41 protein-coding genes are annotated in these 43,758 nt (G+C 69.4%); 19 read left to right on the top strand and 22 right to left on the bottom strand.

The window, feature by feature from the left end:
- The first annotated feature begins 114 nt into the window (after positions 1-114).
- Together VKV26_03140 and VKV26_03135 are read left to right on the top strand one after the other, a co-directional pair.
- Entirely contained in the window at positions 115-2,187 is a 2,073-nt protein-coding gene (locus VKV26_03140) for a hypothetical protein (GenBank protein ID HLZ68884.1), read from the top strand.
- A gap of 340 nt (positions 2,188-2,527) precedes the next feature.
- Complete coding sequence (locus tag VKV26_03135) at positions 2,528-3,262, top strand: class I SAM-dependent methyltransferase (protein ID HLZ68883.1); 735 nt, start codon at positions 2,528-2,530, stop codon at positions 3,260-3,262.
- Positions 3,263-3,330: 68 nt separating this feature from the next.
- Here VKV26_03135 and VKV26_03130 read toward each other — a convergent pair whose 3' ends face one another.
- Complete coding sequence (locus VKV26_03130; GenBank protein ID HLZ68882.1) at positions 3,331-3,729, bottom strand: hypothetical protein; 399 nt, start codon at positions 3,727-3,729, stop codon at positions 3,331-3,333.
- Positions 3,730-3,875: 146 nt separating this feature from the next.
- Here VKV26_03130 and VKV26_03125 point away from each other — a divergent pair, with 146 nt between their 5' ends.
- From VKV26_03125 to VKV26_03095, 7 genes are all read left to right on the top strand, one after another.
- On the top strand, positions 3,876-5,042 hold the full coding sequence (locus VKV26_03125; GenBank protein HLZ68881.1) for a 5-(carboxyamino)imidazole ribonucleotide synthase: 1,167 nt from the start codon (positions 3,876-3,878) through the stop codon (positions 5,040-5,042).
- Positions 5,043-5,094: 52 nt separating this feature from the next.
- A complete protein-coding gene (gene purE, locus VKV26_03120; protein HLZ68880.1) occupies positions 5,095-5,637 on the top strand; it encodes a 5-(carboxyamino)imidazole ribonucleotide mutase in 543 nt (180 codons plus the stop codon).
- Between the two features lie 180 nt (positions 5,638-5,817).
- Positions 5,818-6,276, top strand: a complete 459-nt coding sequence (locus VKV26_03115; GenBank protein HLZ68879.1) for a MaoC family dehydratase N-terminal domain-containing protein — start codon at positions 5,818-5,820, stop codon at positions 6,274-6,276.
- A 1-nt stretch (position 6,277) separates the two neighbouring features.
- Positions 6,278-6,706, top strand: a complete 429-nt coding sequence (locus tag VKV26_03110; GenBank protein HLZ68878.1) for a hypothetical protein — start codon at positions 6,278-6,280, stop codon at positions 6,704-6,706.
- A 304-nt stretch (positions 6,707-7,010) separates the two neighbouring features.
- Entirely contained in the window at positions 7,011-8,963 is a 1,953-nt protein-coding gene (locus tag VKV26_03105; GenBank protein HLZ68877.1) for a primary-amine oxidase, read from the top strand.
- A 74-nt stretch (positions 8,964-9,037) separates the two neighbouring features.
- Complete coding sequence (locus VKV26_03100) at positions 9,038-9,751, top strand: haloacid dehalogenase type II (protein ID HLZ68876.1); 714 nt, start codon at positions 9,038-9,040, stop codon at positions 9,749-9,751.
- Positions 9,748-10,122, top strand: coding sequence for a DUF5615 family PIN-like protein (locus tag VKV26_03095; GenBank protein HLZ68875.1), 375 nt, complete (start codon positions 9,748-9,750; stop codon positions 10,120-10,122). The genes VKV26_03100 and VKV26_03095 overlap by 4 nt, the downstream gene beginning before the upstream one ends.
- On the opposite strand, the gene VKV26_03090 is transcribed toward VKV26_03095, so the two are convergent.
- The 3 genes from VKV26_03090 to VKV26_03080 all read right to left on the bottom strand — a co-directional run bounded on the left by VKV26_03090 (position 10,106) and on the right by VKV26_03080 (position 13,460).
- On the bottom strand, positions 10,106-10,426 hold the full coding sequence (locus VKV26_03090) for a DUF433 domain-containing protein (GenBank protein ID HLZ68874.1): 321 nt from the start codon (positions 10,424-10,426) through the stop codon (positions 10,106-10,108). The genes VKV26_03095 and VKV26_03090 overlap by 17 nt on opposite strands.
- Before the next feature lie 90 nt (positions 10,427-10,516).
- The gene (locus VKV26_03085; protein ID HLZ68873.1) at positions 10,517-10,723 is read right to left on the bottom strand and encodes a heavy-metal-associated domain-containing protein; all 207 of its coding nucleotides are present in this window, start codon (positions 10,721-10,723) and stop codon (positions 10,517-10,519) included.
- A 94-nt stretch (positions 10,724-10,817) separates the two neighbouring features.
- Positions 10,818-13,460, bottom strand: a complete 2,643-nt coding sequence (locus VKV26_03080) for a heavy metal translocating P-type ATPase (protein ID HLZ68872.1) — start codon at positions 13,458-13,460, stop codon at positions 10,818-10,820.
- Between the two features lie 204 nt (positions 13,461-13,664).
- On the opposite strand from VKV26_03080, the gene VKV26_03075 reads away from it, so the two are divergent.
- A complete protein-coding gene (locus VKV26_03075) occupies positions 13,665-14,861 on the top strand; it encodes an amidohydrolase family protein (protein ID HLZ68871.1) in 1,197 nt (398 codons plus the stop codon).
- A 324-nt stretch (positions 14,862-15,185) separates the two neighbouring features.
- Positions 15,186-16,271, top strand: coding sequence for an alanine--glyoxylate aminotransferase family protein (locus VKV26_03070; GenBank protein ID HLZ68870.1), 1,086 nt, complete (start codon positions 15,186-15,188; stop codon positions 16,269-16,271).
- A 603-nt stretch (positions 16,272-16,874) separates the two neighbouring features.
- Here VKV26_03070 and VKV26_03065 read toward each other — a convergent pair.
- The 4 genes from VKV26_03065 to VKV26_03050 form a co-directional block, all read right to left on the bottom strand.
- Positions 16,875-17,582: a ferric reductase-like transmembrane domain-containing protein gene (locus VKV26_03065; GenBank protein HLZ68869.1), complete on the bottom strand. Its 708-nt coding sequence runs from the start codon at positions 17,580-17,582 to the stop codon at positions 16,875-16,877.
- Positions 17,579-18,598 carry an FAD:protein FMN transferase gene (locus tag VKV26_03060; GenBank protein ID HLZ68868.1) on the bottom strand — a complete coding sequence of 340 codons (1,020 nt, stop codon included), beginning with the start codon at positions 18,596-18,598 and terminating at the stop codon, positions 17,579-17,581. The genes VKV26_03065 and VKV26_03060 overlap by 4 nt, the downstream gene beginning before the upstream one ends.
- A gap of 15 nt (positions 18,599-18,613) precedes the next feature.
- Positions 18,614-19,042 (bottom strand): hypothetical protein, encoded by a 429-nt coding sequence (locus VKV26_03055; protein ID HLZ68867.1) that lies wholly within the window; start codon positions 19,040-19,042, stop codon positions 18,614-18,616.
- A gap of 496 nt (positions 19,043-19,538) precedes the next feature.
- On the bottom strand, positions 19,539-19,898 hold the full coding sequence (locus VKV26_03050; protein HLZ68866.1) for a hypothetical protein: 360 nt from the start codon (positions 19,896-19,898) through the stop codon (positions 19,539-19,541).
- A gap of 201 nt (positions 19,899-20,099) precedes the next feature.
- On the opposite strand from VKV26_03050, the gene VKV26_03045 reads away from it, so the two are divergent.
- From VKV26_03045 to VKV26_03030, 4 genes are all read left to right on the top strand, one after another.
- A complete protein-coding gene (locus VKV26_03045; protein HLZ68865.1) occupies positions 20,100-20,582 on the top strand; it encodes a hypothetical protein in 483 nt (160 codons plus the stop codon).
- Between the two features lie 96 nt (positions 20,583-20,678).
- Positions 20,679-21,428 (top strand): NTP transferase domain-containing protein, encoded by a 750-nt coding sequence (locus VKV26_03040; GenBank protein HLZ68864.1) that lies wholly within the window; start codon positions 20,679-20,681, stop codon positions 21,426-21,428.
- Positions 21,429-21,506: 78 nt separating this feature from the next.
- Positions 21,507-21,770, top strand: coding sequence for an AbrB/MazE/SpoVT family DNA-binding domain-containing protein (locus VKV26_03035; protein HLZ68863.1), 264 nt, complete (start codon positions 21,507-21,509; stop codon positions 21,768-21,770).
- Positions 21,770-22,189: a PIN domain-containing protein gene (locus VKV26_03030; GenBank protein HLZ68862.1), complete on the top strand. Its 420-nt coding sequence runs from the start codon at positions 21,770-21,772 to the stop codon at positions 22,187-22,189. Before VKV26_03035 ends, VKV26_03030 begins: the two co-directional genes overlap by 1 nt.
- A gap of 6 nt (positions 22,190-22,195) precedes the next feature.
- Here VKV26_03030 and VKV26_03025 read toward each other — a convergent pair whose 3' ends face one another.
- The 10 genes from VKV26_03025 to VKV26_02980 all read right to left on the bottom strand — a co-directional run bounded on the left by VKV26_03025 (position 22,196) and on the right by VKV26_02980 (position 34,003).
- Entirely contained in the window at positions 22,196-22,918 is a 723-nt protein-coding gene (locus VKV26_03025) for a hypothetical protein (protein ID HLZ68861.1), read from the bottom strand.
- 230 nt (positions 22,919-23,148) lie between these two features.
- A complete protein-coding gene (locus tag VKV26_03020; GenBank protein HLZ68860.1) occupies positions 23,149-24,780 on the bottom strand; it encodes an MDR family MFS transporter in 1,632 nt (543 codons plus the stop codon).
- A 146-nt stretch (positions 24,781-24,926) separates the two neighbouring features.
- Positions 24,927-25,664 (bottom strand): MBL fold metallo-hydrolase, encoded by a 738-nt coding sequence (locus VKV26_03015; GenBank protein ID HLZ68859.1) that lies wholly within the window; start codon positions 25,662-25,664, stop codon positions 24,927-24,929.
- Between the two features lie 158 nt (positions 25,665-25,822).
- Positions 25,823-26,635, bottom strand: coding sequence for an ABC transporter permease (locus VKV26_03010; GenBank protein ID HLZ68858.1), 813 nt, complete (start codon positions 26,633-26,635; stop codon positions 25,823-25,825).
- Positions 26,635-27,690 carry an ATP-binding cassette domain-containing protein gene (locus VKV26_03005; protein HLZ68857.1) on the bottom strand — a complete coding sequence of 352 codons (1,056 nt, stop codon included), beginning with the start codon at positions 27,688-27,690 and terminating at the stop codon, positions 26,635-26,637. The genes VKV26_03010 and VKV26_03005 overlap by 1 nt, the downstream gene beginning before the upstream one ends.
- Positions 27,691-27,896: 206 nt before the next feature.
- The gene (locus tag VKV26_03000; GenBank protein ID HLZ68856.1) at positions 27,897-29,777 is read right to left on the bottom strand and encodes a glycosyltransferase; all 1,881 of its coding nucleotides are present in this window, start codon (positions 29,775-29,777) and stop codon (positions 27,897-27,899) included.
- A 221-nt stretch (positions 29,778-29,998) separates the two neighbouring features.
- Positions 29,999-30,784 (bottom strand): alpha/beta hydrolase, encoded by a 786-nt coding sequence (locus VKV26_02995; GenBank protein ID HLZ68855.1) that lies wholly within the window; start codon positions 30,782-30,784, stop codon positions 29,999-30,001.
- Between the two features lie 41 nt (positions 30,785-30,825).
- Positions 30,826-31,050, bottom strand: a complete 225-nt coding sequence (locus VKV26_02990; protein ID HLZ68854.1) for a hypothetical protein — start codon at positions 31,048-31,050, stop codon at positions 30,826-30,828.
- Between the two features lie 175 nt (positions 31,051-31,225).
- Positions 31,226-32,992 carry a thiamine pyrophosphate-requiring protein gene (locus VKV26_02985; GenBank protein ID HLZ68853.1) on the bottom strand — a complete coding sequence of 589 codons (1,767 nt, stop codon included), beginning with the start codon at positions 32,990-32,992 and terminating at the stop codon, positions 31,226-31,228.
- 30 nt (positions 32,993-33,022) lie between these two features.
- Positions 33,023-34,003, bottom strand: a complete 981-nt coding sequence (locus VKV26_02980; GenBank protein HLZ68852.1) for a hypothetical protein — start codon at positions 34,001-34,003, stop codon at positions 33,023-33,025.
- 177 nt (positions 34,004-34,180) lie between these two features.
- On the opposite strand from VKV26_02980, the gene VKV26_02975 reads away from it, so the two are divergent.
- Positions 34,181-34,660 (top strand): cupredoxin domain-containing protein, encoded by a 480-nt coding sequence (locus VKV26_02975; GenBank protein HLZ68851.1) that lies wholly within the window; start codon positions 34,181-34,183, stop codon positions 34,658-34,660.
- 116 nt (positions 34,661-34,776) lie between these two features.
- On the top strand, positions 34,777-35,265 hold the full coding sequence (locus VKV26_02970) for a GNAT family N-acetyltransferase (GenBank protein ID HLZ68850.1): 489 nt from the start codon (positions 34,777-34,779) through the stop codon (positions 35,263-35,265).
- A 44-nt stretch (positions 35,266-35,309) separates the two neighbouring features.
- Here the strand turns inward: VKV26_02970 and VKV26_02965 are convergent, their stop codons facing one another.
- The 4 genes from VKV26_02965 to VKV26_02950 all read right to left on the bottom strand — a co-directional run bounded on the left by VKV26_02965 (position 35,310) and on the right by VKV26_02950 (position 41,255).
- A complete protein-coding gene (locus tag VKV26_02965) occupies positions 35,310-35,765 on the bottom strand; it encodes an ester cyclase (protein HLZ68849.1) in 456 nt (151 codons plus the stop codon).
- A 217-nt stretch (positions 35,766-35,982) separates the two neighbouring features.
- Positions 35,983-37,293 carry an argininosuccinate synthase gene (locus VKV26_02960; protein HLZ68848.1) on the bottom strand — a complete coding sequence of 437 codons (1,311 nt, stop codon included), beginning with the start codon at positions 37,291-37,293 and terminating at the stop codon, positions 35,983-35,985.
- A 72-nt stretch (positions 37,294-37,365) separates the two neighbouring features.
- Complete coding sequence (locus VKV26_02955) at positions 37,366-38,589, bottom strand: YceI family protein (GenBank protein HLZ68847.1); 1,224 nt, start codon at positions 38,587-38,589, stop codon at positions 37,366-37,368.
- Between the two features lie 185 nt (positions 38,590-38,774).
- Positions 38,775-41,255: a CoA transferase gene (locus VKV26_02950; protein HLZ68846.1), complete on the bottom strand. Its 2,481-nt coding sequence runs from the start codon at positions 41,253-41,255 to the stop codon at positions 38,775-38,777.
- A gap of 153 nt (positions 41,256-41,408) precedes the next feature.
- On the opposite strand from VKV26_02950, the gene VKV26_02945 reads away from it, so the two are divergent.
- Both VKV26_02945 and VKV26_02940 read left to right on the top strand, forming a co-directional pair.
- The gene (locus VKV26_02945; GenBank protein HLZ68845.1) at positions 41,409-42,245 is read left to right on the top strand and encodes an enoyl-CoA hydratase/isomerase family protein; all 837 of its coding nucleotides are present in this window, start codon (positions 41,409-41,411) and stop codon (positions 42,243-42,245) included.
- A gap of 14 nt (positions 42,246-42,259) precedes the next feature.
- The coding region (locus tag VKV26_02940; protein HLZ68844.1) for a CoA transferase at positions 42,260-43,758 on the top strand (1,499 nt) is incomplete at its 3' end.

The following is a 43,758-nucleotide window of genomic DNA, read 5'->3' as shown; positions in this document are numbered from 1 at the left end:
CTGCCTAACAATTGCACCGCCGCCGCGCCCCCGCCCCCGCCTGCACCACCCAGCAGTACGCTGACTATCTCATGTCCGCCGACTTCATTGCCCCCGTCCACCGCGGGATTGATCGTGGGGACCGTGATTCCGCTGCAATTGATCAGCGGCTATCCCTTCGTGAATCCCGCGATTGTCGGGACCCCCGGCCAAATTACAATGACCGCCACGGCGACGAACCCCGGGCCGGCCACGATCAGTCCCGCCACTCTGAACTTTGTCTACCAGTTCGATGCATTTCCGGGCTCGCCGCCGGCGACGGTGAACGGCTTCACCGGCATCGCGGCACCGACCGGCGTGACCTGCACCAACACCACGCCGGGGGCGCGACTTGGCTCGACGACCTCGTTCCAGGTCGGCGACACGTATTCCTGCGTGCTCACCTATCCCGCGGGCCAAACCCAGTCGTTCGTCGTGATCACGGGCAACGGCGTTGCCACGGTGAACCCCGGTCCGCAACAAAGCTCCCGCCCGGCGCCGAACAACGTCGGCTTTCCCTGCGGCACGGTCGCACCGGCGGCCGCCTGCACCACGGTCACGTTCACCGGCACGATGGCGGCCAGCGCCACGCCGAGCTTCACCGTGCGCTCGTTCGCCCTGGGCGCGGCGCAGCCGTACAATACGGCGACCGTCACGCCGTCCGGCGTGACGATCGTGCCGCCGCCGAGCGGTAGCGGCGGGGGCGGTGGTGGCGGAGCGGCGGGCGGCGCCGGGATTAACTCGGCGATCGGCTGCGCCAACTCGACGCAGGCCAGCGACATAGCCTTCCCGGCCACGCCGGTCACCGCCAACAACCAGCAGGGCTTACTCGCGAGCGCCAACCAGTTCGCCTCGCGGCCGCCCCTCTCCGGCAGCGCGTCGGCTCCGGGCGTGCTTTCGGTGCTTTCGCCGAACGTGGCGATCGTCTGCGGCGCGGTCTTCCAGGACTCGGGCGTCTCGCCGTCCGATCCAGACACCAACCCCAACACGATCGACGGCGGCACGATCGTCTACACCGTCTCCAGTCCCGCGGTGGAGATCGTCGAAGCGAGCGGGCCGACCTACACGGTCTTTTGCGGCACTACCACGCTTCCCGGCGGCAAGGACTCATGCACGGCGGCGAAGTTCACCCCCGCCTTCAGCCCCAACACTGCGCCACCCTTGCAGGCGAACCCGGCCTCGCCGGCCTTCATCAGCCCGCCGGAGGCAAACATCGTCCACGTGGCCCTGGCTCCCGGCGCCTCGTTCCCCTTCATCGGCGCCCTCAGCCCAAGCGTCTCGATCAGCGCGACGTACACTCGCGCCACGAACCTCGGCGGGGCGCTGACAATCACGACGGCGGCCGCCCCAATCGGTTTGCTGCCGCCGCCGTACCAGGTCCAGCTCAGCGCCAATCCCGGCACGGTGGCCGCGGCCAGCGGCGTGGACAACGGCAGCACCATCGTGGCCACGGTCGTGCATCCGGTGGTGACGGGCTGCGTGGCGCTGGCGGTCGGCGGCTTCCTCACCTGCCCGACGGCGCCGGTGTTGTTCCTGCAGGGCGCGGCGCCGGGCGCGGAGGGCGGCCAGGTGACGTTCTCCACCGACGCGGGGGCGCTGGGGCCGGCCAACGCCAGCTCCGGCTCGCAACTGGCGCTGCGCTACACCGTGCACTGCGGCCCGATCCCCTCGGCGCCGCCGGTGGTGATCGTGCCCGACGTGCCCAGCCTCAACCCCGCTCCCGCCTCGTTCGTCTTCGCGAGCTGCACCGCGGCGCAGGCGACGCTCTACGGCGCCGGCGCCCCCGGCACGGCGACCGTGACGGCGAGCTTCATCGGCGACATCACCGGCGTGACGGCGCAGTCCACGACGCAGGTGACGCTGGCCGCGGCCGGCGCGCCGGCCAACCTGAATCCGGGCTGTAACCAGATCATCACGCCATCCAGCCTCGCGCCCGGCAGCCCGCTCTCGGCTGTCGTCAACATCGTGCAGCCGGGCGGCATCGTGGTCAGCGTCTGGGCCTTCAACAACTCGACGCACAAGTTCCAGGCCGGCTACTTCAGCGCCAGCGGCGCGCCGGTGGACTTCACCACGGTCGGGCCGGCGCAGAGCCTGTTCGTCTGCGTGAACAGCAACGGCGCCTACCAGCCGGGTCCGCCTTCGGCGGGCAACGGGCCAACGGGGCCGTAGCGAAGCTTCTGGAGAGCGGCACGAGGGGCCGGCGCGGTCAGCGCCGGCCCCTCATCCTCTCCTGTCTCCTTCCCCCAATCCTGGAGGGAAGGAGACGATCCGGCGTAGGGCGTTCCGTAGCCGGTGCGGTTAACCCGACGGCGTTCGAGCCGGCACCCCACGATCGCCCCTTTCCCAGGATTGGGAGAGGGGTACGTGAGGTATGTGAAATGAGGTGAGGGCCGCCCGCGAGCCGGGAACGCGCTAAACTGCTGCACGGCGGCCGCGACGGCGAAGGCGGTACACTGCCCGCGACGCGACGGGCGCACAGTGCGGTGGCAGCCGACCAGCGGAGGCGCAGATGACGAATCAGAGCACAGAACGATCCGGGACGGCCGAGCGGCCCGGCCATCACTGGCGCGAGCCGGCGCGGGTGCAGGAGTACGTCGAGCGCATGGACCGGCGCGCGGCCGAGCGCCAGGAGCCGCTGACGCTGCTGACGCGGCTGCTGCCCTTCCCGGCGGACGCGGCGCTGCGCGTGCTCGACGTGGGCGCGGGGTACGGCGCGGTCGCCGCGGCGGTGCTGGCGGCCTTTCCGCGCGCCGAGGCGACGCTGCTGGACATCTCCGAGGCGATGATGCAGGTGGGCGCCGAGCGCATGGCGCCCTTCGCCGGCCGCTACCGCTACCTGCACGGCGACTTCGCCGACGGCGAGCTGCCCGAAGCCGCGGCGGGTCCGTTCCAGGCGATCGTCTCCGGGCGGGCGATCCACCATCTGCCGCCGGCCGCGACGCGATCGCTCTACCGCGCCTGCGCCGCGCGGCTGGCGCCCGGAGGCTGCTTTCTCAACCTCGACATGACCGCGGCAGTGGACGGTGGCGCGGCCGCCGCCTACCGCCGGGCGGAGGAGCGAGAACGCGAGGCGCGCGGCGAGCCCGCGGCGCCGCCCAGGTCGCACCACGCCGAGCACGAGGGGCACGACTTCCAGCCGCTCGACGAGCATCTGCGCTGGCTGCGCGAGGCCGGCCTGGTCTCCGTCGACTGCTACTGGAAGCGGCTGGGCAACGCCCTCTTCGGCGGCCTCCGGCCAAGCTGAGCAGGCAGCGGCTCCGGCCGACATGTCATAGAGAAGCGGCGCGGCCCGGACGCGCGCGGAGGCGCCCGCTACTCCTTGAGCAAACGCAGGGTGAAGTGTGCCGGCTCGGCGCCGACATGCCCCTCGTACGCCAGCTGGCCCTCATACCGGAATCCGGCATCGGCGTACGATCGCTTGCGCTCGCGGTAGAACAACAGCAGCTCCCAGCCCCGGTCCGTGTGGTGAATGATCCAATCGTCCGACCGGCCGCTGGTTTGCCCGTCCCACTCAAGCGTGCGACCGCGCAGGAGATTGTGATGTTCGGCGCCGTCCGCTGACGTATTTTCGGTGACGAAGAGCAAGATCGTGTCGTAGCCCTTCGGATGAAATACACCAGTATTGATGGTTGCGTCCTTCGTGTTGAGCAGCCCTTGCAACTGTCTCCGATCGTACGCTTCACCGACCGTCAGCAATTCAGAGACGCGCATGGCACCGTCCGTCTATTCAAGCAAGCGAAGCAACTCGGTCGATTGCTGCGCGATTCCCGGCATAGCGTACCGCACTCGGGCAACGCGTCGCCCCTCCCGCCCGCTTCCGCTATCGTGTTCCTGAGCACGGCACGACGAGGCGGAGCGTGAGGGAAGCGAACGAGGGCGCGGACGGTGCGGCGCCGCGGGTGGGCATGGTCGGCGCGGGGCAGCTGGCGCGGATGACGCAGCAGGCGGCGATCTCGCTCGGCATCGAGCTGCACGTGCTCGCCGGCGCACCAGACGACTCCGCCGCGCGCGTCACGCCGCACGTCAGCATCGGCCGGCCCGATTCGCTCGACGATTTGCTCGCCTTCGCCGCCTGCTGCGATGCCGTCACCTTCGACCACGAGCTGGTGGACGTCGCGGCGCTGCGGGCGCTCGCCGCCGCGGGCCACACCGTGTATCCCTCGGCAGACACGGTCGAGGTCGCGCAGGACAAGGGCCGGCAGCGCGAGCTGTTCGCCCGCCTTGGCCTGCCCGTGCCGCCGTTTGTGCGCGTACACGCAATCGACGAGGTCCGCGCTTTTGGGGCGGCGCACGGCTGGCCGGTGGTGCTCAAGGCCGAGCGCGGCGGTTATGACGGCCGCGGCGTCTGGCTGGCGCAGGATGCGGCGGGGGCCGGGGAGGTCGTTGACCAGGCGGTGCGGCGCGGCTTGTCGCTGCTCGCCGAGCAGTTCGTGCCGATCACGCGTGAGCTGGCGCAACTGGTGGCGCGGCGGCCGGGCGGCGAGAGCGTCGCCTACCCGCTGGTGGAGACGGTGCAGCGCGAGGGCATCTGCCACGAGGTGCTGGCGCCGGCGGCGATAGCGCTGGAGCGCGCCGAGGAGGCGCGGCGCCTCGCCCTCGCCATCGCCGAGGCGATCGACCTGGTCGGCATCATGGCCGTCGAGCTGTTCGAGACACGCGACGGTGTGCTGATCAACGAGATCGCCTGCCGCCCGCACAACTCCGGCCACTTCTCGATCGAGGCCTGTGCCACCTCGCAGTTCGAAAACCATCTGCGCGCCGTGCTGGACTGGCCGCTGGGCAGCATCGCACTCGTCGCGCCCGCCGCGGCGATGGTGAACCTGATCGGCGTGCCCGGCATGCCGCGCAATCCGGTGGCCAACCTGCCCGCGGCGCTGGCCGTCGAGGGCGTACGCATTCATGTCTACGGCAAGGAGTCGCGCCCCGGCCGCAAGGTCGGCCACGTCACCGCGCTGGGCGAGAGGACTGCTGACGCGCGCGATCGGGCGGCGCGGGCCGTGGCGCTGTTGGAGGGTTCGGGGTGAAGGGGATCGCTACCCCCAGCTTCAGGCCACAAATCCTCATGAGGGAGGCGCTGTGAACGCCGCGCCGGCCGCCCCGCGCGTGGGCATCGTCATGGGCAGCGACTCGGACCTGCCGGTGATGCAGGCCGCGGCCGAGGCGCTGGCCGAATTCGGCGTGCCTTGCGAGGTGCGCGTCGTCTCTGCGCACCGTACGCCGCGGGCGATGCTGGAGTACGCGGAGGCGGCAGCCACACGCGGCTTGCAGGTGATCATCGCCGGCGCCGGCGGCGCAGCGCACCTGCCCGGCATGATCGCCGCCGCCACGCCCCTGCCCGTGATCGGCGTGCCGGTGCCGCTGAAATACCTCGACGGCATGGATTCGCTGCTCTCGATCGTGCAGATGCCGGCCGGCGTGCCGGTCGCCACGGTGGCGATCGGCAACGCCCGCAACGCCGGCCTGCTGGCGGTGCGCATCCTCGCCGCCGCCGATCCAGCCCTGCGCGAGGCGATGCTCCGCTATCAGCAAGGTCTGCAGGCGCTCGTCGCGGAGAAGGACGCGGCCGTGCAGGCGCGGGCCGCGGGCATCGCCCGGGGCGAGGCGGCGCCGAGTAGCTGACCCGGTGGCTGCTCCGGGCGCATCGACCCTGTGCCCGCGTCGCGACATTCTACGTCTTGACTGGTCAGAGCGGCCGGCCGCGCGGTACAACAGCGAGGGAAGCTCCGCGTTCGCGGGCGAGCAAAGCAGCCGGAGCGGCAGGAGGAGTATCCGCTGCATCCGGCCGCCGTGGAGGCTGGCATGGCCGAAGAGCTGGAGAGCAAGATCACCGACGAGCACCGCGCCTTCATCGGGCGCAAGTCCGATCCCGTCTCCTTTACCGTGCGCGAAGGGGACGCAAACCGCCTGATCGGCCTGCTCGACGATCACGATCCGCGCTGGGCCGCGGGCAGCGGCACGGCGCCGCCCTACGTGCTCGGCCTGATGCAGACGGCGCGGCGGGGCGCCATGCCCTCGGTGCTGCCCGGCGGCATCATGACTCAGCAGGAGTGGCGCTTCACGCGGCCCTTCAAGATCGGCGAGGAGCTGAAGGCGATCACGCAGGTGATCGACATCCGCGACCGGTTGGGCGGGCGCTACGGCTACAGCGTGCTCGTCACCAGCGCCACCGATTTCTTCGACACCAATGACGAGCACGTCGCCGCGATCCTGATCACCGTGACGCAGTTCGACCCGAAGGCGGCGAGGGGGAGCGAGTGAGATGAGCCAGCGCTATTTCGAGGACATTCGCCCCGACGAAGAGCTGCCGCCGGTCGAGAAGCTGCCGACCGAGGAGCTGGCGGTGGACTACTTCGGCCGCGACAACCCGGTGAACCCCGCCTTCGCCGACGCCGAGGCCGGCCGGCGCATGGGCGTGGGCGGCGCCCTGGTGCCCGGCAACCTCAAGCTCTCCTGGCTGGTGCAGTACGCCAACGACTGGGCCGGCCCCGAGGGCCGGGTGACGAGCCTGCGTGCCGTCTTCCGCCGCCCGGACGTCGCCGGCCGCCCGCTCACGCTCGCCGGCCGCGTGGTGGACATGCGCCAGGAAGACGGACATAACATCATCGAGCTGGAGGTCGTCACGCTCGCCGAAGGCCAGCCCAGCGTGCGCGGCAACATGCAGGTAGAGCTGCCCATGCGCGGCGGCTGAGCGGGCGACCTCGCGCCTCATCGGTTCGCCTCGGCGGCCCTCTGCTCCGCCGACCAGGAGATATGGAGGGGCGATCCGGGTTGGAGCGTTCTCCTGGGCGGCCGGTCAGCGAGCCGCCATACGAGCGCACGCGCGGTTTTCCGTCGGTTCAGCGGCGCCGGACGGTACGGCTTTCTCGCGGTCAGCCGTGATCTTCAGCGACCGGCGCGAGCGGCGCGCCGGTCACTCGGCTACACTCTCGATCAGGCAGTCCGCTATCCCCCCTCTCCAGTTTCGGAAGAGGGGCCGGGAGTGAGGTGACACCATGCAGGCGACGCGCGACGAGGTCTCCACCGCCCTCCATCCGTTGGAACCGTTGACGGCCGCCGAGGTCGAAGCCGTGTCCGCGCAGCTGAAGGCGCAGTTCGGCGTGGAGGGACTCCTGTTCGTCTCGATCTCGTTGCACGAGCCGCCCAAGGCCGCCGTGCTCGGCTGGCCCGAGGCGGGCGCCGTGGCGCGCGAGGCCTTCGCCATCTTCCGCGACCTCGCCGCCCGCACGACCTACGAGGCGATCGTCTCGCTGGACGAGCAGCGCGTGAGCTGGTCGCGCAGCGTTCCCGGCGCGCAACCCTCGGTCACGTGGGAAGAGGCGCTTTCGGCCGACCAGGCGATCAAGAGCGACCCCGACTGGCAGGCCGCAATGCGCAAGCGCGGCGTCAGCGACTTCAGCCTCTGCATGGTCGACGCCTGGTCCGCCGGCAACTACGACGCGGACCCGAACCCGGCGCAGCGCGTCGTGCGCGCCCTTACCTGGGTGCGCAGCGACCCGACCGACAACGGCTATGCGCGGCCGGTGGAAGGGCTGCTCACCGTCTTCGACCTGGACGAACGACGCGTCGTCGAGGTCGAGGACAACGGCGTGGTGCCGCTGCCTCCCCGCGCAGGCAACTACGATGCCGAGCGCATCCGCAACGCCAACAACGTGCCCTCGTTCCCAGACGGCGTGCGCCAGGACCTGAAGCCGGTCAGCATCACGCAGCCGGAGGGCGCGAGCTTCAGCGTGGACGGCCACGAGGTGCGCTGGCAGAAGTGGCGGCTGCGCCTGGGCTTCACGGCGCGCGAGGGCCTGGTGCTGCACACCGTCGGCTACGAAGACCGCGGCCGGCTGCGGCCGGTCCTCTACCGTGCCTCGCTCTCCGAGATGGTCGTGCCCTACGGCGACGCGAACCCCACGCACTGGCGCAAGAACGCCTTCGACGAGGGCGAGTACGGCGTGGGCATGCTCGCCAACGCGCTGGAGCTGGGCTGCGACTGCCTGGGCGAGATCCGGTACTTCGACGGCGTCGTGGCCGGCCCGCGCGGTGAGGCGATCACGCTCACCAACGCGGTCTGCATGCACGAAGAGGATTACGGCATCCTCTGGAAGCACCGCGACGCCCGCGCCGGCACCACCGAGGTGCGGCGCAACCGACGGCTGGTGATCTCTTCGATCGCCACCGTCGGCAACTACGAGTACGGCTTCTTCTGGTATCTCTACCAGGACGGCACGATCCAGTACGAGATCAAGATGACGGGCATCGTCTCCACCGGCGCTGTCGCCGAGGGCGAGATGCCCGTGTACGGCACGCTGATCGCGCCGGGGCTCTACGGCCCGAACCACCAGCACTTTTTCAACGTACGCCTGGATATGACGGTGGACGGCACGGAGAACTCGGTGTACGAGGTGAACACGGAGACGGCGCCGCCGGAGCTGAACCCGCACGGCAACGCCTGGCTTGTTCGGCGCGCGCTGCTTGAGCGCGAAGGCGCGGCCCAGCGCTCGCTCGACCTCGCCTCGGCGCGTTACTGGCAGATCGCCAATCCCAACGTCTTGAACGCGACGGGCGAGCCGGTGGCCTACCGCCTGCTCCCCGGCGAAAATGCCGTGCCCTACGCGCTGCCTCAGGCCAGCATCTCCAGGCGGGCGGGCTTCATGGCGAAGCACCTCTGGGTGACGCGCTTCGATCCCGCCGAGCGTTACGCCGCCGGCGACTACCCGAACCAGCACCCGGGCGGCGCCGGCCTGCCGGCCTACGCGGCGCAGGACCGGCCGCTGGAGAACACCGATCTCGTCGTCTGGTACTCGCTTGGCGCCCATCACATCGTGCGGCCGGAAGACTGGCCGGTGATGCCCGTCTCGACGCTCGGCTTCAAGCTTCAGCCCAGCGGCTTCTTCGACGGCAACCCCTCGCTCGACGTGCCGCCGTCGAACGGCCACGGCGACTGCTGCGAGGCGTGACAGGGTCCGTACCTGCGAGCGCATGCGGGGCCGCGAGGGCGGGTTGGGGCTCGCCTGAACAGAGAGGTAAGCCGGTGTCGTTCGAAGACGTTCGAGCGCTGCTCTTCGATGTGTTCGGCACCTGCGTGGACTGGCGCGGCACGGTGATCCGCGAGGGCAACGCGCTGAACCGGGCGAAAGGTCTCAGCGTCGATTGGGGCGCCTTTGCGGACGAGTGGCGCGGACAGTACGCGCCAAACATGCAGCGCGTGATGCGCGGTGAGCTGCCATGGACGCGGCTCGACGGTCTGCACCGCATGGCGCTGGACGAGCTGCTGGCGAAGTACGGCGTCCAGGGGCTTTCGGAGGCCGAGAAGGACCAGTTGAACCGCGTCTGGCACCGGCTCGACCCGTGGACCGATACCGTGCCCGGCCTGCTGAAGCTCAAGCACAGCTACCTGATCGCGCCGCTTTCCAACGGCAACCTCTCGCTGCTGACCAACATGGCGAAGCACGCGGGCCTGCCCTGGGACTGCGTGCTCTCGGCCGAGCTGTTCCGCGCGTACAAGCCGGACCCGCGCGTCTATCTCGGCGCCGTCGATCTGCTCGATTTGCAGCCCCACCAGGTGATGATGGTCGCCGCGCACAAGCACGATCTGCACGCGGCGCGGGCGCAGGGGCTGCAGGCCGCCTTCGTGCCCCGCCCCTTCGAAGGCAATCCGGAGCGCGTGCCGGATCTGACACCCGATCCCGAATTCGAGGTCGTCGCGGCGGACTTCATGGACCTTGCGCGGCAGCTCGGTGGGTGAGAGCCGAGCGCCGGCCGCGCTACCTGCTGGATGAGAATCTCTCAACCGTGATCGCCGTTGCCGGGCGACGGCGCGGGCTGGATGTTGTCAGCTCGCACGAAGTCGGGCTGGACGGCAGGTCAGATGAAGTGCAACTTCGCTGGGCTGCTGCACACGGCCGCGCGCTGGTGACGCGCGATCGGCGCGATCTTTCGAACATTGCAGCAGGCTTCTTCGCCCGCGGGGAACTGCATCACGGCGTAGTGCTGGTACCGGAATCGCTGCCCACCGCGGACGTTGGGGGTATACTACGTGCCCTCGAAGCCCATGCCCAGCGGCGTGCCGACGGAATGCAACCGTACACCGTCGAGTGGCTCACTTGGGAAGCATGAACGGGTACTTCGCGTAGAGCGTTTCCGGCGTTATTCCGTCGTTTTCGGCGATCTCGGCATCGATCTCATCGGGATATGCGGAGTAGTACGCCATGGCGGCGTGTAATTGTTCGGGTGTGAGCCAGTCGAAGGCGCGGGCCAGCCGTGCGACCGTCAGCGGCCGCTCGCGGCAGCCGGAGATGACTTCCCACACGCCGAGGCCCGTGCCGGCGATCTTCGCCGTGCGCCCCGACGCCTCTGTGGCGAAGTAGATCCCCGGCATGCGGCGCATGCGCTCGGCTTCGTCGATCAGCCCACTCGTCACGCTCTTCCTCGTGGCGCGGCGGCGCCCTCCCGACCATTGTACGGCTGTACCGCGCCGGGCGGGCGCCATCGCTGCGGGCCCCCGTACGGTCTACGCCACCGGGTAGCCTTCTTCTTCCAGCGCCTCCTCGATCTGCTTGCGGCTGGTCTGGGCGGGGTCGAACTCGACCGTCACCTGTTTCGGCTCGATCGCGACTGCCACATGCTTCACGCCCGGCATGGCGCCCACCGCCTGCTCAATCGTGTGCTGGCAGTGCTCGCAGGAGATGTCCGGTGCGGTTAGCTTCAGCGTTTCCATGATCTCGTTTCCTCCATCTGCTTTGATACGCCCGTTGCTGTCTGTTGCGGGCGCGCTCTGCACGGCGCGCCCGCTGGCCCCTGCACGCCTTGGCTCACTTGACCTCGATCGTCCCATTCATGCCGGGGTGCAGAGAGCACACGTAGGCGTAGGTGCCCGGCCGCGCGAACGTGACCTTGAAGCGTTGGCCGGGCTGCAGCAGACCGCTTTCGAAGCGGCCGTCCGGCGCGCCGCGGCTGCCGCTCACCACCGTATGCGCTTGCTCGTCGTCGTTCACGAAGGTCACGGTCGTGCCGGCCTTGACGTGCAAGGTGCCGGGGCGGAACTTGTCCGGCATCCGCGCCGTGGTGCGCTGGCCCACCATCGCCATGTGCACCTCGTCGCGCCCCCAGGCATACGACGCGCTGCCGAAAACGGCCGCCTGGCCGGAAAGACCGCGGTAGGCGCCGAAGCCCACGGCGGCGAAGGCGGCGAGAAAAACGGCCGCGGCGACGAGCTGCGCCGATCGCGTGCCTCGTAGCCGCAGCGAGTTGCTCAGCACGGTGACGCTGGAGAGCGCCATCGCCACGGCGGCGAAGATCGGGTTGATCTTGCCGAAGATCGCCAGCGGCACCAGCACGAGGTTGTAGGCGAAAGCCCAGAACAGGTTCTGCTTGATCACCCGCATCGTCGCGCGGGAGAGCTCGATCGCCTCCGCCACGCCGCGCAGGCTGCCCTTCACCAGCGTGATGTCCGCCGCGGCCATCGCCGCGTCGGCGCCGGTGCCCATGGCGATGCCGGCGTCGGCCGCGGCCAGCGCCGGCGCGTCGTTCACGCCATCGCCAACCATCGCGACAACCCGGCCCTCACCTTGCAGCCGCCGGATCTCCACGGCCTTCTCGTCGGGCCGCACCTCGGCCACCACCCGCTCGATGCCTACCTGCCGTGCGATCGCCTCGGCCGTACGGCGGTTGTCGCCGGAAAGCATGACCACGTCGAGGCCGGATTCGCGCAGCCTGCGCACCGCCGCTACCGAATCGGGCTTCAGCGGGTCGGCGATGCCGATCGCGCCGAGCAGGCGGCCCTTGTCGGCGACGAGCACCGCGGTCTTCGCGCCGGCTTCGAGCAGATCGAGTGTTGTCTGCGCGTGTGCGATCTCGATTCCCCGCTCGGCGAGCCAGCGGGCGCTGCCGACGAAGACCGTAGCCGCGCGCACGCCGCCGCCCGGCGTGGACTCGAAGTCGTGGACGGCAGGCAGCGCGAGGCCGCGCTCGGCGGCGGCGCGCACGATCGCCGCCGCGAGTGGGTGCTCGGAGCCGCGTTCAACGGCCGCGGCGGCGAGCAACAGCTCAGCCTCCGTGGCGCCGCCGATCGGCACCAGGTCGGTGACGGCGGGCTCGCCGCGCGTGACGGTGCCGGTCTTGTCCAGCACCACGGTGGTCACGTCGCGCACGCGCTCCAGGCTCTCGCCGCCGCGCAGCAGGATGCCGTGTTCGGCGCCGCGGCCGCTGCCCACCATAATCGCGGCCGGTGTGGCCAGCCCGAGGGCGCAGGGGCAGGCGATCACCAGCACGGCCACGGCCGCGACCATCGCCGCGGTTCCGCTGAAGCCGGCGAGCAGCCAGCCGCCGAAGGTCAGCGCCGCGATCAGCAGGATCGCGGGCACGAACACTCCGGCCACGCGGTCGGCGAGCCGCTGCACGGGCGCCTTCTCCAGCTGCGCTTGTTCCACCAGGCGCACGATCTGCGCGAGCTGCGTCTCGCGACCCACGCGCTCGGCCCGCATGCGCAGCAGGCCATGCGTATTGATCGTCGCGCCGATCAGCGCGTCGCCGGGCGACTTGCTCACGGGCAGGCTTTCTCCGGTCAGCATCGACTCATCGACCGCCGAACGGCCGTCGAGCACCACGCCGTCGACCGGGATCTTCTCGCCGGGCCGAACCAGCAGTTCGTCGCCCGGCACCACGGCCTCGACCGGCACATCCTGCTCGACGCCCTGGCGCACGCGGTGCGCCGACTTCGCGCCCAGCCGCATCAGCTCTCTAATCGCGCTGCCGGCGCGGCCGCGAGCGATCGCCTCCAGCAGCTTGCCCAGGTAGATCAGCGTGATGATCAGCGCCGCCGTGTCGTAGAACGGATCCTGCCCGGCAAAGGTCGCCCAGACGCTGTAGAAGAAGGCTACGGTCGAACCGACCGACACGAGCGTGTCCATGTTCGCCGTGCCATGGCGCGCTGCCCTGAGCGCCCCGCGGTGGAACTCCCAGCCGACGAAAAGCCAGACGGGCGTGGTCAGTGCCAGAAGGATGTAGTCGCGGTAGCGCAGGTCCATCGCGAACATCGCGATGACCGCAACGGGAATCGAGAGCGCCAGGCCCAGCGACAGCTTCGCGTAGCGCAGGCGCAGATCGCGGCGCTGGCGACGATCCTTCTCGTCCTCGGCCCTCACCCCCAGCCCCTCTCCCATTCCTGGGAGAGGGGAGACGATCGGGCGGGCGCCGTAGCCGGCCTTCTCGACCGCCGCGATCAGGTTCGCGGTCTCTGGCGGCGCATCTTGATCCAGCGTCACGCTGGCGCGCTCGGTCGCCAGGTTCACGGCGGCGCTCTGCACGCCCGCCACCTTGCCGAGCGCCCGCTCAACACGCCGGACGCACGAGGCGCAGGTCATGCCCTCGATCGCCAGTTCAGCGGTCGCGCGGGCCGCACCATCCTCGCCTTGATTTTCGACCTGCATCGCCAGGTCGTGCTCCGAAATCGCCATGACCATTCCCGCCCAGTTCTCCGGCCGATCGCGGGGTTCGCCGAAGCGATCGGCCTTCACCAGGCATCTTCAACCCTATAGTAACTTGAGAGTCAAGTGCCAGCACGAACGGGTTGCTCCTCGGTCCCGTCGTGCTCAGCGCTATACTCCTGCCATCGACGCGTCACGCCGCGGGCGGTGCGGGCGGCACAGGGAGCGGAAACGATGACCGGCATGCCGTGCATCTCGGCCGACTCGCACATCGTCGAGCCGGCGCACATCTATGACGGTTTGGTGGAGAAGTACGGCGAGCAGGCTCCGCAGATCAAACCCGATCCGCAGGGCCGGCGCGGGCCGTATAAGGTCGTCGGCGATAAGCGCATGCCGATCGGCCGCTTCGGCATCGCCGGTCATGACGCCAACGACCCGGACATCGACACGTTGATCGCAAGGGGCTATGGCGCCTTCCGGCCGGGCGTGCTCGACCCGGCCGAGCGACTCAAGGACCAGGCGATCGACGGCGTCTCCGCCGAGGTGATCTATCCGAGCCTCTGCATGCTCACGGGCGCCGCCGAAGACGCGGCGCTCTCGCTGGAGATCGCACGCCGTTACAACGACTGGCTCGCCGAATACTGCGGCCACGCGCCGAACCGGCTGATCGGCGCCGCCTCGATTCCGCTGCGCAACGTGGCCGACGGCGTGCGTGAGTTGCAGCGCGCGGTGAAGCTTGGCCTGAAGGGCGCGGTGATCTGGTGCACGGCGCCGGGCGAGCGGCCCTACGGAGATCCCGCCTACGATCGGTTCTGGGCCGCGGCGGCAGAGGCGGAAACGCCGGTAACGTTCCATATCTTCACGGGCGCCGACGGCATGCAGATGCGTCTCCCAGCTGACTGGGATCCCGTGTTGCACTACGCGCTCTCGCACACCGCGGCCGAGGTAACGCTGGCGACGCTGCTGACCAGCGGCGTACTCGAGCGCCACCCGCGGCTCAAGATCGTCGCCGCGGAGTTCGACACGGGCTGGGTCGCGCACTTCCTCGCCCGGCTCGACTTCGCCGTGCATCGCACCGTTGGCCACCCGGCCCAGAAGCTGCCGCTGACGCCGTCCGAGTATTTTCGCCGCCAGTGCTGGATTACGTTCGAGGACGACGCGATCGGCGTTCAGACCCGTGACTTCATCGGCGTGGACCGGCTGATGTGGGGCAACGACTATCCACACCACGACTCGCTCTGGCCCGAATCGCAGGAGGTGCTGAGGCGCCTGTTCGCCGGCGTGCCCGCTGCCGACCGTCGCAAGATGACCTGTGAGACCGTGGCGAGTCTGTACGGAATCGTCGTCCCGCCCCGCCCTCATCCCCCGGTTCGATCCTCCGGGCTCAGAACCAGCGGAAGGGGAGACCCGGGCACGGCGGTCCGGGGCTGAAGGCGTGGCTGCTCCGCAGGTCGGTTTGGACTCACGGCAAAACCCGCCGCGCCTGGCCGGGTCGACGCTCAGCGAACCGCCCCACGCCCGCTCACCGCTCTCGATACACTGCCCCGGTTGCGGCTGCCGGTTGCGGCTGCCCGCGACGCCGGTCTACGCTCGTCGCGGGGCGACGAAGCCACGCGCCGCTGGAAGTCCGAAGAGAGCAAGGAGATGCACGTGATTGAAGGTGTCGCGGCGGAACTGAACCCTCCCGTACGCATCCTCCTCGGTCCGGGCCCCAGCGCCACGCATCCGCGCGTGTACCGGGCTATGGCCGCACCCATGGTCAGCCACCTGGATCCGGCCTACCTGCAGATCATGGACGACGTGCAGGCGATGCTGCGCGCCGCATTCCGGACGCAGAACCGCATGACACTCGCCCTACCCGGCACCGGCACCTCCGGCATGGAGGCGGCGATGGCGAACCTGCTGGAGCCGGGCGATACGATCGTGATCGGCGTGGCCGGCTACTTCGGCGAGCGCATGGTCGAGATGGCCGCTCGCTACGGCGCCAGCGTCGTGCGTGTCGATGCCGCGTGGGGCACGGTGGTCGAGCCGCAGCGCATCCGCGACGCCGTGCGCGGCGCCGGTCGTGTGAGGGCCGTTGCGATCGTGCAAGGCGAAACCAGCACCGGCGTGCTGCAGCCGATCGACGAAGTCGCCCGCATCGCGCACGAGGCCGGCGCCCTGGTTATCGTGGACGCCGTGACCTCGTTCTGCACCTGCGAACTGGCCGTCGACGCCTGGGAGCTGGACTACGTCTATAGCTGTTCGCAGAAGGGTCTCTCCTGTCCGCCCGGTCTGGCGCCGATCAGCGTGAGCGAGCGGGCGATGCAGGCGATCCACGCGCGCGGCCGGCCAGTCTCGAACTGGTACCTCGACCTCACCCTGTTGGAAAAGTACTGGGGGCCGGAGCGCGCCTATCACCATACCGCCCCAGCCTCGATGACCTACGCCCTGCACGAAGGATTGCGCATCGTGCTGGAGGAGGGGCTGCCGGCGCGGATCGCCCGTCACCAGAAGCACGCTCAGGCCGCGCAGGCGGCGTTCGAGGCGATGGGCATGCCGCTGGCGGCGCAGGCCGGCCATCGCCTGCCACCGCTCACCACGGTTCGCATTCCCGAGGGAGTAGACGATGTCCAGGCGCGCGGCCATCTGCTGCGCGAGCGCGGCCTGGAAGTGGGCGGCGGACTCGGCGCCTTCCGCGGCAAGGCGTGGCGCGTCGGCTTGATGGGCCACTCGTCCACGGCCGAGAACGTGTTGCTGGTGGCCGGCGCCCTGGCCGAAGCCTGCGCCGCACAGGGCGTGCGGGTGGACGCCGCGGCCGGGTCCGCCGCGGCGTCGAAGCTCCTGTTCGGCACGGCATAACCGCCGAAGCTCGCTTGTCGCCGCGGTCGCTTGGTGAACTCGCGAAGTGGACGGGGTGCGCGCTCGCGCTTGACCGTGCCATGCAGCCATGGCCACGCCGAGCGGCCCGGATGCCTGAAGGCATCCGGGCCGCTTTCTGTGCAGTCGCCTCGAGATCTTCGCTCCGCGATTGTCGCCGCCTGGCCGTACGCCGGCCCTGGCGCATCCGCGTGTCGGGCTCTGCTGACGATTCGGGTCCGCTCCGGATAGCCTCGAGGTTTTAGCAGCGCGTGTAACGTTCGCCGTGCAACCGGTGTCACAGAAGCAACGGCCGCGTGCGTTGATACTCAAGAGGGTGGCCGGATTCGGACGCGGCCGCCGGCAAATCCGCACGAGCGCAGGAGGAGTGCGATGCCCAGGAGTTGCCACGTGTGCTCGCGACCGATCCTGCCGGCGGACGAGCCATCGCTGCTGTGGGCCGTACGGCCGCCTCCCCAGCACCGAGACGCCTTCCATCTCTCATGCTGGCTTGCCTGGCGGAGCGTGCACGGCAAGGGTCGGCGGGCGCCGTCAACGAAGCCGCACGCGCCCGTAGCAGCCTGATCCTTCCCCGTTGCCGGCGAATCAGGCGGCGGACGCGATTCGCGCGGGGCGTTTGGCCGTGTGCCTGCGCCGTCCCGCGAGGATGCGCGAACTGAGCAAGAGCCCGACTACCGTCGCGCTGGCGCTGTAGACCCAGCGCATCCAGGATAGATCCTGGCTCGCGCCGGAGAAGATACCGTGTGACGTCGCCAGCAGGTAGAGGGCGAAGCTGCCGTAGTGCAGGGTGCGCCAGGCTCGCTGGCCGATGTGCGCGCGCAGGTAGAAGCTGATCGTGATCGTCCCCAGCAGGTAAAGGCTGAGTACGCCGATGCCGGTTGCCACCTGGCGGTAGCTGCTGGTGAACGGCACCAACACCTCGCCTGGCGAGAACGGTTGGAAGGTGTCGACGAGCAAAGCGCCAACGTGCAGCGCCACGCAGGCCAGCGCCAGCCACGAGAGCCACTCGTGCAGGGCGAAGGCTGTGGCGCGGCTCATGAGCCGGTCGAGCGCCCGCGTCGAGATGCTGAGGCCGAGCACAGTCGTGCCGCTGAGCAGCAGGTAGGCGGTGATCGCGGCCGCCCGCGTCGTGTACCAGGGCAGGCGGCTGCCTAGCACGCCGGCAAGGTCGATGCTGGAAGCGAGCCGCCCGGCCAGGATGAGCGCGCCGGCCCCAATCAGGGCGCCGGCCAAAGCCGTGCACACGGCGATAACGCAGGCGCTCAGTCGGGCGGGCCAGGTTCGGGCGGTCATGCGTTCACCTCCGCGGGCTGCTGGGCTGCGCCGGCGGGGATCCAGCTCAGGCTGCCGGCCACGAGCACGCGGCCGTCGCGCCGCACGAGCAATCCGCCCAGTTCGGCAGCTTGAACCAGTGCCGCGAGGCCGAGGACACTGCCCAGCAGCAGGGCGCCCTTCGCCGCTACCTCGGCCGCGGCGGTGGTCGGCGCGACCACCGTCACGCTTAACAGGTCGGTGAGCGCCGGCGCGCCGGTGCGCGGGTCGATCAGGTGATGGCGGCTCCCCGCCTCGGTCTGCCAGCGCCGCCGTGTGATGCCCGAGGTGGCGACACCACGCCCGCCTTCGAGCTGGAGGGTGCCCAGCACCGCTCCGAACGGTCCATCGACGTCGATCGCCCATGCAGGGGCGTCGGGCGGCAGGCCGAGCATGGCGATGTCTCCGCCGATGTCGACGAGCGCCGGCCCGAAGACACCGAGCCTCTCGGCCACGCGGTCGGCCAGCCACCCCTTGGCGATGCCGCCGAGGTCGAGCCCAACGCCGTTGGGCAGCGTGACCGTGCCCCGGGCTTCGTCGAGCAGGACTTCGCGCCAGCGACCCGCCTGCCGGGGCAGGGCGGCTGCCGGCATGGACCGCGACGGTTTCTGCTCGAGATCTGCGAAGCTGCGGTCGTAGCCGGCGGCGAGCAGGGCGCCGTAGACGGTCGGGTCGAACAGCCCGCCGCTGGCCGCCGCCGCATCCAGCGCAATTTCGATCGCAGAAAAGGTGAGCGCCGAAACTCGCACCGGTGTCACGGCGCCGCGATTGAGGCGGCTGATCTCGCTCTCCGGCAGGAAGCGGCTGAGCAACGCATCCGCCTCGCGCAGCAGGGCGACCTCCGCCCAGAGCGCCGCCTCGGCCGACGCCTCCTGTCCCCGCCGCGGCCAGACGGCGAGCGAGACCTCTGTTCCCATCGCGCGGAAGACCACGCGCAGCGAATCGAGCGCGGACTCGTTCGCCGGGTCATCTGCCGCACCGGCTGAATCGGTGTTCATTGCTGCTGCTCCTGGCTACGACTGGCGCGTGGCGGCATGGCTGCTGGACGTGCCGGCGGCCACATTCCTGCCGCCGGTGCTGGCCGGCGACTGCGTAGTCGGCGTCTGCGCGGCGGATGCGGCGATCACCGGAGTCGACGCGGGTGTTGCCGTGGTGGCCCGGGTCTCATCGGACCCGGCGGATGCGCTGGCGGCCGGTGATGTCGTTGCCGCGGTCGCGGCGGCTTGTGCGGGAACTTCCGACTCGGCGAGCGTTGCCGCCGTTGACTGGCCGGCCGCGGCGCTCGCCACTGCATCGACGGCGGAGGAGGCGGCTTGGCCTCGGTGCTGCGTCGAGACGGCCACCAGCGCAAACGCGCCGGCCAACACACCGAAGCTCGCCGCCGTGGCCCGCTTCCTCAGCAGCGCCGTGCGCTGCGTGCGAGTCTTCATCTGCTCTGCCATGGGTTCACCTCATGCTCATGCTGGCGTGCGGTGGGCGCGGTTCGCGCCTTCGCCACTGCCTTCAGGCTACGAGCCGGGCGTTGGGCCGAGATTGGGCCTTGATGCGAAAGCCCACATCCCGTTCTCATTCAGGTCCAATGATGTTGGTGGCCGCGGCGATCGGGCGCCGGCGTATGCCCCGCCCCGGCCGTTGCCGGCGGGCTGCTACGATACCGAGACGGCGAGTGAGCGGAAGGTTGCAGATGGCCGAACTCTGCGCACGTTGCGGCACGCGGCATGACGGCGACTGCCCACCCGAGCCGACGGTAGCTGCCGGCGAGGCTTCGCTCGAAGCGTGCGCCTTCTGCGGCGAGCGCCACCCCGTCGCGATCTCTTGTGCGCAATGGGCACAGCGTGCGGGAGGCAGCACGCCGGCCGTATTCGGCGGCGCCGGCACGGCGAGCCGGCCGCAGCCGGTCATCGTCTCTCGCCGGCCGCGACGTTCGGCGGCTCAGACTCATGCGTTCGAGCGGCTGCCGCTGCGCATCGGCGTGGCGATCCTGGTGCTGATCGGTGCCTTTGCGCTGGTGAAGAGCATCGCCGGCCGGGTCGGCAGCGGTTCTGGCGGCACATCTACATCGCTGTCCGCCTGCTCCGTCGGCCGCATCCGCGCTAACCTGACCACGGCCGCAACGATCGAAAGCGAAGCGGCGCACCGCTTACCGATCGAGTCGCGGCCACGAACGCCCTGCTGCTCGGTGCAAGCACGGACTGCAGCCAGCAGGTGTTCTTGCTCTACACCGCCTACATCGACGATGCCGCGCTCTGCCTCAGCCTCGCCTCGCCCCAGAGCTGCCAGGCGCGCGATGCCGTCCATGACCGCCTGAATCAGGCGCTGGCCTCCGGCGAATAGGCATCCTCGCAACCGACCGAAGGTTTCCCTGGGCCGCAAGCCGTCCCGCGACGCCAGACAAGCACCGAGCGGGCGAATTCGCAATGGGAAACAATCCGTTTGCTGAGAAAACCCTCAGGCCGCCGCCGCGCGGCGCGCGTACACTTCCGCGCGCGGAGGTGACGTATGTTTCGCAGTCGCTCGGTGACGACGCTCGAGCGGATGGGCTGGGGCGCCGTGGTGGTAGTGCTGGCCGTGTTCGCGGCGCTGAGCTTTGTGCACGCGCAGAGCGGCGGCAACGCCGGCACGCTGCGCATGTGCGCGGACAACTCGACGCAGGCGCTGAGTGTCGCCCAGAGCGGTTTCGCCTGCGCGGAGAACCAAACGGAGTACGACGTCAATATGGAGGGGCCGGCCGGTCCGGCAGGCCCAGCAGGCGCGGCCGGACCGCAGGGGCCGCAAGGTCCGCAGGGGCCGCAAGGGCTGCAGGGCCCGGCCGGGCCTCAGGGACCGCAGGGGCCAGCGGGAACCGTGAGCTCGGGTGTCTGCCCGCTCGGATTCGCCTTCAGCCTGTCGGTGAACGGCTGCGTGCCAATCACCGGGAACGCCTCCGGCGTCTGCCCGCCCGGCTTCTTCTTCGACACGACCACGGGGCAATGCGTGCTCTAGCGGCAGGCACCGAGCGCAGGATCGAGACCGGGGCCGGACGCTCTGGGTTCTCGCCCGGCCTGCCCCGGCGCGCGGACTGCCGCTATACTGGCTCGTGTGAAGGCCGAATCCGCCCCGGCGCCGCTTGACCCGCCGCAGCCCGCGCTTCCAGCCGTGATCCTGGCCGCTGGACTTGGCTCGCGCCTCGGCGGCGCGGGCGGCGGCGCGCCCAAGGCGCTGGCGCCCGTCCTGGGCCGGCCGCTGCTCGCCTACACCCTGGAAGCGCTCGCGCAGGCCGGCGTACACCAAGCGTATGTCGTGCTCGGCTACCGCGGCGCCGAAATCGAGGCGGCGCTTGCCGGCCTTGGGCCAGGCGGCCCGTCGCTGCATGTTGTCTGGAATCCGGACTACCGTTTGCCGAACGGCAGTTCGCTTGCCGCGGCCCGCGCCGCCGTTGCTCAGGCGCCCTTTCTGCTGCTGATGGCCGACCACCTGCTGAGTGTGGAGGCGATCCGCCGCATGCTCGGCGCGGAACAGCGCTTCGCCATCGGCGTGGATCGGGGACCGCTGCCGGCGTCGCGTCTGACCGACGCGACCCGGGTGCGGTTGCGACCGGACGGCCTGGTCGCGGCGTTCGGCAAGCGGCTGCGCCGTTGGGACGGGATCGACACGGGTATCTTTCGCTGCCACCCGGACGTGTTTGCCGTGATTGACGAGCTCGGCGTCGACTCAGAGCTGAGCGCGATCATGACGCGCGTGGCGGCGCGGCAGCCGTTTCACGCGGTAGACCTGAGCGGCGCCTTCTGGCTGGACGTGGACACGCCCGCGGACCTCAGGGAGGCCGAATCGCTGCTGCGCCACGGTTGAGCACGGCCGCGCGTCGCCTTACCTCCCATGCTATCCTTACTTCAATGCGAAAGTAAGGCAGCAATGGGGAGCAGTATCATGTCCACGGCGACGATTACCTCAAAGGGTCAGGTCACGATTCCGAAGGAGATCCGCGAGGCGCTCGGCCTGCGCAAAGGCGACCAGCTCGTCTTCTACGTCGAAGACGGCAAGGCCATCGCCCACCCGGTGCGTCATCGCGACGTGCGCGAGCTGGCGGGCATCATTAAGAGTGATCGCCCGTGGCCGGGAATGGCAGCGGTTCGCGAGCAGTATCGCCGAGAAGTTGCTGAACATGTGGTCAGCCGCGGACTCGATGACTGATGCCGGCTTTGCGGATCGACTCGAACACTATCCTCCGCTATCTGGTCAACGATGCCCCGCAGCTGGCTGTTCGCGCCATTGCCCTTTTTGAGCGCGTGGCATCAGGTGAAGAGCGGGTTCTGCTCGAAGACGTCGTGCTGGCTGAAGTGATCTGGACCTTGACCACCTTTTACCGCGCGACGCGCGTGCAGATTCATGACTATCTCGATCCAATCCTCGATCTCGACGGGGTTGAAAACGGGGACAAACAGGCGCTGCAGATGGCGCTCGTCTTCTACCGCGATCGCCACGTGGACTTCGTCGATGCACTGCTCGCCGCGAAGGCGATCCGCGCCGGCTCGGGCGAGCTGTACACCTTCGATCGAGACTTCGACCGGCTGCCCGGCGTGGCGCGGCGCGATCCCGGTTCTCCGGCCTGAGCGCGCTCAGGCGTCGTCGCTGTCGCGACGCTCGAACTCCGCTTCGATCGCGTCTGCTTCACCGTCGTCATCCCCGTCGCCGAGATCGTAGCCGGGGAGCGACGCCAGCGGCGAGACGATGGTGTAGTTGCCTTCCCCCACCGCGCGGTTCAGGCGGGTTATGACCGCCGTCGGGTTGTCGTAGGCGCCCACGATGTAGAGCGGCTTGCCGTCCTCGCCGCCCAGCGGCACGCGCTCCGCAGCCCGTTCCGGCTCGGCGCCGCCCAGCAGCAGCGCCGCGTCGTAGTAGTCCTTGTCGGGACTGAAGCCCAGGCCGCGGGCATAGGCCACGGCCTCCCGCACGATCTTCGCAGCGAGGTCGAGGCCGATCGCTTTCATCGGCTGCATCGCCGCCAGGTCGGCGCGCAGCTCGGCCTGGTACTGACCGAGCGAGTCGAAGCGCGCGACCGTTGCGCTCTTCACGCCCAGGCAGCCGAGGTCGATCAGAAACACGGCCGCGCCGATGCCGCCGTCCGGCGCCCGCCGTGCCACGGCGAGCTGCACGATCTCGCCCGGCTTCTGCCAGTCGCGCGTGATCAGGCATTCCTCCAGCGGCCAGTGGGCGGCAGCGCGCAGCTCACCGCGCAGACCGCCCGGCTGGCCGCCCACGGCGAGGGCGTGGCGCTTCGCCTTGCGCCTGGCGGCGTGCTTTTGCAGCGACTTCTGGCGGCGTTGTTCGTTGCGCGGCATCGGCTTGCCTTCTCAAGGGCGATGCTGCTCTGCAGTGCACGCCGGCATGATATCCTGCGTCGCCGGCCAGCCTATCGCCCGCTGCGCCCGCACCGCCTCGAACCTAAACCAGCGTCCGCGTCGCAGCGGTGACGCCACCATCGCCAGGGTCCGGCGCAGGCCGTCGCCGTGGCGATGCCGGCGCATCGGGTCCAGCATACGAGGGACGCTACGCGATTGCCTCGGTCGGGTCAGTGGCTCGCCGCCGCCGCCATAGCCATGCCGTCCGGCGCCTCGTCCTCGTCATCGATGATGTGGCCGCTGCGCAACGGCACTTCCTCCATGGTGAAGGTGGCCAGGAAGGCGATGATCGCCACGGCGCCGCCGATCAGGAAGACATCGCTCAGCGAGGCGGCGAAGGCGTGGCGCATGGCCTCGGTGGTGGCGCCGAGCAGGCGGTTGGCGTCCTGCCCGAGCGGCCGAAAGGCGGCGAGCAGTTGATCGCCGCCCACCGGCGAGAGCAAGACTTTTGGATCCTGAACCGTCTTCAGGCTGGTGGCGGGAAGCGATGACTTCACTTCCAGCGGCAGCCGGTTGGGGATTTCGCTGCCAAGCCGCGTGGTAAGGATGCTGCCAAAGATCGCCACGCCGATCGTCGATCCGATCGAGCGGAAGAACTGCGTGGCCGAGGTGACCGTGCCAAGCACGCGGTACGGCAGCGCGTTTTGCACCACGATCGTGATGATCGGCATGCTCAAGCCGACGCCCGCGCCCACCACGACCATGAACAGGTAGATCACGATCGTTTGCGTGTCGACGCCGAGCGTGGAGAGCAGGAAGGTCCCCACCATCATCGCCAGGGCGCCGCCGATGATCAGATAGCGGTAGCGCCCCGTGCGCGAGACCAGCTGGCCGGAGATGACACTGGCCAGGACAATGCTCAGCGTCATCGGAATCACGGTGAGGCCGGCGCGCGTGGCAGAGGCGTTGCGCACGGTAACCATGAACAGCGGCATGTAAACCGTAGCGCCGAACATCGCCATGCCGGAGAAGAACATGATCACCGCGCCGCTGACGAAGGTGCGATTGCGGAAGAGCTGCGGCGGCAGGATCGGCTCGGCCGCGCGGCGCTCGATCAGCACGAAGGCGACGAGCAGCGCCAGCGAGGCGATCAGCAGGCCGAAAAACTGCGGCGCGAACCAGGCGAACTGATCCCCGACCCAGACGAAGGCGAGCAGCATCGGCACGACGCCGGCGAGCAGCGTGGCCACGCCGAGATAGTCGATCGCGTGCTGCACGCCCAGGCGCCGCCGCCAGGGGAGCGTGAACCAGAGCACGACCAGCGCGATCACGCCCACCGGCAGATTGACGTAAAACACCCAGCGCCAGGTGAAGCTGTCGGTGAGGTAGCCGCCGAGTGTCGGACCGACGACCGAGGCGAAGCCGAACATCGCGCTGGTCAGACCCTGCCACTTGCCGCGTTCGGCGGGCGGGAAGACGTCGCCGATGATGGCGAAGGCGTTGGCCATCATCACGCCGCCGCCGACGCCCTGGATTGCGCGAAAGAGCACCAGCTCGGGCATGTTCTGGGCGAGGCCGCAGAGCGCGGAGGAGGCGAGAAAGAGCACAATGCCCGCCATGTAGAACGGCTTGCGGCCGTAGACATCGGAGAGCTTGCCGAAGATCGGCACGGCGGCGGTGCTCGTGAGCAGGTAGGCGGTGAAGACCCAGGAGTAGTACGACAGCCCGCCGAGGTCGGCGATGATCCGCGGCATCGCGGTGCTGACGATCGTCTGATCGAGCGCCGAGAGCAGCAGGCCGAGCATCACGCCCGACATGATCACCAGGCGGGCGCGGTTGGTCGTCGGGGCTACATCGATCATGCGAACCTCTCCGTGTTAGCAGAGGTGTATCACAGATCGACTGCCCGGATCCCGCCGAAACCGTCAGATCGGCGTGATATTGCTGCGATTTCTCGCGGATTTCGGCGGGTTGCGGCTGGAATCCCCCGGCGACCATGGTCGCTCGCTCAGAGCCTCACCGTCTCCAGGTCGTTCGGCAGGCGCACGTTCGGGATGCTCGGATCGGTCACATCGGCGCCCATGTGCGTGAGCACAAAGGGCAGCGCCGGGAACTCGTCGCGCAGCGCACGCACGCGCTCCAGCGACATGTGTACCCGCGGCTGGCCGTGCGCCTGGTTGCACTCCAGCACCAGCGCATCGGCGCCGGCGGCGATGCGGCGCAGGCCGTCACAGAGAATCGTGTCGCCAGAATAGCCGATGCTGCGGCTGCCCTGCTGAATCAGGTAGCCGAAACAGTCGAGCGCCGGGTCGTGCTCCACGCGCACGGCGCGGAAGCGAATGTCGCCAGCCGCCTGCTCGCGCTCGTCGGCCTCGACGTAGTGCAGCGGAAAGCCGCCGCCGCGCTGGAAGGACATCGCCACGAGGTGGTCCAGCCTGCCGGCGTGCGTCATCTCTTCCAGGAAGGCCTGCAGGCCGGGCGGGCCGACAACCCACAGCGGCGACCTGCGGCGGCCGGCCTGGTTGAGCAGCAGGAAGGGCCAGCCGAAGCTGTGGTCGGCGTGGAAGTGGCTGAGAAAAATCACGTCGATCTCGGTCGCATCGACGCCGGCGCGGAAGAGGTTCGCCAGCGCAATCGGCGAGGGTTCGACCAGCACGCGCCGGCCGATCAGGAAGCTGTTCCAGTAGCGCCCCTGGGCGTTGAAGTTGCCCGTGCCGAGAAAGGTAAGCGCGACGGATTCGCTCATTCGGTTCGCCCTCTGGCCTATCAGCCATGCAAGGCGAATCCGCGGAGAAGCGGACCCGCACCGCGTCTGGATTATTCCGGATTGCGGGCAAGCCGTACAACGCCGGGGGCGGCCGCGGCGTCTCCCCGCCCGCGGACCTCCGCTCACGCTCGGCTCAATCAGCCGACGCGGCGGTAGCGGGCTACGGCGATTGGGGCGCAGACCGCGACGATGCCTGCGATCCAGGCGACGGCCTGCCAGAAGTCGCCGCCGACCGGCTTGCCCAGGGTCAGGTCGCGCGCCGCGTTCACCACCACGGAGACGGGCTGGTGGCTGGCGAACCCCTGCAGCCAGTCGGGCATCGACTTCACGGGTACGAAGGCCGAGGAGGCGAAAACCAGCGGCGCGAGCAGGGGAAAGGACATCGCCTGCGCCGTTTCCGCGTCCGGGGCGCTGAGCCCGACGATGGCGAAGACCCAGGAGAGGGCGTACGAGAAGGCGATCACCAGCAACAAGGCGGCCGGCAGCCCCAGCCAGCCGTGATCCGGCTTCCAGCCGACGATGAAGCCCACGACGGCCATCAGCCCCACGACGAAGACGTTGCGCCCCAGGTCCGCGAGGCTGCGCCCCACCAGCACGGCCGAACGCGCCATCGGCAGCGAGCGGAAGCGATCGATCAGCCCCTTGTGCAGGTCTTCCGAGAGGCCGATGCCCGTGGTCAGCGAGCCGAAGACGACGGTCTGCACGAAAATACCGGGCATCAGGTAGTTCACGTAGGAGACGCCCGGTACGCGAATCGCGCCGCCGAACACGTAGCGGAACATCAGGACGAACATCACCGGCTGGATCGTGGCGAAGACGAGCAGGCGCGGCGTGCGGCGGATGGTCAGCAGGTTGCGCCAGGTGATGGTCAGGGCATCGCCCACCGGCTGTGCCCGCCGCACGGGGACGCCGGCGGCCGCGGTGCGCAGGGCGACCGTGCGTGTGGCCATCATGCTCCTCCTCTGCGGCCGCGACGCGGCGCCGGCACGGCCGCGCCGTTGTCGGCCTCGCCCGGCTCCTCCGCGACATGTCCCGTGAGCGTGAGGAACACGTCGTCGAGCGTGGGTTCGCGCAGCGTCAGCGTCACCGGCGTGAGACCGGCGGCGTCGAGCACGCGCACGGTTTCGAGCATGGCGCGCGGACCGTCGCCGACACCAACATGCACCGTGCGGCCTGCCTGCGTGACGGGACCCAGCGCCGCGAGCCGCGCCCGCGCGGACTCTACCGCGGCGAGATCGCGGAAGGCGACTTCGATCACCGTCGCGCCCATGCTGGCCTTCAGCTCGGCCGCCGTGCCTTCAGCGATCACGTGGCCATGGTCGATCACGATGATGCGGTCGGCGAGGCGGTCCGCCTCTTCAAGATACTGCGTGGTGAGCAACACCGTGGTGCCGCCGCCCACCAGCTCCTCGATCACGCGCCACAGCTCGTTGCGGCCCTGCGGGTCGAGGCCGGTGGTGGGCTCGTCCAAGAAGAGCACCGCGGGTTCATGCACCAGCGCCGCGGCCAGGTCGAGGCGGCGGCGCATGCCGCCGGAATAGGTGCGCACCAGCCGGTCTGCGGCGGCGCCGAGGTCGAAGCGTTGCAGCAGCTCCTCGCCGCGGCGAGCGACGGCGGCGGTGGGTACATGAGTGAGCCGGCCCACCAGGCGCAGGTTCTCCCGCGCGGTGAGGTTCTCGTCCAGCGCGGCGTACTGGCCGGCGAGACCGATCGAGGCGCGCACCTGGTGCGGCTGCCGGGCCACGTCGTAGCCGAGCACGTGGGCGCTGCCTCGGTCCTGGCGCAGCAGGGTGGTGAGGATGCGCACGGCGGTCGTTTTGCCGGCGCCGTTCGGGCCGAGCAGCCCCAGCACCGTGCCGGCCGGCGCGGCAAACGAAACGCCGTCCAGCGCCACAACTTCGCCGTAGCGCTTGACCAGGTTTTCTGCGACGATCGCCGGCTCGCCGCCGGTTGCCGGGACGGGCGGGACCGTTACGCGCTCATCGGTTGCGGTCAGGTCAGTCATCGTACCGCACGCTTCACCGTCGGGGCGGCGATTGCACAAGGCAGAGCCGGGCCAGGGCCGCCCCTGTCTCTATTGGAATCGGAGTTCCGTTTCCTGTCAACCGGCGCCTTCGCGCTCGTTCGGCGGGCTGCTGCTCTGCGACTGCGCGGCCAGATGGGAGGCAAAGGACGGCTCGACGCCGGAGGTGTCCGCGGGCGCCGGGGTGTTCAGGCTGAGGCGGCGGCCGCCTCGCCCCGGTCGAGGGAGCCCTGACCGGTTGGAGGCAGGGTGAGCGGCTGCCGGCCGCGCTCCTGGCGCGGCAGCGCTACGAAGAGGAAGCGCAGCAGCCGCATCTGCTCCGCGGGCGAGATTTCCAGAAAGCGCAGGCCAAGATCGTGCCCGCCGTCGGTGCGCGGGCGGCAGCGCAACACCTCGGCCGCCATCGCCAACGGCCCCTCGGGCAGGTCGAGGCGCAGGAGAACCTCGCTCGCTGGCAGAACGGGGGCGCGGCTCCTGAGGCTGGCGCCGCTGCGCGAGAGGTTGTCCGCGATCACGGCGAGCGTGCCACCCGCCTGGTCCGTCAGCCGCGCGGAGAGGGATGAGGGGAAGCGGTAATTCTGCCGCGCGTGCGTGCGGCTCAGCACCTCGCGTACGCCAAGCCCGACCATGCCGAGGTTGACCAGCGCCCAGCACAACGTCATGCCGATCAGACCCGGCGCCCGGTACCGGGCCGTCAGCCCCCAGGCGAGGTTGAACACGGCGGCACAGGCGGCGATCGCCATGAAGGCGAGCAGGGCGAACTGCGGGCCAAGTTGCCGCCGCTCCAGGGAGCCCACGCTCGCATCGGCCCGCTTCGGCGTCACCCGGAAACGCAGCGGCCGCGACCAGAACAGGGTCAGCGATGCCTGCAAGAAGGTGAACATCTTCAGCAGGTTGTAGCGCTCGACACGCCAGTAGTGGAAGTAGCCTCGTCCCAGCGCGATGTTGGCCAGCATGCCGAGGCTGAAGTAGGGCACCCAGAAGCCGGCGAAGGCCCGCACCGAGGCGTGCAGCGGCAGCACGCCGCTCAACAGGATCAGCGGCGGCGTGATCAGGTAGATCAGCTTCTGGAAGGCGTCGAAGTAGGTGGCCATGGAGGCGAGGTAATTCAGCCGTTGCGCGAGCGTCAGCCCGGGCACGATCAGTGGATTCTCGCGCGAGCGCAGCAGTTGCATCGTGCCCTGTGCCCAGCGTTTGCGCTGTAGGGCGAAGGCGTTGAAGGTCTGCGGCGCGATGCCGTAGGCGAGCAGCTCGTCGTGGTAGACCGTCTTCCAGCCGCGGGCGTGCAGGCGCAGCGAGGTGTGGATGTCCTCGGTGATCGTCTCGGTTGCCACGCCGCCGACATCGTCGAGCGCGGCGCGGCGCACCACCGAGGGGCTGCCGCACCAGAAGGCGGCGTTCCAGCGGTTCTTCCCCGGCTGGATCACGCGGTAGAATAGCTCCTGCTCGTGCCATTCGCCGTTGGCGGAGTGCTGCATGGAGTCGCGGTTGTAGAACTCCTGCGGCAACTGCACGAGGGCCACGCGTTCATCCGTGAAGTAGCCCAGCGTGTGGTCCAGCAGCTCGGGCTGCGGCACGGTGTCGGCGTCGAGCACGACGATGAATTCGCCGCTGCTGTGCTGCAGCGCGTGGTTGAGGTTGCCGGCCTTGGCATGCCGGTTGTCGGGACGCGCGAGGTAGCGGCAGCCGAGGCGCAGCGCCAGCTCTTTGACCGCGGTGCGGCGGCCGTCGTCAAGCAGGTAGGTGGTGTGGGGGTACGTAACGGCGTTGCAGCCGGCGATCGTGGCCTCAAGCAGCTCGAGGTCCTCGTTGTAGGTCGGCACGAAGATGTCGACCGAGAGGCCGTCGCGGAGTGCGAAGGGCGGCCGGGTCTTGGTGTCCCAGGTCATCAGGATAAACAGCAGGAAGTTGCCGAACCCCTGCAGCTCGGCGCAGAGCAGCAGCACGGAGAAGGCGATCGCCTGGCGGTTGATCGTCGCGGTGAGGCGCCAGCTCAGGTAGCAGACCATGGCCACCGCCGCTTGCAGAGCGAGACCCCGCGCCACGGCCGGGCGGTACAGCAGCTTCACGGGCAGATCCTTCCCGCGGCGGCGTCAGCCAGCCCGCGTGGACGTCTTCTCCGTGATCATCGGCAGAATGCAACGAAATTGAAGTGATCAACCGATACAATGCCCGACCATTGCGCCGCTCGCGTGCGACGACACTGCGGTGAGCGAGCCCCTTCAGCCGTCAGTTCGTTGCGCTCATCCAGCCGCGGGTGGGACCGATGCGTTGAAACGCCCTGGTGAATTCACCCCATGCCGAACGCGTGGGCGATGGCGCACGCGAATCCGTCGGGATTGTCCGCGTTCATGAGGTGGCCCGCATCCGCGACGTAGGCGACCTCAACCCCGTTCGCAGGGGCTGGCCCCTCAGGGAAGCCGGGCAGCGAACGTTCTCCGATGAGATACGTCCTTGGGATCGCCAACTGCTCCAGCGCCTGGCGTAACGTGGGCTGCCGCGCCGCAAGGAGTGATTGCGCACTGCGATAGATCGCCTGAGGCGAGGCGCCTTGCACGGCGCGGAATGCCCCGCCGTACGCCGGCGTCGCATCCAGCCATCCCTTGAGATCGTGCATGAGCGTTGCATGCCCCTCCCGGATGAAGACCTCCTCCGGCTGTGCGGCGATCTGCAGACTGATCCCCCCTTTGCCGGGATCGAGGTTCCCCTCGGCCACCACGAGCGCTGAAACAAGCGAGGGGAACCGGAAAGCTAACAGGATGGCAATGGAGCCGCCCATGCTGTGCCCGATCACCCGACAGCCAAAGAGGCCGAGGTGCTCCAGCAGCGCGGCAACGCTATCCGCATGCTCCTCCATGCTGTAGCCGAACGCTTCGGGCCGATCCGAGTAGCCGAACCCGAGCAAGTCGACCAGAACGATTCGCGATGCTGCCAGGAGCGGATGGCGAGCGATGACGAGGAATCCCTCAGACGATGCCCCGCCGAGGCCATGAAGGAAGACAAGCGCTGGTTCCTCGCCCGGGATGTCGTGATAGCAGAGGGATGCGTTCGAGCCCGGTATGCGAAACGCATGCATAACGACACCCTCCGTTCAATTTACTAAGAATTGGGTGAGAGTCACGCCGCCATGCGCTTCGCCAGCGCTGCGAGCGCTGCGCCCTTCACCGGCGCCGAGCGGGCGATGCGGCCGAGTGCCCAGGTGTAGATGTACGGCTCGCCATGCCGCGCGATCGCCTCGCGTACGAGCGCCAGGGCCTGCGCCTCGTTGTCGAAGCTGGCATACACGTTGGCGCTTTCCAGATCGACCGGCTCAAATTCGGCTTCACCCGCCTGGCTTGCCACCGAACCACCTACTGCGCAGGGCGCAGGCCGTGCGTCCCTGGTAGGGTGCTGAAAAACGACTGCTGTTGACCTCTGGCGCGTGCCAGGCGCCGCGTGCAGCTAAACATAACGGCGAATCGAAACCTGGGCAAATCTACTTTTCCGGTACCCTGCTTAAGGACTGCTCCGCACGCCTTCACCCCCGGCCGAACATCGAGTACTGGTAGTCCTGCTGCGTGAGGAACTCCAGCAGCGCCGGCTGGCCGTTGCGCGTCGCCTCGATGCCGCGCTTGATCGCCGGCACGATCTGGTCCGGCTTCTCCACGCGCTCGCCGTAGCCGCCGAATGCCTTCGCCATGTCGGCGTAGTGGCCGGAGATGTTGGTGCTGCCGTACTTCTTCGTCGCCGTCTGCATGATCGGCAGCTCGATCGCCATCGAGAAGTTGTTCAGGAGGATCGAGAGGATGGGGATGCGCTCGCGCGCTGCCGTCTCGAAGTCCATGCCGGTGAAGCCGATCGCCGCGTCGCCCCAGACGTTGATACAGAGCTTTTCCGGGCAGGCGAGCTTGGCGCCCATCGCCAGACCCAGGCCGTAGCCGAGCTGCGTGGTCTTGCCCCAGCCGATGTAGCTCAGCGGCACTGTGCTCTGCCAGAAGGGCGAGAGCTGGTCGCGCGGGCTGCCGGCGTCGTGCGTGATGATCGTGTTGGCCGCATCCACCGTCTGCGCGAGGTCGTGGATCACACGATACGGCGAGAGCGGCGTCTCGTCGCTGGTCAACTTCGGCTGCCACTGTTTCAGCCACGGCTCGCGGACCTTCTGGATCTCCGCGGCCACCGCGTCCTTGCGCCCGCGGGGCTTGCCGCCCAGCCGCTCCTTGATCGCCGTGCAGAGCGCTTCGAGCGTCAGCCGCGCGTCGCCAATCAGCGCGTGCTCGGCGGGCACGTCCTTGTTCAAATCGTGCGGGTCGAGCGTGGCATGGATGAAGGTTTTACCCTTCGGCATGGTCACGCCGTAGCTGGTGGTGGCAAAGCTGCAGCCGATGCCGAAGATCACGTCGGCGTCGCTCAAAAAGCGGTGCACCGGCTCCGGCACGGCGCGCCCACCCGAGCCGAGCGAGAGCGGATGGTCCTCCGGGAAGGCGCTCTTCCCCTGCAGGCTGGTGGTCACGGGTGCTTCCAGAAGCTCGGCCAGCTCGCGCAGCGCCGGCCAGCCCTTGGCGTAGTGCACGCCCTGGCCGGCATAGATCACCGGCCGCTGTGCGGCAACCAGCACACCGGCGGCGTTCTCCACGTCGCGCGGATCGGGGGCGCTGCGCAGGCGAGGCGCCGGGCGGTATTCCAGCGGTTCGGACACCTCTTCGCCGAAGACGTCGGCCGGAATCTCCACAAGGGCCGGGCGCGGCCGGCCGTTCTTGACCTGGGTGAAGGCGCGCAGCAGCGCCTGCGGCACGTTGGCGCCCTGGGTGACCTGCTCGATCCACTTGGTCACGTGCTGGTAGTTGAGAAAGGCGTTGAAGTTCGGCGGCACGTTGATCAGCCGGCGCGGATAGCCCGCCGGCAGCACCACGATCGGCGAGGAGTCGCCATACGCCTGCGCCACGCCGCCGAAGGCGTTCTCCGTGCCGGGTCCCTGCTGCATGCAGAAGACGCCGATGCGGTCGGCCGAAGTGACGCGGCTGACGGCGTCGGCCATGTGCAGGCCCGTGCGCTCCTGGCGCACGATGATCGTGCGGATGTCGGCCTCCGCCGCCGCCTCGATGATCGGGTTGACCGGGTAGCCGATCAGGAATTGCACACCCTCACGCTTGAGGATCTCTGCCACTGCCGCTGCTGCTCGCATCGTCGCTGCCTCCGTGCCTTTGTTGAGCGATTCACACGTTGTTGGTCGCGGCTTTGCCGCGAAGGGCGCCGCATGGGAAGTCTCCGACGGTTGCGCTGCGCTATGGGCCCCCCTACAGGTCATCGCCGCGCCGGTCTTCCCTGCGCCCTCGCGTTAGCGGACTTGATCGAGGTATTCCGAGAGACCGTAGCCGAGGCGAGTACCGCAGCGGTACTCGGTCATCCCCTCGCCCACGTGCGTAATCATGCCCTCGCGGCGGTTGCGCAGGGGGATGAACGACTTCACCGCGCCCTCGACCGCCAGCGTCTCCCCGCCCTCAAGCGCGAGGCGGGCGGTGAAGCCCTCGTGATAGAGGCCGTTCTCCGCGAAACGCGTGTCAATCTCGATCTGGCGCACGTTGGTCAACTTGCCGTCGCGCACCACCACGCCGCCCTGCCGCACCAGTCCCTTTGCCTTGTCCTGCCAGACGATCGAGCCCATCAGTCCGAAGTCAGGCCCGAAGTTGCAGGTGAGCCAGCGGTAGGAATCGATCGCCTGCCAGTAGCGCGGCCCCCAGGAGTGGTCGCGCAGGCCGAGGCCGTCGATCTGGTAGCATTCGTCCTCGACTTGGAGCGAGCCCGCGGCGCGCATGTGCTGCTCGTAGTGGGCGCGGGCGAACTCCTTCTCGGGGTCGACGTTCCCGGCCTCGGCGTGGCCGGCGCTGCCGTACATCGGCCCCACGGCCTCGTGCACCAGCTCGAGCTTCACCTGCTTGCGCGGGTTGCCGTGGAAGGCGGCGCTCGGCTCGGCCATCTCCAGCGGATCCTTCAGCTCGACGACCTGGCCCTCATACGTGGTGCGCAGGCGTTGGGCCGGCTCGATCACTTCGAAGCGCATACCGCCGGCATCGAAGGCGTCGTTGTTCTGGATCGGCGGGCGCCTGTACTGGAAGAGCACGCGGCCGTCGGGCAGGAAGAGGCAGATCGTCATCTCGGCATAGCCCTCGTTGGCGCGGTTGCCGAGCCGTACGAAGCCGCCGACGCGCTGCTCGCGGTCGAACACGTTGAAGTACATGCTCTCGTTGAAGTTGGATTCGGGACCGAGCGGGTGCAGGTAGTCGTCGCTCGCCGCCAGGTTGCCGATCACCGCCGCCATCGCGCCGCTCCTCAAGGCCATTGCCGTATCGCCGGACACGCCCCCCATTCTAGCGGCCGCGCGTCGCTCACGCCGGATTTCCGCGCCAATTTCGCCTTCCGACCGCGGATCGACCATGCATCCGGTCGTGACCCTGAGGCGTAGAAACGGGGTGAAGAGTGGAAGGAAGGTCGCTCAATGCGTCGCTGGCAGCTTCTCCTCGCGCTCCCGGCCCTGCTCCTCCTCGCGTGCAGTTCCTCCGAGGGGAGCAAAACGCTGACATTGGGATCGCTGACCTACAACAGCCACGGCACGAAATCGGTGAAGGGCAAAAGCAGCTTCGACCTGGAGGCCGACAGCTTCTACTTCGAGCCGACGTTCCTGCGCGGTGATCCCGGCCAGAAGATCGAGCTTGAGGTCGAAAACGACTCGAAGACGGTGACCCATAACATCAGCGTGCCCGGCCAGTCGGTGAATATGGACGTGGCGCCGAAGCAGAAGGTCGACGTGACGGTAACCATTCCCCAGTCCGGCGCCGCGATCTTCTTCTGCCGCTTCCATACCGGCCAGGGCATGAACGGCGAACTGCTGGCCGGGGATACGCAGCCGCAGCCGGTCAACGCCCCGGCGCCCGCCGGCTCCCCGCGTTCCCAGGTGCCGAGCAGTCCCCGCTACTGACCTGCGCGGCGCCGCTCGCCGGTTCCTCAAGTGAAGGCTGCCCTCCCCGTGCGGTGTGGGAGAGGCGGGCCGTGCAATACTGTGTCGGTGCGCTACAGCGCGGGCGAGGAGCCGCCGTGAGCGAGCCGCCGATCCGCATCCGCTTTGCTGCCGAGGCTGACCTGCCGTTGTTGGTGCGCCTGATCCGCGGCCTGGCCGAGTACGAGCGCATGCTGGACGAGTGCGAGGCGAACGAGGCAGCGTTGCGCGAGCACCTCTTCGGCCCGCGCCCGTACGCCGAAGCGTTGATCGCGGAGGCAGGCGGCGAGCCGGCGGGCTTCGCCCTGTTCTTCCACAACTACTCGACCTTCCGCGCCCGGCCCGGCATCTGGCTGGAAGACATCTTCGTGCTGCCGGAGCAGCGCGGCCACGGCCTGGGCAAGGCGCTGTTCGTGGAGCTGGCGCGGGTGGCCGCGGCGCGCGGCTGCGCCCGGCTCGAATGGTCGGTGCTCAACTGGAACGAGCCTTCGATCGGCTTCTACAAGCGTCTCGGCGCGCAGTTCCAGGACGAGTGGACCACCTGCCGCCTCGACGGCGCCGAGCTGGCGGCGCTCGCCGGGCAGTAGTCCAGCCACCACGTATGCCGCGCCCGCGAGCGATTCGTCGAACGTTACGAAGTGGACAGCGGCTGCGCCACGAGTTGCACCACGCCGAGCTGCTGGAAGAAGCCGAGGAAGTCGCCGCTCTCCCAGTTCTCGTACAGCTTGCCGTCGCGAAGGCGAAACGTGACCGTCGCCGTGACCGTGGCATACCGGCCGGTCGCGGGGATAACACCAAAGCGTGGGTGACGAAGCTCGCCCGTCTGTTTCCCTTGAGCGGTGATCCGCGTCGCTACCAGATCGCTCTCGGCGACCTGAAACTCCACGGCAGCGGTCCAGTCGGGGAACGCGGCGCGCCAGTTCCGCCACACGGTCTTGACTCGCTCAGTCCCGCGCGGGGCGTCGGGCGGCGCCCCATGGGAATGAAACTCAGGGTGGAACAGCTCGTCCACGGCTTCAAGGATCCCGTGGCTCACAATCTCGTCGAAGTAGCGACGCACCAGCGCCTTGTTCGCCTCAACGTCCACGCGCGGCCTCCGCTCGGGCGCTCGGCACAACGACAAAGCCGTGCGCACACCCCCATGAACGCAGCGGCCGTCAGATTTTGGGCAGCGCGAACGGTCTTCGCAGAAGAGTGCGCGCCGCGCGGCCTCACCCCCGGCCCCTCTCCATCGCCTGCCATCGCGCGGAGCGCGATCTGCAATGGAGAGGGGAGGGCTGCGGAAGGGTTGTTTGGAAGGGGCGTTACCGCCCTGTTCCCTCGCCCACGTGCCGGGCCCGTTCGGCGGCCCACATGTGCAGCGCCTGCACGTCGATGAAGCCGCGCGCTTTGCGCGGGTCGAAGCCGGCGCCGGTCATGTCGTTGAAGGAGACGAGGCCGGGGTCGTACAGCGAGGCCGCGCTCCAGCGCGCCACGGGCAGCACCGCGCCCTTGTACAGCCGCACCAGCGACCAGCCGTTCACACGCTGCTGGTCTTCAGCCAGCGACGCCAGGTAGCGGCGCAGCTCCTGTGAAAACCAGCCGCCGGTGTAGATCAGCCGTGCCAGCCGCGGCGCCTGCGCGTACTTCTCGTCCAGCACGGGGCCGTCCTGCACGATCCCTTCCAGGTCGGCGTGCGCCGCTTCCAGCAGCGTGTGCCCTGGCGCCTCGTAGACGCCGCGCGACTTCAGCCCGACGTAGCGGTGCTCCACCATATCCAGCAGGCCGATGCCGTGCCGCCCCGCGAGCGTGTCCGCGGCGGTGAAGACGCGCACCAAATCGCCTTCGACCGGCGCTTGGAGGGTGTTGCCGCGCTCGTCCAGCACCTCCAGGCGCACCGGCACGCCGCGCGCGAACCAGATCCTGGCGAGTTCCGGTGTGTCCGGCGCGCGGCGCGGGTCGGTGAGCCGCGTGTAGATGACCTTGTCGACGTGCGACTCTTCGGGCTGCTCCAGTACCACGCCCTCGGAGGAGATGTGCAGCAGGTTTTCGTCCTGGCTGTAGGGGTCGGGGGCGTCGGAGCCGCCTGAGGGCACGGGAACCTTCATCTCCTCAAGGTAGGCGCGCATGATCTTGCGGCCGCCGTTGCCGAAGCGAGCGAGGAACGACTCGTCCTTCCACGGCGCGAAGATCTCCATGCCTTCGATGTGGTACGCAGGGTCGGCGTTGAGCACGAGCCAGGTGGTCTCGAAGCGCACCTGGTCGTTGCCTTTGCCCGTTGAGCCATGCGCGAGCACGGTGGCCTCGTACTGCTTCGCCAGGCGCATGGCGGCGCGGGCGGTCGGGTAGCGCGCGAGCGAGGTGCCGAGCAGGTAGCGCCCCTCCAGCTTGGCGTGCGCCTGCATCGCCGGCAGGAAGAACTCCTCGAGCAGCTCCTTGCGCAGGTCGACTGCCTCATGCGCCACGGCGCCGATGTCACGCGATTTCCCCGCCGCCACGGCGAGGCTGTCGGACTCGCGCTGGCCGAGGTTGGCCGTGAAGGTGATGACCTCCCAGCCCTGCTCTTTGACCATCCAGGTGAGAATCGCGCTCGTGTCGAGCCCGCCGCTGAACGCCAGCACCGCGCGCTTGGGCATCGTCGTCCTCCGCATCTTCCGTCCATGTTCGGCCGTGGGCGGTTCAGGCGAAAGAGGGGACGAGGAGGCGGGCTACGATCCTTGCTGGTCCGCGAAGAGGTGCAGATCGAGATGCACGTGCGAATCCACCGACTGCACCACGGGCACGCTCGGCGGCTGGATGCCGAAGTCCTGCATCTGGAAGTCGGTGCTGACCACGGCCTCGAGCTTACCGCCGGCCTCCTGCGCCTGGCCCGTCCAGGTCAGCGGCTTCTCCACGCCGTGGATGTTCATCGTGCCCGTGACCGAGATGGTGACCTGATCGCCTTCTTTATACGACGCCGGAAAGCCCTCGATGCCGGTGATCGTGAACGTCGCGTTGGGGAAGCGCGCGACTTGCAGCACGCTCTGTTTGAGGAAGCGATCGCGCTGCGCCGTGTCGCTGGTGAGCGTTGAGAGTTCGACCGTGAACGCCGATGGCCGACTCGGCGCGAGGCCGCTGCTCTTCTCCAGGTACAGATCGCCGGTGATCGCGCTGGTCCTGCCGATCGCGTCGCTGGGCGCCGGCAGCCGCGTCAGCTTCTCGTGCACGGTGTAGGCCGCCTGCGATTGGGGATTGACGACGAAATGCAGCGTTCCAGTCGCGGCTCCCGGCGTTGACGCGGTTGCCGCGGGCGTGACCGGGGCTGCGGCGTTGGCATCCGCCGGGCCCGGGGCGGAGGCGGGCGCGGCCGCTTGCGCCGGCGCGGCCCGCGTGGCCGCGGGCGGCACGGTGAGCTTGGTGAGGGTGAAGTGCACCTTCGGCTCCCGGTCGGCGACGGTGACGGCGAAGCCCACCACGAGCGCGGCCACCACGGCCGCCGGCGTCGCGATGCGCCACGGCGCCCGCAGTCCGACGATCGCCAGGAAGAGCGCGGCGCCGCCCAACACCACGAGCAGGGTCAGCGGAACGGCCAGCGACGGCAGCCGGTTGGCGAGGTCGCGCGCCGGCCCGGCGAAGACGATGGTGCCAAGTATAGCGATGGCAAGCGCGGCGCTGAGCAGCCAGGCGGCGGCGCGGCCGCCGCGGCGAGCCAGCGCCCCGTACAAGAGTCCGCCCAGCAGCCAGAGCGCGAGAGAGCCGCCAGCGATCGTGTAGCCGTTGATCACGGCGCGGTCGGTGACGCCGGCCCAGCGCCGCAGCGGCACGCAGATCAGGGTGCCGATGACGCCGATCACGCCGCCCGCCACCAGCCCCGCGGCGAGCGCCCGCGGCAGCACCTGTTCCCGCGGCAGTTGCCAGGCCGGACTGCGCGATTGTTCGATCGTCCCCGCCATACCACCGTCCTCCCCGCCGTTGAGGCACCGTATCACGCCGCCGTCCGTAGCTGGTTAAACCCCTGTAAAGGGGGTGAACCGCCCCGCTGCGCCCTCGGACGGTCCGTCCAGATAACGATCGGCGTCGTGGCAGGGATGCATCTGCCTGGTCAAGAACCTCCTCCGAGTAGTCTTGGTCCGCGGAATCAGGCTACCGCCCCGGCGGCGATCGCGGCGGTGAGTTCCGCCGCTGAAAGGCCGAGCACGCCGCGAAGCACGCTCTCGTTGTCGGCGCCGAGCGGCCGCGCCGGACCGTAGATCGTCGGCGGCGCCTCGCTGAGGAACCAGGGTGTGCCCGTGTAGACCTGCGCGGCATCGAGCGCCCCTGTAGCCACGCGCACCGCGGTGCGACGGAAGGCGATCTGTTCGTCGCGCACGGCGGCAAGGGGATCCTGGACAGGATAAGCCGCGACGCCGGCCGCCTGCAGCCGCTCGCTCAGCTCGCTCGCATCGAACCGGCGCGTCCACGAGGCCGTCAGCGCATCCAGCGCTTCGACGTGGCGCAGCCGGCCCGCCAGCGTGGCGAAGCGCGGATCGGTTGCATGCGCTTCCTCGGCGCACACGACACAGAGCGCCCGCCAGGCTGCATCGCTGTCCACCGCGATGCTGATCCAGGCGTCATCTGAAGTCTGCGACGCTCTCCCCTGGGCTTCGCTCCAGGAGCCCCCAGGGCCGGCGCTGGGATAGATGCCGTGCGGCGCCATCGCTCGGTGGCGGTTGCCGGTCGGACCCAGCACCACGCCGTTCATCGCATACTCCAGCGCCGCCTCGCCGAGCGACGCGAGACCGGCCTCGCCCTGCGCCAGGTCGATGAACGTCCCTTGACCGGAGCGTTCCCGCCGGCGCAGCGCCGCGAGGATGGCGGTCAGCGCGTAGGTGGCGGCGGTGGGGTCGAGGTCGGCCACGTCCTCCATAATGCGCGTGTCGCCCGGATAGCCGAGCAGGCTCTTGATGCCGTAGAGGGCGGTGAGCGAGGGGCCGTAGGTGAGCACGTCGGCCCAGGGGCCGTGCTGGCCCGCGGCGGAGAGCGAGGCGACGACGATGCCGGGATTGACACGGCGCAGCGCCTCGTAGCCGATGCCCAGCTTCCTCACGGCGCGCGGCGAGAGGTTGTCGAAGACGACATCGCTGACGGCGGTCAGCCGCAAGAACAGCGCGTGTCCGCGCGGATGCTCGAGGTCGAGGCTGACGCTGCGCCGGTTGCGGAAGAGCACATTGTACGAAGCCGGCGCCGCCGGATCGGTGGGCACGGCCGCCGCGCCGGACATCATGCCCTGCCGCTTGCCCGTCTCGACGCGGATGACGTCGGCGCCGAAGTCGGACAGATACTGGCCCAGCAGCGGCCCCGCCCAGACCTGGCCCAGGTCGAGCACGCGCACGCCCGCGAGCGGGGCGTCCGTGGGGCTGCAGTCGGCGGCAGGTGGGCGCCTCTCGGCGCGCCCCGTCCACGCCGCTGCAGCCGCACGTACCGGATTCGCTGGCGGGTGTGCGGCGACGGCCGGTTCGCGCACGGCTGCCGCGGGATGGCCGGCCGCGCGCCGGCCTTCGAACACGAACGGCGATCCGGGCGCGGTGACGCTGCCTCCGTTTCCGTCCGGGATCGGCACGAAGAAGCCGCGCTGGCGCAGGTGGTCGGCCCGCAGCAGCTCGTCGGTGCGGTGCACGGGCTGAAAGGAGATGCGCCGCCGGCGGCATGCTTCCCAGAGGTCGGCCCGCGTGCGCCGGCCCACCGCGGCGAGCAGCAGCCCGTCCAGCTCATCGGCGTACTGCGTCATCGTCACGCGGTTCTGGAAGCGCGGATCGCTCGCCCAGGCCGGCGAGCCGATCTCGTCGACAAACGCCTGCCACTGCCGGTCTTGCATGGTGACGAACTCCATGAAGCCGTCGGCGACGGGCAGCACCGTCCAGGGGAAGAAGGCCGGATAACGGTGCCCGCTGCGGCTGGGCGGTGTGCGGCCGCCGAAGATCGCGGCGACCAGCAGCGTGCCCGAGGTCACGGAGAAGAGCACGTCCTGGATCGCGACATCCACGTGCTGCCCCGGTCCGCCGCGCTCGCGCTGGCGCAGGGCGAGCAGCGTGGCCGCGGCCGCGTGTACGCCGCCTAGAAACTCCGGGTCGTTAAGCGGCTTGGTCAGCGGACAGCGTGCCGGGTCGCCGGTGCGGTACGCCACGCTGCTGCCTGCGGCGGCCTGCAGACCGTGTCCGCGCCAGTGCGCCCGCGGCCCCGTGCGGCCGAACGGACTGATCGAGGTGACGATCAGGCCCGGTTGCAGCTTCGCCAGCGTCTCGTAGGCAGCGCCGGCGCGCGCGATCTCGGCTGCTTCGAGGTTTTCGATCACGAGATCGGCTTCAGCCGCCAGCTGGTGAAACGCGTCGCGGCCGTCCGGTGCGGCCAGGTCCAGCGTCGCCAGCCGTTTGCCGTGGTTCAGCCAGAGGAAGAGACCGCTGGCGTCCGGGTCGGGCACGCCGCCGCGGAAGGGGCCGTAACGGCGGGCGCGGTCGCCGTCGGGCGGCTCGAGCTTCAGCACCTCGGCGCCGAGGTCGGACAGGAGCTTCGCGCAGTACGCGGCGGAGACGAACTCCCCGATCTCGAGCACGCGCAGGCCGGCCAGCGGCGCCTGGGTCATCACTGCCTCCGCGGTGCGCAGACGCACCCGCGGGGAGTATAGCCCGGCGGCCGCGAGCAGCCGCAGCCCTTGCTTGACAGCGCCTGACGCCCGGCTTAGCGTGCGGCCTGCGAGACGGGCACGCGGCCCGCGCGGCGAGGACGAGGAGGCGCCATGGCCGACCCAACGTTTGCCAATCTGCTGCTGGAGCGGCGCGAAGGCATCGCACGCATCACCATGAACCGGCCCGAGAAGCTGAATGCGCTCAGTTCAGAGCTGTTGGACGACCTGGACGCCGCCCTCGACCTGGTGGAGGCGGACCACGAGGTGCGGGTCGTGATCCTTACGGGCGCCGGCCGCGCCTTCTCCAGCGGCTTCGACATCGCCCCCGGCCACGCGCGGCCCAGCGTGCCTGCCACGGCGCGCTGGGATCAGACGCACAAGGCGCCGCGCACGCTGCTGCGCATGTGGTACCTGCGTCAGCCGACGATCGCCGCCGTCAACGGCTTCGCCATGGCGGCCGGCAACGTGCTGGCGCTGGCCTGCGACATCGTGATCGCCTCGGAGCAGGCCGTCTTCGCCGAGCCGGAGATTCGCCACGTGGCGCACTCGCCCTTCACCATGCTGCCGTTTCTTGGCCATAACAAGCACCTGAACTGGTTCTACCTGAGTGGCGACACGATCGACGCGCAAACGGCGCTGGCCTGGGGACTGCTCAACTCGGTTGTGCCGGCGGAGCGGCTGGAGGAGACGGCCTGGCAGGCGGCGCGGCGCATCGCTTTCGTGCCCCCCTTCGCCGCGCAGGTGATGAAGCGCAGCATCCACCAGACCTACGACAAGATGGGCTTCACGGCCGCCTTCCAGCACCATCTCGACATTCGCATGGCCGAGCACCTCGTGCCCGGTGTACCCGAGAAGGACCAGCTCAATCACATTCGCGACACGCAGGGTTTGCGCGCCTATCTGCAAACGCGGGACGCGGCGTTTGCCGAACAAGACGCCGGGCGCTGAGCGGGCTGCTTCCGATGCCTGCCGCGCTGGCCGGGTTGCGCGTGGTCGAGTTTGGCCGCATGGTCGCCGCGCCGTACTGTGCGCGGCTGCTGACCGACTGCGGCGCGGACTGCGTCAAGCTCGAACGGCCGGCGGGCGACCCGCTGCGGCGGCGGCCTGAGCTCTTCGCCTATCTGAACGCCGGTAAGCGCGGCGCCATCTTCGAGGCCGCCACCGCTTCCGGCGTCGAGGGCCCGCGGCGCATGCTCGGCTCGGCGGATGTGCTGATTACGGACCTGCAGGCCGCTGAAGCCGCCGCGCTCGGCCTGACGCCGGCGGCGCTGGCGGCGCTGCATCCGCGGCTCGTCTCCGTCTTCATCACGCCCTTCGGGCTGAGCGGTCCGCGTGCCGACGAGCCGGCGAACGAGCTGACGCTGTGGGCGGCCAGCGGCTATGCCCAGCTCACGCCCGCGGGGGGCCGGCGTGAGGGCGGCCGCCCGCTGAAGCCCGCCGGTTTTCAAGGCGGCTTCATGGCCGGGGCAGCAGCGGCGCTCGGCGCGCTGGCCGCGCTCGCCTGGCGCGAGCGCGGCGGCCGCGGCCAGTGCGTGGATCTCTCTATCCAGGAAGCACTGATCTGCGCCAACGATCCGACGTTTGCGCCGTATCTGGCGCTCGGCGAGGTCGTGCCCAGCCGGCTCGTGGCCAGCACCTTCGAGTTTCTGCCCTGCAAGGACGGCGCTGTGAGCATGCTGCTGGTGCGCGACGACCAGTGGCAGCGCCTGGTTGAGCTGATGGGCAGCCCCGACTGGGCGCGATCCCCGCTGTTCAACGGCTTCGGCGGCCGCCGCGACAACTGGGACGCGCTGAGCCCGCTGCTCTGCGAGTTCTTCGCGAGCTACACGGCGCAAGAGTTGTACCGCATGGCGCAGTCGCGGCGTATTCCGCTGGCGCCGGTGAACAGCGCAGCGGACGTGCTCGCCTCCGAGCACTTGCGTGCCCGCGGCGCCTTCGTCGAGCTGGCGCTGCCCGCAGGCGGCACGCTGACGGCGCCCGGTCCGCCGGTGCGGCTCACGCGCACACCGGCGCGGCTGCGCGGCCCCGCGCCGGCCCGAGAGACGAGATCCGGCGGCGCGGGGCTTGCGGCCGGGTTGCCGACAGATCTCGCCTGGCTGCCGTGGCCCGAAATCTTCCGCCCGGATGCCCCCAGGCTCGACGGCAAAGGCGGTGCGAAGGAGGGAATACCCTCCCCTACGGTTTCTGACCTGCACGACCTGCGCCCCACGTCCTTACCCCTCCCACTGCGCGGCGTGCGCGTGCTCGACTTCACCTGGGTCTGGGCCGGACCGCAGGCGTCACGCTTCCTGGCTGACCTGGGCGCGGACGTGATCAAGGTCGAAAGCGACCGGCGCATCGACAACTACCGCACGATCGCGGCGCCGAACGGCTCGGCCTACGGCATCAACACCTCGCCCGGTTTCAATGCGCTGAACCGCAACAAGCGCAGCGTGCGCATCGACCTGCAGGCCTTGGAGGG

This window comes from Dehalococcoidia bacterium (genome assembly GCA_035310145.1).
Lineage (GTDB): Bacteria > Chloroflexota > Dehalococcoidia > CAUJGQ01 > CAUJGQ01 > CALFMN01.
The sequence above is the reverse complement of the archived record's forward strand: the minus strand, read 5'-3'. Positions and strand labels throughout refer to the sequence as shown.

Coding starts and splice junctions, on each gene's coding strand:
- VKV26_03135 (HLZ68883.1), top strand. CDS start 2,528: ATGACGAATCAGAGCACAGAACGATCCGGGACGGCCGAGCGGCCCGGC.
- VKV26_03130 (HLZ68882.1), bottom strand. CDS start 3,729: ATGCGCGTCTCTGAATTGCTGACGGTCGGTGAAGCGTACGATCGGAGA.
- VKV26_03115 (HLZ68879.1), top strand. CDS start 5,818: ATGGCCGAAGAGCTGGAGAGCAAGATCACCGACGAGCACCGCGCCTTC.
- VKV26_03110 (HLZ68878.1), top strand. CDS start 6,278: ATGAGCCAGCGCTATTTCGAGGACATTCGCCCCGACGAAGAGCTGCCG.
- VKV26_03105 (HLZ68877.1), top strand. CDS start 7,011: ATGCAGGCGACGCGCGACGAGGTCTCCACCGCCCTCCATCCGTTGGAA.
- VKV26_03085 (HLZ68873.1), bottom strand. CDS start 10,723: ATGGAAACGCTGAAGCTAACCGCACCGGACATCTCCTGCGAGCACTGC.
- VKV26_03080 (HLZ68872.1), bottom strand. CDS start 13,460: ATGGCGATTTCGGAGCACGACCTGGCGATGCAGGTCGAAAATCAAGGC.
- VKV26_03075 (HLZ68871.1), top strand. CDS start 13,665: ATGACCGGCATGCCGTGCATCTCGGCCGACTCGCACATCGTCGAGCCG.
- VKV26_03070 (HLZ68870.1), top strand. CDS start 15,186: ATGGTCAGCCACCTGGATCCGGCCTACCTGCAGATCATGGACGACGTG.
- VKV26_03065 (HLZ68869.1), bottom strand. CDS start 17,582: ATGACCGCCCGAACCTGGCCCGCCCGACTGAGCGCCTGCGTTATCGCC.
- VKV26_03060 (HLZ68868.1), bottom strand. CDS start 18,598: ATGAACACCGATTCAGCCGGTGCGGCAGATGACCCGGCGAACGAGTCC.
- VKV26_03055 (HLZ68867.1), bottom strand. CDS start 19,042: ATGGCAGAGCAGATGAAGACTCGCACGCAGCGCACGGCGCTGCTGAGG.
- VKV26_03050 (HLZ68866.1), bottom strand. CDS start 19,898: ATGGACGGCATCGCGCGCCTGGCAGCTCTGGGGCGAGGCGAGGCTGAG.
- VKV26_03045 (HLZ68865.1), top strand. CDS start 20,100: ATGTTTCGCAGTCGCTCGGTGACGACGCTCGAGCGGATGGGCTGGGGC.
- VKV26_03035 (HLZ68863.1), top strand. CDS start 21,507: ATGTCCACGGCGACGATTACCTCAAAGGGTCAGGTCACGATTCCGAAG.
- VKV26_03030 (HLZ68862.1), top strand. CDS start 21,770: ATGCCGGCTTTGCGGATCGACTCGAACACTATCCTCCGCTATCTGGTC.
- VKV26_03025 (HLZ68861.1), bottom strand. CDS start 22,918: ATGCCGCGCAACGAACAACGCCGCCAGAAGTCGCTGCAAAAGCACGCC.
- VKV26_03020 (HLZ68860.1), bottom strand. CDS start 24,780: ATGATCGATGTAGCCCCGACGACCAACCGCGCCCGCCTGGTGATCATG.
- VKV26_03015 (HLZ68859.1), bottom strand. CDS start 25,664: ATGAGCGAATCCGTCGCGCTTACCTTTCTCGGCACGGGCAACTTCAAC.
- VKV26_03010 (HLZ68858.1), bottom strand. CDS start 26,635: ATGGCCACACGCACGGTCGCCCTGCGCACCGCGGCCGCCGGCGTCCCC.
- VKV26_03005 (HLZ68857.1), bottom strand. CDS start 27,690: ATGACTGACCTGACCGCAACCGATGAGCGCGTAACGGTCCCGCCCGTC.
- VKV26_02995 (HLZ68855.1), bottom strand. CDS start 30,784: ATGCATGCGTTTCGCATACCGGGCTCGAACGCATCCCTCTGCTATCAC.
- VKV26_02985 (HLZ68853.1), bottom strand. CDS start 32,992: ATGACCTGTAGGGGGGCCCATAGCGCAGCGCAACCGTCGGAGACTTCC.
- VKV26_02980 (HLZ68852.1), bottom strand. CDS start 34,003: ATGGCGGCGGTGATCGGCAACCTGGCGGCGAGCGACGACTACCTGCAC.
- VKV26_02975 (HLZ68851.1), top strand. CDS start 34,181: ATGCGTCGCTGGCAGCTTCTCCTCGCGCTCCCGGCCCTGCTCCTCCTC.
- VKV26_02960 (HLZ68848.1), bottom strand. CDS start 37,293: ATGCCCAAGCGCGCGGTGCTGGCGTTCAGCGGCGGGCTCGACACGAGC.
- VKV26_02955 (HLZ68847.1), bottom strand. CDS start 38,589: ATGGCGGGGACGATCGAACAATCGCGCAGTCCGGCCTGGCAACTGCCG.
- VKV26_02950 (HLZ68846.1), bottom strand. CDS start 41,255: ATGACCCAGGCGCCGCTGGCCGGCCTGCGCGTGCTCGAGATCGGGGAG.
- VKV26_02945 (HLZ68845.1), top strand. CDS start 41,409: ATGGCCGACCCAACGTTTGCCAATCTGCTGCTGGAGCGGCGCGAAGGC.